The following is a 41,512-nucleotide window of genomic DNA, read 5'->3' as shown; positions in this document are numbered from 1 at the left end:
CGACGTGCCGCCGCTAAAGCAGGAACTGCGCAGCCTGGTCGATTGGGTCGCTACTTACACGCTGTCGGCGCGCGGCATGGTGCTGCGCATGGCGTTGCGGATGGGCGAAAATCTCGGGCCCGAACGGATGCGCCTCGGCGTGCGGCTGGTCGGCGAACCGCCACGGCGTCTGACGCCGGCGCGGCGGCGGCTGATGGAGGTGCTGTCGGACGGCCTGCTGCACAGCAAGTCTGAAGCGGCGCGGGAAGCCGGCGTCAGCGCCGGCGTGATCGATGGCCTGGTCGATGAGGGGACGCTAGCTGTCGAGGCAATGCCGCCGCCGCTCGCGCCGCCGGCGCCCGATCCGGCTTTCGCGCAGCCAGAATTTTCCAGCCAGCAGCGCACGGCGGTCGATGCGATGCGGGCGCTCACCGCCAACGGCTCTTTCCACGTCGCGCTGCTCGACGGCGTCACCGGTTCGGGCAAGACGGAAGTCTATTTCGAGGCGATTGCCGAAATCATCCGCCGCGGAAAACAAACGCTGATCCTGATGCCGGAGATCGCGCTCACGGGCCAATTCCTCGATCGGTTCGCCCAGCGTTTCGGCGTGCGTCCTTTGGAATGGCATTCCGAACTGACGCCGCGCACGCGGCAGCGCAATTGGGCGGCGATATCGGCGGGCGAGGCGCCGGTCGTGGTCGGCGCGCGCTCGGCGCTGTTTCTGCCCTATGCGGATCTGGGTCTCATCATCGTCGATGAGGAGCACGACCAGGCCTACAAGCAGGATGACGGCGCGCATTACCACGCCCGCGATATGGCGGTAGTGCGCGCGCATATCGCCAAAATTCCGATCGTACTGGCGTCCGCGACGCCGTCGGTCGAAACCGAAGTCAACGCGCGCAAGGGTCGCTATCAGCGCGTCGCGCTGCCGTCGCGCTTCGGCGGCCAGCACATGCCGCATATCGAGGCGATCGATCTGCGCCGCGCCCCGCCGCCGCGCGGTCGCTTCATTTCGCCGCCGCTCGCCGAGCAGATTCAGTTCGCGATCGAGAAGCGCGAGCAGGCGCTGCTGTTTCTCAACCGCCGCGGCTACGCGCCGCTGACTTTGTGCCGGGCTTGCGGCCATCGTTTTGCGTGCACGATCTGCGACGCCTGGCTGGTGGATCACAGATTTCGCCAGCGGCTGGTCTGTCACCATTGCGGCTTCTCGATGCCGCGCCCGAACATCTGCCCGCATTGCCAGGCCGAGGAATCGCTGGTCGCGGTCGGCCCCGGCGTCGAGCGGCTGCAGGAGGAGGCGGCTTCGCTGTTTCCGAATGCGCGCACCATGGTGCTGTCGAGCGACCTGATCACCTCGATCGAGACCATGCGCAGCGAGCTGAACGAAATCGCGGAAGGCCGCGTCGACATCATCATCGGCACGCAACTGGTGGCGAAGGGACATAACTTTCCGCGGCTCAATCTGGTCGGCGTCGTCGATGCCGATCTCGGCCTCGGTAATGGCGACCCGCGCGCCGCCGAGCGGACGTTCCAGTTGCTCAACCAGGTGATCGGACGCGCCGGCCGCGATCAGGGCCGCGGCGTCGGTTATCTGCAGACCCATCAACCCGAACATCCCGTGATGAAGGCCCTGGTCGCAAGCGATCGCGAAGCGTTCTATGCCAGCGAGATCGAGGCGCGCGAGCGCACCGGCTATCCGCCGTTCGGCCGGCTCGCCAGCCTGATCATTTCCGCAGGCGACCGGCCGACCGCTGAAGGTTTTGCGCGCAGGCTCGCCGCCATAGCGCCGATCGACGAGCGCATCCAGGTGCTCGGCCCCGCCGAGGCGCCACTCGCGGTCATCAAGGGCCGCTACCGGTTCCGCCTGCTGGTGAAGTCGCTGCGTAACGTCGATCTGTCGGAATATTTGCGCGAATGGCTTGCTGCCGGGCCGAAGACCAAGGGTAATCTCAAGCTCGAGGTCGATGTCGATCCGCAGAGTTTTTTGTAGCTCAGGTCGTCATTCCGGGATGGTCCGAAGGACCAGACCCGGAATCTCGAGATTCCGGGTTCGATGCTCCGCATCGCCCCGGAATGACGGCGCCGAACACAAAAAAAAGCCTGCCGTCATTTGCGACGGCAGGCCGTTGTTGCCGCGGAAAGTTCCGCAGGCGATTACGCAACGCAACGCTTACATGAGCTCGGCGGTGACGTGGCCGACGCCGGCACCGGTCAGGCCGATGGCGCGGGCGGCACCCGTGGACAGGTCGAGCACGCGGCCCTTGATGAAGGGACCACGGTCATTGATCGTGACGACGACGCTCTGGCCGCGATGGGTCACCCGGAGCTTGGTGCCGAACGGCAGCGAGCGGTGGGCCGCCGTCATGGCGTTCTGGTTGAAGCGCTGACCGGACGCGGTCTTGCTGCCGGATTCATTGCCGTAAAAGGACGCCTTTCCCGCGAAGCTGCGCCCGCCCGAAGCGGCGATCGAGGCGTTGGCGTCCAGCCAATTGCTGCTCTTGGCCTTGTGAGCGTGGTGCGAATGGTGGCGGTGATGCTTGGATTTGGCGGAAGCCTCGGAGACGCTGCCACCGACCAGAAGAGTTGCGGCGATCAAGGCGAGCGCCGTGCGCGACCGGGTTGGAGTTCCCGGCACAACATTATTGGCATGCAACATTAAACTAGTCCCTCAGTAGTATTTGCCACATACGTGACAAATGGAACCCCCGTCCCAACTTCAGGGGGCCGTTTGATGAGGCAATGAGGCATGAATTGGGCAGTAAATCGGAATGTATCGCGCTGACATATCTTGTTACCGTTGAACGATATTCCGTAATCTTGCACGTTAATAGATTTTTAATCAATTCAATACTCATTATTACTTAACAATACAGTCATCTCACATCGAGTAAAGATTTGTGCAAGTAATGATCAAATGGAGGCGAGCCACCCGATTCGTTCCGAACGCTAGCGGTCATAGCGGCCATGCAAATACGGATGGAACAAATCAGCTGGTCGGGACCACTCCAGATCGCCTGCAACCGCCGGAGTCGAAATTCCGGCGCGCTGATCCCCATCACGCTGCATTCGACCGGACCTGAAAATTGACGTGCGAGAAGGCATCGCCCGAGCGCGGGGTTATGTTGCACCTGCGCGCTCGCTATGTTAGCAAAGCCGCGATTTTAACGATCCCGGCACCTCTCGTGCCGGTCGAAAATCGAAGTCCCGCTTGAATTCCAAGGGCTTGGATCGCTAGGCGCCGCTACCCGTGGCGACGGTTTTTCCCTTGCGAGTTTGACAGCTAAAAAAGAGCGAGTCTGTGGCTGCTGAAGATCCGTCCGTTTCGGGAGTGTCCGGCCGTTATGCTACGGCTTTGTTCGAGTTGGCGCGCGACGAGAAATCCGTCGACGCCGTCAAGGCCGACCTCGACAAGTTCGAGGCCATGCTGGTCGAGAGCGCCGATCTGAAGCGCCTCGTCCGCAGCCCGGTTTTCTCGTCTGACGCGCAGGCGAAGGCGCTGAATGCCGTGCTCGACAAGGCCGGAATTACCGGCACTTCCGCCAAATTCCTCAAAGTCCTGACCGCCAATCGCCGGCTGTTCGCCGTGGCAGATGTGATCCGCGCTTTCCGTGCGCTGGTGGCGAAGTTCAAGGGCGAGGCGACCGCCGACGTCACCGTCGCCGAACCGCTCAATGACAAGAATCTCGACGCGCTGAAGACCGCACTGAAATCGGTGACGGGCAAGGACGTCGCGCTCAACGTGAAAGTCGATCCCTCCATTATCGGCGGCCTGGTGGTCAAGCTCGGCAGCCGCATGGTGGATAGTTCGCTTCGCACCAAACTCAATTCGATCAAGCACGCGATGAAAGAGGCAGGCTGATGGACATCCGCGCCGCGGAAATTTCCGCGATCCTCAAGGACCAGATCAAGAATTTCGGCCAGGAGGCTGAGGTCACCGAAGTCGGGCAGGTGCTGTCCGTCGGTGACGGTATCGCCCGCGTCTACGGTCTGGACAACGTCCAGGCCGGTGAAATGGTCGAGTTCGAGAACGGCACCCGTGGCATGGCGCTGAACCTGGAGACCGACAACGTCGGTATCGTGATCTTCGGCGCCGACCGTGAAATTAAGGAAGGCCAGACCGTCAAGCGTACCCGCGCCATCGTGGACACGCCGGTCGGCAAGGGGCTGCTCGGCCGCGTGGTCGACGCGCTCGGCAATCCGATCGACGGCAAGGGCCCGATCCAGGCCGACAAGCGCATGCGCATCGACGTCAAGGCGCCCGGCATCATTCCGCGCAAATCGGTCAACGAGCCGATGGCGACCGGCCTCAAGGCGATCGATGCGCTGATCCCGATCGGTCGCGGCCAGCGTGAGCTGATCATTGGCGACCGCCAGACCGGCAAGACCGCGATCGCGCTCGACGCCATCCTGAACCAGAAGCCGCTCAACGCGACCGGCGATGAGAAGATCAAGCTGTATTGCGTCTACGTCGCGATCGGCCAGAAGCGTTCGACCGTCGCCCAGTTCGTCAAGGTGCTCGAAGAGCAGGGCGCGCTGGAATATTCGATTGTCGTCGCTGCCACCGCGTCCGATCCGGCGCCGATGCAGTACATCGCGCCGTTCACCGGCTGCACCATGGGCGAATATTTCCGCGACAACGGCATGCACGCCGTCATCATCTATGACGATCTGTCCAAGCAAGCCGTCGCCTACCGCCAGATGTCGCTGCTGCTGCGCCGTCCGCCGGGCCGCGAAGCCTATCCGGGCGACGTGTTCTATCTGCATTCCCGCCTGCTCGAGCGCGCGGCGAAGCTGAACGACGAGCACGGTTCGGGCTCGCTGACGGCGCTGCCGGTCATCGAAACTCAGGCCAACGACGTGTCGGCCTACATCCCGACCAACGTGATTTCGATTACCGACGGCCAGATCTTCCTCGAAACCGACCTGTTCTTCCAGGGCATCCGCCCCGCGGTGAACGTCGGTCTGTCGGTGTCGCGCGTCGGATCATCGGCGCAGACCAAGGCGATGAAAAAGGTCGCCGGCAAAATCAAGGGTGAGCTGGCGCAGTACCGCGAGATGGCGGCGTTCGCGCAGTTCGGCTCCGACCTCGACGCCTCGACCCAGCGCCTGCTCAACCGCGGCTCGCGCCTGACCGAGCTTCTGAAGCAGCCGCAGTTCTCGCCGCTGAAGATGGAAGAGCAGGTCTGCGTGATCTGGGCCGGCACCAACGGCTACCTTGATCCGCTGCCGGTCGCCAAGGTGCGCGGGTACGAGGACGGCCTGCTGTCGCTGCTGCGCGGCAAGCACGTCGAGATCCTCAACAGCATCCGCGAAAGCCGCGATCTCAGCGACGACACTGCCGGCAAGCTGAAGACGGTGGTCGAGGGTTTTTCCAAGACGTTTGCTTGATTTGCCGTCGTGGCCGGGCACAGCCGGGCCTGACGAAAGAGTGGCTTGCGGTCGGGTCATCAAGGGCCTGATCGCTGGGGTGAACTGAGAATGGCTTCACTGAAAGATATGCGGGTCCGCATCGCCTCCACCAAGGCGACGCAGAAGATCACCAAGGCCATGCAGATGGTTGCGGCGTCAAAGCTGCGCCGTGCGCAGACCGCCGCCGAAGCGGCGCGGCCTTACGCCGAGAAGATGGACGCGGTAATTTCCAATATCGCCAGCGCCGCGGCGGGTTCGCCCGGCGCGCCGGCGCTGCTGGCCGGCACCGGCAGGGATCAGGTGCATCTCTTGCTGGTCTGCACCGGCGAGCGCGGCCTGTCCGGCGCCTTCAATTCGGCGATCGTGCGCCTCGCCCGCGAACGCGCGCTGTCGCTGATGAACCAGGGCAAAGAGGTCAAGATTTTCTGCGTCGGCCGCAAGGGTTACGAGCAGCTCCGTCGCACGTTCGAAAAGCAGATCGTCGAAAACATCGAGCTGCGGTCGGTGCGCCAGCTCGGCTTCGTCAATGCCGAAGACATCGCCAAGAGGGTTCTGGCGCGCTTCGAGGCCGGCGAGTTCGATGTCTGCACGCTGTTTTATTCGCGTTTCAAATCCGTGATCGCGCAGATCCCGACCGCCCAGCAGGTCATCCCGCTGGTGGTGGAAGCGCCGGCTGCGAACGCCGGCCCGGCGACGTCTTACGAATACGAGCCGGAAGAAGACGAGATCCTGACGCGGCTGTTGCCGCGCAATCTCGCAGTACAGATCTTCCGCGCATTGCTGGAAAACAACGCCTCGTTCTACGGCGCTCAGATGAGCGCGATGGACAACGCCACCCGTAACGCCGGCGACATGATCCGCAAGCAGACTTTGATCTACAACCGAACCCGTCAGGCCATGATCACCAAGGAGCTGATTGAAATCATCTCCGGCGCCGAGGCGATGTAACGGCGCCAGGCCCGATCAAACTGACGGTTGTCTAGAGATACGAATTCGAAGGAGAGAGTTTATGGCCACACCCGCCAACCAGACCGGACGCATCACCCAGGTCATCGGCGCCGTCGTCGACGTGCAGTTCGAGGGATATCTGCCCGCCATTCTGAACGCGATCGAGACCAAGAACGGCGGCAACCGTCTGGTGCTCGAAGTGGCGCAGCATCTCGGCGAATCCACGGTGCGTACCATCGCGATGGACACTACCGAGGGTCTGGTCCGCGGCCAGGAAGTCACCGACACCGGCAACCCGATCATGGTGCCGGTCGGTGCCGGAACGCTCGGCCGCATCATCAATGTCATCGGCGAGCCGATCGATGAAGCCGGCCCCGTGGCTTCGGAAGGCGTGCGCGCGATCCATCAGGAAGCGCCGACCTATACCGATCAGTCCACCGAAGCTGAAATTCTCGTCACCGGCATCAAGGTCGTCGACCTGCTGGCGCCTTACGCCAAGGGCGGCAAGATCGGCCTGTTCGGCGGCGCCGGCGTCGGCAAGACCGTGCTGATTCAGGAGTTGATCAACAACGTCGCCAAGGCCCATGGTGGTTACTCGGTGTTCGCCGGCGTCGGCGAGCGTACCCGGGAAGGCAACGACCTCTATCACGAATTCATCGAATCCAAGGTCAACGCCGATCCGAAAAATCCCGATCCGAGCGTGAAGTCCAAATGCGCTCTGGTGTTCGGCCAGATGAACGAACCTCCGGGCGCCCGCGCCCGCGTCGGCCTCACCGGCCTGACAGTCGCCGAACACTTCCGCGACCAGGGCCAGGACGTGCTGTTCTTCGTCGACAATATCTTCCGCTTCACGCAGGCCGGCTCCGAAGTGTCGGCGCTGCTCGGCCGTATTCCTTCGGCGGTGGGTTATCAGCCGACGCTCGCCACCGACATGGGCGCGCTGCAGGAGCGCATCACCACGACGCATAAGGGTTCGATCACCTCGGTGCAGGCGATCTACGTGCCGGCCGACGACTTGACCGACCCGGCGCCCGCAACCTCGTTCGCCCATCTGGACGCGACCACGGTGTTGAACCGCGCGATCTCGGAAAAGGGCATCTACCCGGCGGTGGATCCGCTCGACTCGACCTCGCGCATGCTCTCCCCGCTCGTCGTCGGCGAGGATCACTACAACACCGCGCGCATGGTTCAGCAGGTGCTGCAGAAGTACAAGTCGCTGCAGGACATCATCGCCATTCTGGGCATGGACGAACTGTCCGAAGAGGACAAGATCGCGGTGGCGCGCGCGCGCAAGATCGAGCGCTTCCTGTCGCAGCCGTTCCACGTCGCTGAAGTCTTCACCGGATCGCCCGGCAAGTTCGTCGACCTCGCCGACACCATCAAGGGCTTCCGCGCGATCTGCGAAGGCAAGTACGATCACCTGCCGGAAGCGGCCTTCTACATGGTTGGCACCATCGAAGAAGCCGTCGAAAAGGGCAAGAAGCTGGCTGCTGAAGCGGCCTAAGTTACTTCGTCATTGCCGGGCTTGACCCGGCAATCCATCGCCAAGAAGATTTCTCTTGATGGACCCGCGGGTCAAGCCCGCGGGTGACAGCGGAAAGAACGGAAAGACCATGGCTACCTTTCATTTCGATCTCGTCTCTCCCGAAAAGCTCGCCTTCTCCGGCGAGGTCGATCAGGTTGACGTTCCTGGTCTGGAAGGCGATTTCGGCGTGCTCTCCGGCCATGCGCCGGTCGTGGCTGCGGTCCGTCCGGGCATCCTGACCATCATCACCGGCGGCACCCGTGAAAAGGTGATCGTGCTCGGTGGTCTTGCCGAAATGTCGGAAAGGGGCCTCACCGTGCTCGCCGACGTCGCGACCTCGATTCAGGACGTCGATCGGGCGCAGTTCGCCGAGACCATCGCCGAGATGGAAGCGAAGCTTGCCGAGAAGGAAGGGGGCGAGCTCGATCACGCCATCGAGCGGCTCGATCACTTCAAGAGCATCCAGCACGAACTCAGCGCGACCGCTATGCACTAAGCCCCGGGGTGCCGCTCCGGGGCATAGTGAAGGCCCTGATAACGCCAGCGCTCGTCACCCGGTGACGGGCGCTGAGCTTTTTGGAACAGCATTTCTCGCGTCGTCCGCCAGCTATCGTCGCTGGGCGGAGCCGTGATCGCTGTTTGCTTCCGAGGCCGGCCCCACTGCAACGGTGACGATTTGAGGCGCGCCCGAACGCTCGACGGTCAATCGAACCTGCTCGCCGATCCGCGCGAGGCCGATCCGGTTTCGCAGTTGCGCGGCAGAATGGATCGGACGGTCATCGGCTTTCAGCACGATGTCGCCCTTGCGCAGCCCGGCCAGTTCCGCGGGGGAGCCGGGACTGACTTCGGCAATCCGCGCGCCCTCACTGCGCCCACCGTCAGCGGCGGGACTTAGTTCGCGCAAGGAGATGCCGATCCGGCCGCGCTCGACGCGGCCCTTCTCGACGATCTGCTCCATCACGCGCCGTGCCATGTTGACGGGTATCGCAAAGCCGATGCCGACATTGCCGCCAGCGGGCGAAATGATCGCCGAATTAATGCCGATCAGTTCTCCCTTGAGGTTGACCAGCGCGCCGCCGGAATTGCCGGGGTTGATCGCCGCGTCGGTCTGGATGAAATCCTCGTAGCCCTGCTTGCCAAGCCCGGTGCGGCCAAGCGCGCTGACCAGGCCCGAGGTCACGGTCTGACCGAGACCGAAGGGGTTGCCGATGGCGAGAACGAAATCGCCGACTTCGAGCGCTTCGCTGTCGCCGAACGTAATCGCCTTCAATCCAGTGGGAGACTGCATCCGCAACACCGCAATGTCTGTGGCGGGGTCGCGGCCGATAACTTTCGCCGAAAATTGCCGGCCGTCCTTGGTCTTGATCTGAACGGAGGCGACCTGATCGACGACGTGGTTGTTGGTCAGGACATAGCCCTTCTGCGCGTCGACGATGACGCCTGACCCGGTCGCGTTGATTTCCTTCTCGAGCTGTTTCGGGACGTCAAAAAACTCGCGAAAGAGCGGATCGCGATAGAGCGGGTTGTCCTGACGGATCTTGCCGTGGACGGCGATGTTGACCACGGCCGGCGTGACCTCACGAACCAGCGGCGCCAGCGTCGGCATGCTGCCGCCGGTGCGCAGGTTTGGAATTTGTCCCGAGGCCGGCGTTGAAAGGATCACGGCGCTGAGCAGGCCCGCCAACGCCATCGCGATGTAGCGGTTCACGTGCTTTCTCGTCTCCTGGGATTTCTCGCTTTACAAATCGCCTTGCGGCCATGCGGCTGCCCAACGCGGCCGCCGCCATCGTGCGTCGATTTCGGCGCGCGGCGGATGATCGTCGTTGCCGTCGAGTTGGCGCAACGCTGAAAGAATGTCGGCGAGCCGGATGGTGTGGTCCATGCCCGGAATGTCTCGCAGGCCGGGACAGGATTCGACCGCAAACATATCTGAGGCCCGGGACGACAGGATGATGCGCTTCTCAGAGTCGGAAAGCTGCAGGTCATCAAGCACTTCGGCAGGGGAATCGTAATGTGCGGCGGGATGAAATAGCGCGAATTCAGATGCGTTGAGATCGGCCTTGTTCATCGAACGGTTTCCTTACTCTCCTTTCCAGCGAAACGTCGGTGGGATTGGGCGGCGGCGTTGGGCGCCGCCGCCCTGGTGTCATTGCTTGCTGATCTCGATGCGCTTGACGGCCGAACGAGCCTGTTCGGATTTCGGCAGCGTAATCGTCAAGACGCCGTCGTGGAATTTGGCTTCGGCCTTGTCTTCCTCGACGCCGTCGAGCGGGATCTGCCGCTCGAACGAACCGTAATAGCGCTCGGTGAAGTATCGGCCACCATTATCGGTTCGCTCGGACTTCTTCTCGCCGCGCAGGGTCAGAACGCCGTTGGCGATCTCGACCTGAACATCTTTTTCGGTCAGCCCGGGCAGCTCAGCCGATATGGTCAGCTGCTTGTCGTTTTCCTTGAGCTCGATGCTCGGCCATCCGAAGCGACCTTCCATCAGCGGACTGCCGAAGCGTGCGGGCGCCCCGAATCCGCGGAAGACATCGTCGAACAGCCGATTCATCTCCCGGTGCAGGGTGAAGAAGGGGTCGAAGCTGTCGCGCGGCGGCGCAAGCTCCTGATTTCTCGACCATGGGATCAAATCGCGAAAAGCCATAATGTCCTCCTCATAGAGATTTCTGCATGTCGATAGTTCATGGCCCGTGCGCGGTCGGTAATCCGCACGCCAAGCCTTTCTTGCCGAAGTGGCTCAGGCCGCCTTCTGTTCGATCTGGCGGGAAGCATCGGCGGTCCCAATCGGAATACGCCGCGGCTTCATCGAGTCGGGCACTTCGCGAACCAGATCGACGATCAGCAGCCCGTCCTTGAACGAGGCCTGCTTGACCTGCACATAGTCGGCGAGGTTGAACACCCGCCGGAACGGCCGCGCCGCGATACCGTGGTACAGGTACTCGTGTTGTTCGGCGTCGGGCTTGTTGCCCTCGATGATCAGCGTGTCGCGTTCGGCGGTGACGGCAATGTCGTCCATGCCGAAACCGGCAACCGCCAGCGAAATCCGGTAGGCGTCTTCGCCGCAACGTTCGACATTGTAGGGCGGATAATTGTCGTCGGCGGATTGTCGCAAGCTGCTGTCCAGCAACTCAGCCAGATGATCGAAACCGATCGTGGAGCGCCACAGGGGCGAGAAGTCAAAGGTCCTCATAGCCAAGTCCTCCTAAGAGCAAGATGGATACGAAGGAGCGTCGGACACCGTCCGGCGCCCACTCAAACTCGCCGGACCCGATCTGGCATCCGGCACCGCTGTCGGCGGCAGAAATCGAATTAGGAAAACGTCAAAAAGTTTCAAGGGGCCGCATTCAAAATTATTCGATGCGCGCCGTTCGTGGCTACGGGCAGGCTCAATCCGGTGTTAACGGGCGGGCCGGGCGCCGAAGGTGCGTCAGGTCGGCCGCGACTATGCGGCCGGTTTCCGGCTCCGGGCGAACATTGGACGCCCGCGGTTCGATCGGCCTGCGACCGACGGCCAGCATCATGAAGAGGGTCCGATAGCCCTGGTAGCGAGCTGCCGGGCGGGTACGTTCGCGCCCGTGCATGATCAGCGTGCCATTATGGTCGTGCACCCGCCACTCCCAACTCCGGCGGCGCTTGGCTACAGTCACTTCCATCATGCGAGGCAAGACACCGTACGGGGCTGGTTATTCAAAGCTGAGCCCGTTAGTCTGAGGTCGATACAAAAAGGTTCGCTGACGCCAAACCACCGACGGCATCGGGCGCCTTCTGCAAGCTCGGCCGGGCCGAAAAATATTGAGCGACAAAGCGCAGTCAAGTGCCTCGTGCCGCGACGGCGGCGATCTACCGGGCGAACTCCGCAAATGCCCGCGCCGCCATCCGGTACACCTCGCGCCGGAACGGCACCACGAGGTCGGCGACGCGGTCGAGCCGTTCCCAACGCCAGGAATCAAATTCGGCGGGCTGGCCGTTGCGCGGCGTCAGCGGGTCGATCTCGTCGTCGCTGCCGGTGAACCGCAGCGCGAACCATTTCTGGCGCTGGCCGCGGAATTGCGCGAAGCGATGCGTGGGCGGTCCGTCATAGGGCGGAAAGTCATATTTTATCCAATCGGTCTCGCCGAGATATTCGGCGCTGACCGCCCCGGTCTCCTCCCAGAGTTCACGCATCACGGCATCGCGCGGGTTTTCGTCGGCGTCGATGCCGCCTTGTGGCATCTGCCATTCTAACCCGGGAAGAATGATCTCCGGTCCGTCGTCGCGAAAGCGCCGCCCGATCAGCACCTCGCCGGAGGCGTTGAACAGCGCTATGCCTACATTGGGACGGTAGGGATTGCTGGACATGGCGTTTGATGAATGCCGGTTCGCGTCACGAAAAACGCGTCAGAACGAAAATGGCTAACCGCCCGCGAGGCTGGAGAATTCCTTGACCACGCGCTCATAGACCGGCCGCTTGAACGGAACGATCAGGTTCGGAAGATTTTTCATCGGCTCCCAGCGCCAGTTTACGAATTCGGCTTTGTGTCCGCCGCCGGGGCTTGCGACATTGATTTCGGCGTCCTTGCCGGTAAAGCGCACCGCGTACCATTTCTGCCGCTGCCCGCGATAGCGGCCTTTCCAGGCGCGGCCGGCCACCGTCCGCGGGATGTCGTAGATCAGCCAATCCGGGACTTCGCCGAGCTTCTCCACCGAGCGGACGCTGGTTTCCTCGTAAAGCTCGCGCTTGGCAGCCTCCCAGGTATCCTCGCCGGGATCGACCCCGCCCTGCGGCATCTGCCAGACATGGGTTTCATCGACATGTTCGATGCCGCCGGCACGGCGGCCAATGAAGACCAGTCCGGCTGCGTTGATCAGCATCATGCCGACGCAGGTTCGGTAAGGCAGGTCCTCGTAGCGCGCCATTTTCGTCAGGGCTCCTTTGCGTGCATCAAGTCGACCCGCAATCGGTCGGGCCGGCGCAGTCCGGAAAGCCCGGATCGCCGCCATCAGCTTGATCTCTAGCCTGATTTTGATTTCAGCATCGCGGTTGTCAATGGCACAAGCATGATGCCGCGGCTGTCGAGTGTCTTGATCCAGGCGGCCACCCGCTCGATCGAAATCGGTAGCGCCGAGGCAACCCCCACGGCCGTCCCGCGCTCCTTGGCGAGCGTCTCCAGCTTGACCAGCGTCCGGTCGATCTCCGCCGAGGTCGGCACCGCATCGATGATGAAATCGGCCTTGGCGAAGGGCATTGATTGAGCCGCCGTCAGGGATGGCGCAGCGCTGCGCGGCGAGGAGCCGTCATCGAGATAGCCGAGGCCGCGCTTGGCCGCCTCGCGGATGATCGGCTGCATGACAGTGTCGGTCGCCGTGAAACGCGCACCCATGAAATTGGTGATCCCGGCATAGCCCTGAAACCGGCTGAGGTGCCAGTACAGCCGGTCGATGTTCTGTTCGGGCGTCAGCGTCGTGAGCAGGGTCTGCGGGCCGGGATCGTTGTCGGGATAGTCGAACGGCTCCATCGGAACCTGCAGCAGGATCTCGTGGCGCTGCGCGCGGGCCCGCTCGGCAAGTTTGGTGGGGTCTGCCCCGTAAGGCGTGAACGCCAGGGTCACGGCCGGCGGCAGTTTCATGATGGCATCGGCCGTCTTGGCGGCCCCGACGCCGAGGCCACCGACGACGATGGCGATGACAGGCATTTTTGCGGCCTTGGTGCGGTCGGCGTCGGCCGCATAGACCGCGAAAGGTTTTAGACCATCGGCAACCACCGGGATCATGCCGTAGCGCGACTTTTCCAAAAGGCGCGGATCGATGCCGGTCATCGCCGCCGCCGGCTCCGCACCCGCCTTGTCGGCGGCATCGCCGCCGATCACGACGTCCTGGCGCTTTCCGCTCGAACCGTCGATGATGGTGACGGTCTTGTTGTCGCCGGTTGGGGCCTGGGATGCTGATTTCGCAGCCTGCTCGGTGTGGCCGGAAGCCGCCGCGGGCTGCTTTTCGTCCGCCGCCGGCTTGCGCAGCGCTACGCGGGCGACCGGCTCGCCGCCCAGCGGATTATCGGTAAACAGGGCGACCGACAGGAAGGCGACCAGGAACAGGCCAAACAGCACGACCAGCGCCTGCATCGCGGTGAACGGCAGCCGAAACCGGCGCTTCTGGCGCTCCGTTTTCTGTCCAAGCGGCGTGCTCAGTTCGTCGGCCGTTTCTGTCATAGACCTCCCCGAATCAACCACGCCGACGATACCACGATGGCCGGGGTCGAGCGCCTGCACCGCATGCAAAAGCCGCCTTCCCGGCGCCGGGGAGACCTTGGAGCCGCAACGAAAAAGGGCGGCCCGCGGGCCGCCCTTTCACGGAAATTTACGGGCTTAGATCAGTTCGCCGCCTTGGCCGGCTTGTCGATCGCGGCCTTGTCGCCGGGGGCCGGTGCGGCGGTCGCGGTCGACTTGATGCCGTGCAGAAGGTCGGCCGCGGTCTTTAGCGCCTTGTCGTCCTTGGCATCCGGCGGCACATAGGATTGCGAGCCGGTCTTCTCGTCGCCGTCGTTTGTCTTCAGGTGGCCGCGCAGCGAGGCTTCGCCCTTGGTGTCGGTGCGTGCCTTCAACTCGTCCGGCACATCCTGCAGCACCTCGATGTCGGGCACGATGCCCTTGGCCTGGATCGACTTGCCCGACGGGGTGTAGTAGCGCGCGGTGGTGAGCCGCAGCGCGCCATTGCCGCTGCCGAGCGGGATGATGGTCTGAACCGAGCCCTTGCCGAACGAGCGCGTGCCGACCAGCGTGGCGCGCTTATGGTCCTGCAGTGCGCCGGCGACGATCTCGGACGCCGAAGCCGAGCCACCGTTGATCAGCACGATGACAGGCTTGCCCTTGGTCACGTCGCCAGTATGGGCGGCGCGGCGCTGGGTTTCCTCGGCGTTGCGGCCGCGGGTGGAGACGATCTCACCGCGCTCGAGGAAGGAGTCGGAGACGGTGACCGCTTCCTCCAGCAAGCCGCCGGGATTATTGCGCATGTCGATGATGAAGCCTTTCAGCTTGTCGCCGATCTGGTTGGAGAGGTTGCTGATCTCGCGCTTGAGGCCCTCGGTGGTCTGCTCGTTGAAGGTGGTGATGCGGATATAGGCGATGTCGTCCTGTTCGACGCGCGCGCGCACCGAGCGGACGCGGATGTTGTCGCGCACCAGCGTGACTTCGATCGGATTGTCCTGGCCCTTGCGGATGATCTTGAGGCGGATCTTGGTGTTGACCGGCCCGCGCATCTTCTCGACCGCCTGATTGAGGGTGAGACCCTGCACGGCTTCGTCGTCGAGATTGGTGATGATGTCGTTGGCCATGATGCCGGCCTTCGACGCCGGCGTGTCGTCGATCGGCGAGACGACCTTGATCAGGCCGTCTTCCATCGTGACCTCGATGCCGAGCCCGCCGAATTCACCGCGGGTCTGCACCTGCATGTCGCGGAAGCTCTTCGCGTCCATATAGCTGGAATGCGGGTCGAGGCCGGCCAGCATGCCCGAGATCGCAGACTCGACCAGCTTGGAGTCGTCGGGCTTCTCGACATAGTCGCTGCGCACGCGCTCGAACACGTCGCCGAACAGATTGAGCTGGCGGTAGGTGTCGGAAGCCGCGGCACGCGCACTCGACCCCATCAGTACCGAATGGGGCTGCGTCACGAAGAGCGTCAAAGCCGCACCGGTGGCGGCGCTGAGAAGAATTACAGAAGTCTTGCGCATCATCCGCGAACCTTTTCGCCTTCACTTGCGGCCCACCATGGGCCTGAGTCGATTGGAGTGCCGTCCTTACGGAACTCGACATAGAGCACCGGCTGGCTCGCGGTCGTCGCGAGAATGGATGCAACCTGGGACGTTGTCCCCATGGTCGCGACCGGCTCCCCCGTAAGTACAAACTGGCCGATGTTTACCGAAATGCGCTCCATCCCGGCGATCAGGACATGATACCCGCCCCCGGCATTGAGGATCAAGAGTTGTCCGTAGCTGCGGAAGGGTCCGGCGTAAACAACCCAGCCGTCACACGGTGTTGTGACCTGGGCTCCGGCCCGGGTTGCCAAAGAAATGCCTTTTTCCACGCCGCCCGCGCCGTCGGAACCGCCAAAATCGCGAATCTTGCGGCCATTGACCGGAAAGGCGAACAGCCCCTTGGCGGAGGCGAATGCGATCGCCGGGCTCAATCGGGCGGGATCCTTCAGTGCCCCGAAATTGGGCTTGCCGCCCGGAGCAGCCGGGGCGCCCTGCAGGCTGGCGGTGGCGGCCGCCTTGGCGGCGCTCTTCAGGTCCTGCTCCATTTTCGCGATCAGGCCCTGCAGGCCATCGACCTGCCTCGACAGATTGATGGCGCGCGCGCCTTCGGCCTCCATGTCCTTTTCGATCGCGCTCTGCTTGCGCTGCCGCTCTTCCACCAGCGCGGCCAGCCTGACCTGATCGTCGTTCAGCCGGTCGCGGTCCCGCGCCAGCACGTCGCGCTCGGCGGCGATGGTCTTGCGCACGTTCACCAACTCGCCGAGATCGGCGGCGAGTTTCTCCGCGCGTCCACGCAGTTCTGGAACGACCGATCCGAGCAGCATGGCAGTGCGCAGCGATTGCAGCGCGTCCTCGGGCCGGACCAGCAGCGCCGGCGGCGTGCGCCGCCCGGCGCGCTGCAGGGCCGCCAGCACCTCGACGATTTCGGAGCGGCGTGAATCGAGCGTAGCGCGGATCTGCTGCTCGCGGCTGTCGAGCGGGCGCAGGCGCCCTTCGGTTTCGCCGATGCGGGTCTCGACGCCGCGCACCTGCGTGGCGATGTCGATCAGTTGCTGGTTGAGCTTGGAGCGGTCCTGTCCGATCGCCGCGATGTCGGCCTTCAGTTTTTGCTGCAGTTCGGCCGCCTTCCGCTGCTGCTCGCGCGCGGCCTCCAGTTCCTGCTCGCGCTGCTTGATGGCGTCGGGGGAAACGGCGGTCGCTTGCTGCGCGGGCGCCGCGGTTTGCGCTGCCGCCGGCGAAAGCGATGCCGCAGCCAAGCTTGCGGAAAGCAATACAAGGGGCAAAACGGCTGACGCCGGCCGCGCGCCGCAATCGGCGGTGCCAGGGTACGAATGAATGTCCCGCGTTGAGTGCATCCGGCCTATTCAGCGTTTTGTGTATTCACGTCACCGTGCCTACGCACGATGGTAGGGGTGGCCGGCCAGAATGGTCGCGGCCCGGTAAATCTGTTCAAGAAGCATGATACGCACCATTTGATGCGGCCAGGTCGCCGAGCCGAATGCAATGCGCATTTTAGCCTTGCGCTGCAAATCAGGCGAAAGTCCGTCCGCGCCGCCGATCGCGAAAATAGTATTGGCCATCCCCTCATCCCGCCACTGGCCGAGATGCCGGGCGAAGGTCGGGCTGTCAATGCTCTTGCCGTGCTCATCAAGCGCCACCAGCACGGATTTCTCCGGTACCGCCGCAGCAATCGCCGCGGCTTCCTCCGCGATCCGGGTCGCCATGTCGCGTGCGCGGCTTTCCGGAATTTCATGGATCGTCAGGCCGCGAAAGCCGAGCTTGCGGCCGATGTCCTCGAAACGCTCGCGATAGCGTTCGGCCAGTTCCTGTTCCGGGCCCTGCTTCAGCCGGCCGATTGAGACCACGACAAGGCGCATGAATGCTGTTTCTGGCGTGCACTTTCCGGCACGCGCGCTTTTGAGCGCGCGTTGGCAGATTCCATGCGCCTCAGCCGATTCGCATCGGCCGAGGGTTCAGATCGCTGCCGCCGCCGGGTTTTGCGCCCACAACCTTTCGAGATTGTAGAATTCGCGCACCTCGGGTCTGAACACGTGCACGACCACATCGCCGGAATCGATCAGCACCCAGTCGCAATTGGGCAAGCCCTCGACATGGATGTTCTTGATGCCGTTTTCCTTCAGGGCTTTCGTGACGTTTTCCGCGATCGCGCCGACGTGCCGGTTGGCCCGGCCTGACGTGACGATCATGTAGTCGGAAAATGCAGATTTGCCGCGAAGGTCGATGGTGATCGTTTCTTCCGCCTTCATATCGTCGAGGCGGGAGAGGATCATACTCAGCGTCTTGTCGGCGTCGGGTTGCGCCTTCAAGGCCGCAGCTTGTGTCGATGTTTTACGCGTGTTCTTGGCAGACTTGCTGGGAACCTTGGGTAAAACAGACTTGGACAATACAGATGTGGCCAGGGACCATTCCTTTCACTGTATCGCGAACGCCGAATCCCGGCGTCGCGGACCATATTAGGCATGTGGGGTTAATGGTTTCAATATTCCAGTGAACCCCACGTGCTTGTTCGAGCCAAATTGTCACTGCTTTGCCTTCCAGCTCCCGTCGGAGTTCCGAAGGCCCGTCGACGACAGGTTCAGCTTCATGCCGGTGAGGAAAACCCAGGCGGGCGCCTGCTGATCGGCCAGCCGGGCCGCCTGATTCTCGGGCACGCGGTAGCGCGCCAGCGCCTGGGCGGCCGGGGCAGCCAGCGCCCGGAAACTCTGCGGCGGACGGTCGATCACGGCGATCGGCACCTCGGAAGCGATGCGCCGCCAGTCCTTCCAGCGATGGAACTGCGCGAGATTGTCGGCGCCCATGATCCAGACGAGGCGCACGCCGGAAACGCGGCGGCGCAGATGAATGATCGTATCGACCGTATAGCGGACACCGATGACAGCTTCGAGACAACTGATATCGATGCGCGGATCGTCGGCGACCTCAAGCGCGGCGTGCGCGCGCTCGGAAAGGCCATGCAGCCGGCCGGCATCCTTCAGCGGATTGCCCGGCGTCAGCAGCCACCAGACGCGATCGAGCTTCAGCCGCTTCAGCGCAAACAGGCTGATGGCGCGATGCGCCGCGTGCGGCGGATTGAACGAGCCGCCGAGCAGGCCTATGCGCATGCCGTTGGCATGGAAGGGGATGGCTTGCGCCGCGGATTGCAATTGCATCAATTGGGTCACCGCGTGCGCGGGGCTGTGTTCACGGCCGCGTCTGCCCGCTGCCGCGAACGCGATATTTGAAGCTCGTCAGTTGCTCGGCGCCGACCGGGCCGCGGGCGTGGAATTTGCCGGTGGCAATCCCGATTTCCGCGCCGAAGCCGAACTCGCCGCCGTCGGCGAACTGCGTCGATGCATTGTGCAGCACGATCGCCGAATCCACCTCGCTGAGGAATTTCTCGGCTGCCCTCGCGTCCTCCGCAACGATCGCATCGGTGTGGCGCGAGCCGTGGTTCTGGATATGCGCGATCGCATCGTCGACGCCGTCGACAACGCGCGCGGCGATGATGGCGTCGAGATACTCGGTGTCCCAATCCTCGTCGGTCGCTGGCTTTACCCGCGTGTCGATCTTCTGCACGGCGTCATCGCCGCGGACCTCGCAGCCGGATTCGATCAGCATCTCGACCAGCGGCTTCAAATTCGTCGCCGCGCCTTTGCGATCGACCAGCAGGGTCTCCGCGGCGCCGCAGACGCCGGTGCGGCGCATCTTGGCGTTCAGCACGATCGACTTGGCCATGTCGAGCTTGGCGCTGGCGTCGACATAGACGTGGTTGACGCCTTCGAGATGCGCAAACACCGGCACGCGCGCTTCCGCCTCGACGCGCGCAACCAGGCTCTTGCCGCCGCGCGGCACGATCACGTCGATGCCGCCGCCGAGCCCTGAGAGCATGAGGCCTACGGCCGCGCGGTCGCGTGTCGGCACCAGCGTGATCGCCGCCTCGGGCAGGCCGGCATCGTGCAAGCCTTGCACCAGCGCTTCATGGATGGCGCGACAGGAACGGAAACTATCGGAACCGCCGCGCAGAATGACGGCATTGCCCGACTTCAGGCAAAGCACGCCGGCGTCGGCGGCGACGTTGGGACGGCTCTCGAAGATCACGCCGATGACGCCGAGCGGCACGCGCACGCGCTCGATGGTCATGCCGTTCGGCCGCTGCCAGCTTTCGGTGATTGACCCGACGGGATCGGGAATGGTGCGCACCGTGGCGACGCCGTCCGCCATGGATTCGATCCGGGCCGGCGTCAGGGTCAGGCGGTCGATGAAGGCTGAGGTCGCGCCGCCGGCGCGTACTTCCGCGACGTCCTCGGCATTGGCCGCAAGGATCTTTGCCGCGTTGGCGCGGATCGCCCACTCGATGGCCTGCAGCGCCCGGTCCTTCTGCTCGGGCGAGGCGAGCGCCAGCATCCGCGCGGCGGAGCGCGCCTGGGCAGCGAGGTCGGTCATCAAAACGGGCAAATCGGCGGTGCCGTCGATTGCCTTGAGCGGCGCGGTCATCACAGGTCTCGGGTCTTGAGTTAAGGCCATGGCCTAGCACGAAAATCCCGCTCTTGCGAGGTCCGGAACCGGCATGGCTGGCTGGCGATATCGGAAACAGGCGGCTCGGCCACTGGCCTATTTGGCCGGAATTGCCCCGCTCGGGCCCACCACCAGATCATCTCGATGGATCATTTCCGCCCGGCCTGAGATGCCGAGGATCGCCATCACGTCCGGCGACGAGCGGCCCTTGATCTTTTCGGCGTCCTCGGCGTCGTAGGCGACGAGGCCGCGGCCGATCTCGTGGGTATCGGGGCCGCGCACCACCACGGCGTCGCCGCGGGCGAACTGGCCGTCGATCCGGATCACCCCGGCCGGCAGCAGGCTCTTGCCCGCGCGGAGCGCCGCGACCGCGCCGGCATCGATGGTCAGTGTGCCCTTCGGCTCCAGCGAACCTGCGATCCAGCGCTTTCGCGCGGTGACGGGATTGGCCGGCGTGAGGAACCAGGTGCAGCGTCCGCCATCGGCGATCGCCTGCAGCGGATGCTCGATCTTGCCCGACGCGATCAGCATGTGCGTGCCCGACGTTGTCGCGATCTTCGCCGCCTCGATCTTGGTGAACATGCCGCCGCGCGACAATTCGGATTCAGCCTCGCCCGCCATGCCCTCGATCTCCGACGTCACGGACTCGACGATCGGAATCAGCTTTGCATTGGGATTGGCGCCAGGCGGCGCGTCATAGAGCCCGTCGATATCGGACAACAGGATCAGCAGATCGGCGCTCGCCATGGTGGCGACGCGCGCGGCGAGGCGGTCATTGTCGCCATAACGAATTTCGTTGGTGGCGACCGTGTCGTTCTCGTTGATCACGGGCACCGCGCGCCATTCCAACAATTTGGCGATGGTCGAGCGGGCGTTGAGATAGCGGCGGCGCTCCTCGGTGTCCTGCAGCGTCACCAGGATCTGTCCAGCGCCGATGCCGTGCGCCCCAAGCACCTCCGACCAGATCCGCGCCAGCGCGATCTGCCCCACGGCAGCGGCGCCTTGGCTTTCCTCGAGCTTCAGCGGGCCGCGCGGCAATTTCAGCCGGCTGCGCCCGAGCGCGATCGAGCCCGATGAGACCACCAGGACATCGCGGCCCTCGCCGTGCAGTTTCGCGATATCGGCCGCCAGCGCCGCCAGCCAGGCGGAGCGCACCTCGCCCGCATTGGAGTCGATCAGCAGCGAAGAGCCGACCTTGACGACGATGCGGCGGAAGTTTTTGAGCGCGGGGCGTTTCATGATGCGGTCGAACGATGCGGGTGATCGGAAGCAATACGCGCCAGCTCCGTGATTTGGAAGTGGCGCGGCCGCGGGGAAGGCTAAGTTTGCGTCAGCCCTGCGGCGGTGTCGCTGGCGTCCACGGGTCCTGGCTGCCCTTGGCCTTGAGCGAAACCGGGGCCTCGCCGATCACCTCGACCAGCGCCTTGAGTGCTTCGGGCACGCCTTCGCCGGTGGCGGCGGAGAGCAAAAGCGGCGTTTTCTTCGCTGCGCGCTTCAGCCGGTCCTTCTGCTTCCTCAATTCATCCGGCGCCACCGCATCGATCTTGTTCAGCGCGACGATCTCGATCTTCTCGGCAAGATGTCCTTCATAAGCTTCGAGTTCGGTCCGCACCGTCTTGTAGGCCTTGCCGGCATGTTCGCAGGTGGCATCTATCAGGTGCAGCAGCACGCGGCAGCGCTCGACATGGCCGAGAAAGCGGTCGCCGAGGCCGGCGCCTTCATGCGCGCCCTCGATCAGTCCGGGAATGTCGGCAAGCACGAATTCGCGGCCCTGCGCGTTCACGACGCCGAGCTGCGGATGCAGCGTGGTGAAGGGATAGTCGGCGATTTTCGGCTTGGCTGCGCTGACGACCGAGAGGAAGGTCGACTTGCCGGCATTGGGCAGGCCGACAAGTCCGGCATCGGCGATCAGTTTCAGCCGCAGCCAGATCCAGCGTTCCTCGCCTTCCTGGCCGGGGTTGGCGTTGCGCGGCGCGCGGTTGGTCGAGGATTTGAAATGCGCGTTGCCGAAGCCGCCATTGCCGCCTTCGGCCAGCACGAATTTCTCACCGAGCTCGGTGAAGTCGTGGATCAGCGTTTCGCGATCCTCGTCGAAAATCTGCGTGCCGACCGGTACCTTGAGAACGGTCGGTTTGCCGTTGGCGCCATGGCGGTCCTTGCCCATGCCATTGGTGCCCTTCTGCGCCTTGAAGTGCTGCTGGTAGCGATAGTCGATCAGCGTGTTCAGCCCGTCGACCACCTCGACGATAACGTCGCCGCCACGGCCGCCATTGCCGCCGGAGGGGCCACCGAACTCGATGAACTTCTCGCGGCGGAACGCCACGCAGCCGTTACCGCCGTCGCCGGAGCGGATATAGACCTTTGCCTCGTCAAGGAATTTCATGATCTGTACTATAGCGTTTTCGAGCGAAGTGGACACCGGTTCGCGTCAAGAAAACGCGTCAAAACAAAGACTTTACAGACTGGTTCTGATTCAATCAGAACCAGTCTGTAGTTAGGGCAGGGGGGCCCGTGCGGCAACCCTCAAGGCCCGCGACATTAGCAAAAAGCCTTAATTTTCGGGGCTTTTCGGGCTCAGGCCGGCCGCCGGCGAATCAAAAATTTCTGCGTTCCCTCGAGCACGAGCTCCTTGCGCTGGTTGAACACGGTCGAGCGCAGCGTCACGACGCCGGTGGTGCGGCCGGGCGTGAGCTCGGTCACTTCCAGCGCGGGATAGAGCGTGTCGCCGGCATAGACAGGCTTCAGGAACCGGCTCGATTGTTCGAGGAATCCGACCAGCGATTCCTCGACGACGTAGGGAAACAGGCCGGCGCCCGGCGCGGTGTGAACGAGCGTCTGGAAACCGTGCGCGAGCAGGTCCGGCATGCCGCGGCGGCGGCAATATTCGACGTCGTAATGGATCGGATGGGTGTCGCCACTCGCCGTCTGGAACGCGGCGAATACCGCCGAGGTCTGGCTTCTGCTCGGGATCACGAAGCATTCGCCGAGGACGAAATCCTCGAACCAGCGTTGTTGCGGCACCATGCGGTGCGCGGCGGGATCGAAGTCGGTCATGCCTGATTTCCCCTGCGATGTCTTGCCGTTAGTCCACGGCGTAGCGGTATCTCACGATATGGCTGCGACAATTGCTTCAATTCGTCGTGCCCGGGCGATAGCGCGAAGCGCGTCTTCGCGCTAGAAGTCCCGGGCAACCACGTCTTTAAAACAGCCGCGCAAGAACAATAGGCGGTCGCCAATCTCCCAATGAGCCTCTTCGCCAAGATCTCCACCTATGACGAGCGTTCCGCGCGGCTGGCCGGCATCGGCTTGATGCTGCTGTCGATCTTCATGTTCTCGTTCGGCGATGCGCTCGGAAAATTCATGGTCGCGACCTATTCGGTCGGGCAGTTGTTGTGGCTGCGCGCCTGCGCCGCGTTACTGGTGCTGCTGCCGATAATCTGGAAGCAGCGCGCCGAATTCACCCACTTCGAACGACCGTGGCTGCAATTGCTCCGCGTGACGCTCTCGACGCTGGAAGTCGCCGCCTTCTTCCTTGCCACCGTCTATCTGCCGCTCGCCGACGTCATCACCTACTATCTGGCCTCGCCGATTTTCGTCACCGCGCTGTCGGGAATCGTGCTTGGCGAACATGTCGGCTGGCGGCGCTGGACCGCGATCCTGATCGGATTCTGCGGCGTGCTGATTGCGCTTCGTCCGTCGTCGCAAACCGTAAGCTGGCCTGCGATGATTGCGCTCGGCGGCAGCCTGTCGTTTGCGCTCCTGATGCTGATCACGCGCTCGTTGCGGGCGACGCCGGATATCGTGCTGACCACGACGCAATTCGGCGGCACCTTCCTGCTCGGCGCGTTGATGTCGCCCATTGGCTGGGTGACGCCTTCACTCGGCAGTCTGGGTCTGTTCGCCGCCGCCGGCATCGTTTCTGTCGCCGCGCTGGTATGCATCAACCGCTCGCTGAAACTGGCGCCGGCCAGCGTCGTGGTCCCGTATCAATATTCGATGATCGTGTGGGCGGTGATCTTCGGCTTCGTCGTGTGGGGTGACGTGCCGTCGATCTCGACCATCATCGGTGCAGCCATCATCATCGGCGCGGGCATTTATATCTTCCTGCGAGAACAGAAGCTCGGGCGCGAAGAAGCGGTGGTCAATCCGCCGGCGTGACTGGTGAGGGTCGCGCACTTCTCCCTTCTCCCCTTGTGGGAGAAGGTGCCTTCGCGAAGCGAAGGCGGATGAGGGGTCTCTATCCGCGGAAGCAGACCCCTCACCCGTCTCAAATGAGCTGCGCTCATTCGATCCACCCTCTCCCACAAGGGAGAGGGGAAGAAGCGGCCGCGTTTTCGACTATGGGTGAGCTATCTCCTGGTCGAACTTCCCCAGTTCTTCAGCGACGCCCAGACACCGCGCGTCAGGCGGAAGCGGTCGACGGGGGTCGAGGATCCCAGCGCCTCGAAGCGGTGCAGCTCGACGCCGCTCCACTGGAAGCCGCATTTCTCCAGGATGTTGCGCGAGGCCGGGTTGGCGACGCGGGCGCCCGAAATCAGGTGCTCGGCATCGAATTCCTCGAAGAAGAAATCGATCACCGCGCGCGCGGCCTCGGTGCCAAAGCCCTGGCCCCAATGCGCGACGCCGAGCCAATAGCCGAGTTCCGGCGCGTCCGGCTCGCTGCGGTCGATCCCGACCATGCCGATGGGCGAAAAGTTCTGTTCGATCAGAAACACGGTCTCGCTGTTATCGGTGGATGTCGCGCGCACGAATTCGACGGCGTGATCCTGCATATAGGGATGCGGCAGGCGGCGGGTGTTTTCCGCAATGCGCCGATCATTGGCGAGATGCGTAATCGCTTTTACGTCCGCGAGCGTCGGCCGGCGCAACGTCAGCCGTTCGGTCTCGAGGACGCAGCTACTCGCCTCACGCAAGGTTGAGGTCGGGATCGGGATGTCCTGCAACATGTCGGGCTCCTGATTGCGAATATGCGCAAAATAAAAAGGGGAGGCCGGTTTCCCGCCTCCCCTTGGAGCCCATTTCGACTCCGCCGGTTCAACAGGATCCGGCAGACTCGATTGTGTCCACCGTCTATTCGGCCGCCTCCGTCATCGGAACTACCGATACGAAAGTGCGACCATTGGCTTTTGCACGAAACTCGACATGACCTTCGACCTTGGCAAAGAGAGTATGGTCGGTGCCCATGCCGACATTAAGGCCGGGATGCCAGGTGGTGCCGCGCTGACGCGCGATAATGTTGCCGGGAATCACGTGTTCGCCGCCATACGCCTTGATGCCAAGGCGCTTGCCCGCTGAATCGCGACCGTTTCGCGATGAACCGCCTGCTTTTTTGTGAGCCATGGCTCGTCTCCGACTTCGCTATATTTCTAGATCAATTCCTTGACGGAATCATTTCACTTTTTGTCGCGCCTCAATTTTTAGTCGAGGCGTATCACTTCTCGCTCTTGCCCTTCGCGGCGGCCTTCTTGGCCGGGGCCTTCTTTGCGGCGGGCTTCGCCGCAGCCTTCTTGGCAGGCGCCTTCTTCTTGGCGGCCTTCGGCGCCTCGTCGTCCTCAGCAACTGACGCGACGACCTTTTCCTTCTTCGGCCGCGGGCCGATCGAAGGCTTGTTGTTATCGGTCAGGATCTCGGTGATGCGAAGCACCGTGATCTCGTCGCGATAGCCGCGCTTGCGGCGCGAATTCTTGCGGCGGCGCTTCTTGAACGCGATCACCTTCGGGCCGCGCTTGTGGTCCAGCACTTCGGCCGCAACGGAAGCACCTGCCACCGTGGGCGTGCCCAGCACCGGCGTGTCAGCGCCGACGACCAGAACTTCACCAAGCTGCACGATCGTGCCGACTTCGCCGGCGATCTTGCCTATCTCGAGCACATCATCCGGAACGACGCGGTATTGCCGGCCGCCGGTTTTGATGACTGCGAACATCGTTTTATTCCTTCGTGTTCGATCCCGGCCTCGGACGTTTTCCCCAAGGGGGCTGTCCGGGTCGGCTTTTTGGTCAGTCGTTGTGGGTACGATTTTCGCGCGGCCGGGGAGCGAACCCCTTAAGATTTCACGCAAAAACAAGCGGCGCGAGAAATCCCGCGCCGGATGCGGGGACTTATAGCCGCAGAATGCCGTGAGTCAAGGCAAAGAGGCCCAAAAACCGGCCAAAAATGAAGGATTTGGCGCGTTCCTCGCCGGGCCGGCCTGACGCCCGGGGGCTGAAGCGGACCTCCTATTGAAACCAATGGGTTCCCCGCCCGTTGTCGGAAAGATCCGGCAGGGGCTTTGGTACATGGCAGAAGACACCACAACGACCACGGGGATCGCTCGCCACGGGGCCGCCCGCCTGCCCTCGGTCGAGGTCGACAGTTTCAACATCGAGTTGAAGGACGACGAGGGCTTTCTCGGCGACCGCGCGAGCAAGGGGGCCTTCCGCAAGATCCTGGACAGCTTGCGCAAGCCGCTCAGGAAGAACGGCGACGATCCCCTGGGCAAAAAACCGGCCGGCGACATCGCCAAGGGCGAACTCGACGAGGCGCTGGTCGGCGCCGATGTCGGCGCCGCCGCGCTGGTACATAGCGCGATCGAGGAATTCGCCCAGGAACTGGCCTATGTGACGCGGCGGTTCCTCAAGACCAAGGCGTGGGCCGATACCGAGCGCATCGTGGTGGGCGGTGGCTTCAGGCAGAGCCGGGTCGGCGAACTCGCGATCGCCCGCACCGATCTCATCCTCAAGGCAGAGGGCCTTGAGGTCGACGTGGTGCCGATCCGCTTTCACCCCGACGATGCCGGCCTGATCGGCACGCTGCATCTGGCTCCGTCATGGATTTTTGAGGCCCATGACAGCATCCTCGGCGTCGATATCGGCGGCACCAACATCCGTTGCGGCGTGGTCGAGACGCGCTGGAAGAAGGCGCCCGATCTTTCCAAGGCCGAGGTATGGGCGTCCGAGCTGTGGCGGCACGCGGACGATGAGCCGACCCGCGAAGGCGCGGTGAAGCGGCTGGTCAAGATGCTGAAGGACCTGATCACGGCCACAGAGGCCGAAGGCCTGAAGCTTGCGCCCTTTATCGGCATCGCCTGTCCCGGCGTGATCGACGAGGACGGCTCGATCGAGAAGGGCGCGCAGAACCTGCCCGGCAATTGGGAGAGCAGCAAGTTCAACCTGCCGGCAAGCCTGGTGGAGGCGATCCCGCGGATCGGCGATCACGACACCGCCGTGCTGATGCACAATGACGGCGTAGTGCAGGGCCTTTCCGAAGTTCCCTTTATGCAGGATGTCGAGCACTGGGGCGTGTTGACCATCGGCACCGGTCTCGGCAATGCGCGCTTCACCAACCGGCGGAAGGACAACGGCAAGGACGAGAAGAAGGCGAAGAAGGGGCGGGATTAACGCATCCCGCGGGCGGTAAGGTTGACTGGTTAGGTTAAAACCGGGTTCACGTTGCCGTTTCGCTCCGCCTTGCTACCGTCGTTTTCGTCGCTCCGGCTGACCGGCGAAGCCGCACTTCCCGGCCAGGATTTCAAAGCAGCGGCACGGGACCGTCAGTTTTTTGTCGCGTCTGGCGGTCCCACCCTTTTTTCCGAAAGCCGTCCGGCGCGCGCGCCCGCCATTTAGGGGCGAATTTCTCCACCCCGCGCCTTGTCTGCCCCGGTTTCCTCGCCTAGAACACGCCCCGACCGCAGGGCCGAATCCGGCCCGCCTTGGCGCCTGGAGAGGTGGCAGAGTGGTTGAATGCACCGCACTCGAAATGCGGCATAGGTGCAAGCCTATCGGGGGTTCGAATCCCTCCCTCTCCGCCATACCGCTGGTTCTTCGCACATTGTCCAAACTGCCAGCGAACGCAAGGAAGCGCCAATGAAGATTGGACCGCAACCGGACAAATGGCTCAAAAAGAAAGCCAAGCAAGGAATGCGCGGCTATCCCATCGGCACGATCGCCTTCTATGGTCCTGACAACCAGCGCGCTTCGAAAGTTGCCGTGTCTGTGATTCCATATGAGGGAGCCGAGCCCGAGCTGCGCCGCTGGTTTTCGGAAACCGGCGACGTGCGGATGGACAAAGCTATTCTTGGCGAGATCGCCGCGTATCTGCGCCAGCATTCGGCACGGTCGGTAGCGATGGCGGATGGGATCATGGGCTGTCCTCACGAAGAAGGGATCGACTATCCGATGGGCGAGCCTTGTCCCCAATGCCCGTATTGGAAGGGACGAGACCGCTTCACCGGGGAATTGGATCAGGGTTGATGGTGGTCCTCGGAGAGGGAATTCAGAGTCCCTCCCTCTCCGCCAGCTTCTGACTCGAAGGTCTTTCGGTTGCTCAGCGAAGGCGCCGACGACCTCTTCCTCCGGCTTTAGAACATCAGCCCGCACGCCTGACGGATGGCGAGTTGAACCGGCGATGGCGGCAGCGCCGGATCAAACTCGGCTTTTGGCAGCAGCGGTGGCTGTGCCATGAAGCGCGGTCGTTCTCCGCGATGAGGTTGCGCGGCGTGAACCAGGAATGGGTGGCACAGGTAGACGGTGCCTGCGCGACCTGTCGCCAGTTCAACTTGGCAATCTTCCGTAGAGGCGTAGCCATGGGCAGAGAGCTGCCTGAGCGTCGCGCCCGCAGCGCCATAGGGCAGCAACTCCCGCGCAATGGTGGCGTGCGAACCTTTTCGTATCTTCGTGGGCGCATCGTCGGAGCCAACATCCGACAACAGAAACAGCATCAGCAATAGCCGTCCGCTGCTCTTCACATTGGCCCGCCATTCCATGAAGTCAGGACTGTCGCCAAAACTCATGTCCACATGCCAGCCATCATCACCGGGGGATTCTGGCGAGGGAAAGCGGATCGGAAAGGTTCCGAGGCCCTTGGGCGCAAGCCAGCGGTCTGCGCCGACGAGCTGATCGTAGGCCTTGTGCAATTGAGGTGTGTTGCCGGCTTCAACGAATGGAGGCGAAGACTTGGACGCTACTCGAATGACGGGCCGAATCCAGCTTTCGGGCGCGTCTGGCAACAGCCCAATATCAGCCCACAGCTCGTCCCTGCATTGCTTTGCAAGGTCGGCGCTGAAGGCATTTTCGATTTTGACGAAGCCGTCGTCAATGAAGCTCTGGACCTGACGGGAGGTCAGGCCGACGTGCTCGGTTTTTGGCATTACACATTTCCCGTTCGGCCACCGCGTCAGCGGAGCCATGTTGATCTGATCGGCGCGGATGCACCGCAACGAATTGGGTCGTTCAGATCAGCGGGAAGAATGTGGACATGAACATCATGGCAGCACCGTATGCTCTCCGGCAGACGAGATCAAGGATGCACGACGAAGCGTTTCGCCTCCAGCTTCTGACTAGCTCACCGCCTCGCAAACCAGCTCGCCTCTGCCCCGTTCGGTAATCTCAGCGATCTTGCCGTCGACGATGTGGATGCGGCGGTCGGCGCGGGCGGCCAGCGCTGGATCGTGGGTCACCACGACCACGGTCTGGCCCTTGTCCGCGATATTGCGGAGGATCGAGAACACCTGTTCCGTCGATGCGGTATCGAGTGCGCCCGTCGGCTCATCGGCCACGATGATCTCGGGCCGGTTGGCCAGCGCGCGGGCGATGGCGACACGCTGGCGCTGGCCGCCGGAGAGCTGGTTGGGACGCTTGTTGGCGTGCTCGGCAAGCCCGAGCGAGTCCAAGAGAGCAAGGCCGCGCTCGCGCATCTCAGCTTCAGCCATCCTGCCGGCGGCACGCATCGGCAGCAGCACATTGTCGAGCGAAGTGAACTCCGGCAGCAGGAAATGAAACTGGAACACGAAGCCGCATTTGGTCAGGCGGACGTCGGCCCGGTCCGACTCCGACAATTTCGAGGTCGGCTGACCGCAGATCATGACCTCGCCTTCGCTGGGAGCATCGAGCAGGCCCAAGAGATAGAGCAGCGACGATTTGCCCGATCCCGACGGCCCGGTAATGGCGACGAATTCACCCTTGCTCACCGCAAGATCGATACCGTTGACGAGGGTGTGCGAAACAGCGCCCTCGATGCGGCGAACCAGCTCCACTGCCTGCAAAGCGACTTCGGTCATGATGCTCCCCGGATGATTTCAACTGGATGCACGCAGGTTGCCTTGCGCGCCGGGAAGTAGGCCGCCCCTGCGCAGCAGACAAGCGATATGCCGCCGACGATCACATAGTGCGCCAGCGAGTAATAGATCTGCAGCGGAACGGTCGCGCCCGTCAGCGGATTGAAGATCGTGATCTTCGACCAGCCGTAGCAGAGCAGGTAACCGAGGATCCACCCGAACAGGATGCCGACCACGCCGATGATGGCGGCTTCGATGATGAAAATCCGCCGCACCGCATACTCGCGCATGCCCAGCGATTTCATGATCGCGATGTCCTGGCGCTTCTCGTGCGTGATCGTCGAGATGATGTTGTAGGTAGCAAAGGAGGATGTCAGCAGCATCGCGCCCATCACGGTGAGCACGATGAAGTCGCGCACGGTAAAGGATGACAGCAAGTCGGCATTGGCTTCCTGCCAGGACACCGACTTGTAGCCGGTCTGCGCTTCGACTTGGGCGGCGACCTTTTGCGCCAACATGGGATCGTTCAACCGCAGTCGGAGCTGGTTGATTACCCCGCTCTGTCCCATCATGACCTGCGCCGGCCCCATCAGCGAATAGATCTGGCTCTCATCGACGCGCTTCAGGCCGGAGCGGTACAGCCCGGCCACCGTCGAATTCAGTTGGACGCCCTGGCCGCCGACCAGGAGAACGGTGTTGCCGGTTTTTACGCCGAGCTTTTCGGCCAGGGCCTCGCCCATGATGATGCCGTTCGGCGCACGTGAAAGGTCGTCGATCTTGCCCTCACGCATCTGCGTGGCGAGTTTCGAGACCTGAACCTCACGGCGGGGGTCGATGCCGGACAAGGTGATGCCGATGCGCGCGCCGCCGTGATTGACGATCGCGGTGGTCTTCGCCGAGGGAGCCACGTCTCCAGGTATCCAGGAGCGCAGTGAGCTCATCACCGATTCCGAATATCTGATTCCGGGACGTTTGCCGACATTGGCGATGTCGGACATCTGGACCGCCGCATATTCTTGCTCCGCGGGTTGCGTCGGCACGGAGCGCCGCTCGTCCTCGACCGTGATATGCGGCATGGTGTCGACGAGCTGCCGCAGGAAGTCGATCTGCGAGCCCTGCATCAGGCCCGCCATCATGATGGTGAAGCCTACTCCCATGGATACGCCGGCCATGCCCACAAGGGTCTGCCGCACCCGGGTGCTGACGTGAGTCCATGCGATGTTGAACAGAAGTTTCACGGCGGCTACCGGCTGTTGCTGATCATGTTGCGACGGGCGTCATTAACAACGGAATCGATGTGGGCGGTCATGGCTGCCGAAATCACCGCATCGTCGGGATCCGAGGGAGCTGTGGTGGCCGAGGCTACTACGGTAGCTTCGGGTGTTTCGGCTGGCTGATCGGTCGGTTCGCTCGCGGCCGCCGGTTCCACAGCTCTCGTCAAGCTGTTGTCGATGCGAATCCTGGCGCCGTCAGCGAGATCGATGCGTGCGGGCGAAAGCACGGGGGTGCCCTTGGATACGTCGCCGATGATCTCGATGTTGCGGCTGCCGCGGATGCCGACTTTGACGGGCACGCGTTTGACCCGGCCGTCATCGACCATCTGAACGGAATCGCCTGCGACGGCCTCTGCCGGCACGACGATGGCCGCCTGCTTCTCGCGGAAGATGATATTGGTCTCGACTGACATGCCAATTCGCAGCGGCGTATCCTGCGGCAGCCGCAAATAGACCCGGAAGGTCTTTCGGGTCGGGTCACCCTTCGGCGTGATCTGGGAGACCGTGGCCCGCAGGGCCCTTCCGGGGAAAGCCTCGCTTCGCAGAAGAGCCTTCTGGCCAGATGCGATGCGGTTGATCTCCTCCTCATTGATTTCGGCAACGACCTGCATCGGTGCAGGCGGTCCCACCCAGAACAGGACATCGGTGGGACCGGCGATCTCGCCGACTTCGCTGTCGCGCCGCAGCACCATGCCGTCGAGCGGCGCTCTCAGCAGCATCGAGTCGAGCCGCACCTTCTGCGCGGCGATCTTCGATTTTGCTTCCTCGAGCTTGGTCCAGCGCTGCTCGTACTCGGTGCGCGTGGCGTCGTTCTTGTCGCGATCCTTCTCGGCGCGCGCCAGATCACGCTCGAGTTGGCCCCGATTGATTTCCATCTGATCCAGCGCGCTGCGCTCCTCGGCGTCGTCCTGGCGGCCGAGGACCTGGCCGCTCTTGACCACCTGTCCTTCGCATCGGCAAAGCTCGACAAGCCGGCGGCGCTGCAGCGGCACCACTTTGGCCCAGCGCTCGGGCTCGACGGTGCCCGTTCCGTAAACGGCTTCGGAAACCGGCGCGAGGCTCGCAATGCTGGTGGTCACCAGCGGCGGATGAAGCAAATGGGAATAGCCATAATAGCCGGCCCCTGCCGCGGCGATAGCCAGAATTCCGGTTGCGACGAGATGCTGCAATTTCATGGTGCGTCCCCTTAAATCAAAAGCCAAACCGCTTGCGCAGGCCCGGTGGAACCTGATCGAGCAGATCACGGGCATCATCTCGCTTTGCATTCTTCACCGGAGCTGCCGACGTGGCCTTGGGAGGTGCCTGCAATACCGTGACGTTGGACGGCGCCGGTTGCGAGACCGCAGACGACGACGGGGCTGCCGGCGCCGGCTGCACGGCCGCGGGTGCAGGTGGGGGTGTAGCGGCCGCGGGCTGGTCCAACTCTACAGCTTTTTCGATACTCGGAGCCTTCCCAGCGCCGGCAGCCCGAACGGCGCGCCAGGCTCTTGCGGCCACGACCGCACGGCCGATCTCGTCGCTCGTCATCTTCTTCATGAGCAACGACATCAATTGCCGCGCTCCGTTGCGGTCCTCGTCGAGTTTGCTCGCCGAAGCGACGATATAGGCCCAGCTATAAGCCTTCACATTGTCCTTGGTTATGCCGCGCCCGCTCGCATAGAGGCCGGCAACAATCAACATGGCGTGGGCGTGCCCCTGATCGGCCGCGCGCGAGAACCACCGAAATGCCTCCGCGTCGCTGCGCGAACGGCCGACGCCTGCTGAATGAAGTGCCCCAAGATAGAACTGGGCATCATCATCGCCCGCTTGCGCCGCCTGCTCGTAGTGATTGGCCATTCTCTGATCGGACGCGGTGTCGGCAACAGCAGTGCGGACGCCGATCAGCACAGCGAAGCAGCAAGCAACCACTACAACTGCTCGCTTCGTGGCCGTCGAAATCGCGTAGCGAAATCCTGGCCGCAAGGATCGGTTTGAGATCGGGTTGATCGATCGGTAATTTGGGATGCACCGCATTGCTTGTCCACGCTTTCAGCTTTGTTCGTGAAAGGCGCCTGAGGCGTCTGAGCCGCGCCTGGCAGCCGGAATTTCTCAGCCAGAGTCGACGATCGTCTCCTCCAGCGAACTGAAGCCTAGCCCACCTGCGCGCTGACAAATGTGCGACGCGTCACATATCCAGCTTGTCGCGGCCGGAACTCAGCTTCTCTTTACTGGCTCGACGCGCATTGCCGGCAGGCCGATGGGCTTGCAACGAGATTGGTTGCCGTGCCCAGGCAGATGATCGCGGTGATCATCATGGCATCGAAAAAACTCGCCCGAGCCTCTCGGCCCGGGCGAGCTTCTTGTCTTCGTCCGTCTCGAATCAATAATAGCGGTAGCAGACGTTGACCGGGCCGTAGGGGCTCCATTTCCAGCAGCTATTATAAACGTGGAAATGATGGCGATGGCCGTGATGACCATGCCCATGATGATGATGACCATGACCGTGATGACCGTGGCCTCCACCGTGCCCGCGATGGCCGCCGTGACCGCGACCTCCGGCGGAAGCCTGGCTCGGGATGGCCAAAGAAGCAGTGGTCAACGCCAGAGCAGCAATCGTGGCCGTAATGATCGTCTTGATCTTCGTCATGGACGTCTCCTGGGTTGGGCAGAGCGAGGATCGCTCTGCGATGATCCACCCCTAGAGGCGCTGGCTGCGATGCGATGTGACCAAGGTCACCCAATTGGCGGGATCATTGGTACGGCTCGGCGAGTCGGGTATCTTCCTCTTGCGTGGCGCGATTAGGTCCGGCTGGACTCAAGGCGCTATGCCTAAGGCCATCACATGCCCATCGGCGAACTCTTCATCCTCGGCTTCTTCGGCAAGACCGTCCCAGTGTGGCTGAAGGAATTCGCCGTCCGCTACGGCCTCGGCGGCGTGATCCTGTTCGATTATTCCTGCCGGACGCAACAATACGACAACAACATCGAATCACCGGAACAAGTGCAGCGCCTCTGCGCCGAGATTGCCGCGCTGCCGTCGTCGCCGATGGTGTTCATCGACCAGGAAGGCGGCCTGGTGCGGCGGCTGAAGGAGAGCCGCGGCTTTGCGCCCTTGCCCAGCGCAAAGGAATTCAACCTGCTCGCGCCGGATCGAAAGCGCGAAATTCTCACCGCGAGCTTTGCCGAGATGCGGCAGCTCGGTATCCACTATGATTTCGCGCCGGTGATCGACGTCGATTACAATCCCGACAATCCCAATATCGGCAGGATCAAGCGTTCCTTCTCCGCTGACATCGCCGACGTGGAAGCCAATGCGTTGCTGGCGAGCGAGGTGGCGCGCAAGCAGCGCATCGGCCTGTGCCTGAAGCATTTTCCCGGCATCGGCGGCGCGGCCGTGGATTCGCATCAGGAATTCATGGATATTTCCGATGCGCTACGACAGGAACAGGAAGAGTTGTTCTATTCGCTCGCGCCAAAGATGTTCGGCGATGCGGTGCTGGTCAGTCACGCCATCGTCAGGCAATGGGACAAGGATCGCCCGATGACGCTGTCTGCGGCGGGGCTTGGCCGTTTGCGCAAGCGACTTGCGGACACGCTCCTGATCACCGACGACATGCAGATGCAGGGATTGCAAAAGGCGCTGGGCACGCGGGAAGCCAGTCTGCAATCGCTGAAAGCGGGCATGGACATGCTCTGCATCGGCAACAACCTGTTCGATCAGGAGGAGGAAATGGCCGGGATCGCCGAATATATCGGAGGTCACCTGCGCGATGGAACCTTGTCCGGTTCGGAGATAGAGAAATCGATCGCGCGGGTAGGCAAGCGAAAGGCGCTGTTTGAGGTCTGAACCTCGAGGCCCCCTGTCAGATCAGGCAAACGATCTGTTGCCCTGCGATGCTGTTGAGACTACAAGCCCTTTTTAACCGGAAAGAGCGACGATGGCCCATAACTTCGCGATCAATGACAACGTCCATCACCAGCAGCAGGGCCCGCAGGGCCGCGCCGACGTGAAGGAACGTAGCATCTACACCATCGTCACCTGCCTGCCGATCGAGGCCGACGGCCGCCCGCGCTATCGCATCCGAAGCACGACCGAGAATGTCGAGCGCGTCGTGACCGAAGAACAGATCTCCAGGCTCGGCTGATCCCCAGGACCGTTCGCTGCGTTCGAAGCGCCTACTGCGCCTTCTCGTGCGCCGCGATGCCGATCGCCTTGTAATCATAGGTCGGATAGAACTCGGTGCGGTAGCTGCCCCAGGCGGTGTTCTCGAGGATGCGGTTGACCTCGCGCAACCGCGACGCCGGCAGCCGCAGCGTCACCACCTGTCCGATTCCCATCATCACGTACCAGCTCACGACTTCGACGCCGTCCGGCGGGAAAGCCTTGTAATAGCCTTGGCGCTGAAGCTGCGCGTTGAGTTCGCTCAAGGGCCGCGACTGGTCGTGCTTTAGGAACACGGTGAGCATCACGGCATTGTCAGCCGTCGGCGGCGCGTTCTCCGCCGGTGCAGGTGCGGTTTGCGCCGCCACGCCCGAGCTGAACGCCAGGACGCCGGCCAGCACGGCCATCGTCATCCATGATCCCTTTGCTTGCAACATCGCCGTCTCCCTTTTTTGGGTTCGTTGCGGGATGATTTTGCGCCTCGATCGTTGCGAGGCAACGGGAGCCTATAAATCGGAATCGACGAAATGGCGGCGTGATCAGCGTTTTCGCGGGCCAGTTGTGAAGCAAATCACACGCGTATGACACGGCTTGCGCTAAGCCGCGGCAAGAGCGGCCGCCTCAGTCCACGAGGATCGAACCGATGAAAACGCGGCGGATGGCTTACTGGTGGTTCAGGTTTGTCGTCTCGGGACGGTTTCTCGAAAAGTTCCTCAAGCTGGGGCGCTCCTGATCCATCGCCGCGACGATAGCCGGATCATTGTTTCACCTTCTCAACCGAACGTATTCGTTAGCGCGATGGCCCCTGCGGGCAGGCCGGTGCGGAAATGCCGCGCCGGAGCACGGGCGCCGGGTCGGGTGCCGAATGGCTTGGAAAGCCATGACGAGAGCCGGTTGAATCCCATTAACAAAGTAAATGCACTCTCCGTAAAAATGCGGAGGTGGCGGGCTGCGGCATTTACGTTTGGATTCCGCATCTCGATCCAAAATAGCCAATCCGGGCTCAATTTAGAGCGGCCTTTTTGCCGATTTCCGCCCGCCGACGTGCCCGCCGATCGTATTCTCCGTATTCTTACTGGTTCGGAAATTAACCATGCAGGAGCGTGCAGCCGATAAAAATAGTTATATGTCAGGACAAGACCATCGCGCCGCTGATTCGCACTTCAGGAAGTGGATGGAAAGCATCTCGCCTCTCGAAGAGAATCCTGAAATCGTCCGACTGTCGATTGCGCGCTCGCGGGCCGCGGACGAGGCGGGTGCTGCGATCGCCCGGCAGTTGAACGGACCGCTGACGGCGCTGCTGCTCTACATGAATGAGATCAAGCAGCACAGCAACCAGTTTTCGCAAGCGTCCGGCAACCGGGTCTACCTGCAACAGGTGGTCGAAAACGCGCTTCAGCAAACCGAGCGCGTCTGCGCCCTGGTGAAGCAGATGTCGGACAATCATCCGGCGCCAGCGTCCGATGCCGTTTGCAAGCAGGCAGGCGAGGGCCATGCCTGTCGCCCTGGCGAAGGCGCGCGCAAGCCGGGGCTGGCGTTTGCCCCGGGGACCGGCCAGAAGCCGCTGACCAAGCGCGAGCGCGAGGTGCTGAGCCTGATCAGCGATGGTTGCTCCAACAAGCAAGGCGCCTTGCGTATGAATATCAGTCCGAGGACCTTCGAGAGCCATCGCGCCGAGGCCATGCGCAAGCTTGGCGCCCGCAACACCGCGGATCTGGTTCGCAAGGCGCTGCTGCAGCCCGCCTGATTTCTCCCGAAGCGATGCCTGCGATGCGCGGCTGGGCGCGCGGCCTCAAGCCATCAATGTGCAGGAAGCAGACATGCCGGGCTAGAGTTACTGCGTCACAACGGCTTTATCCCCTCATCCTGAGGAGCTTGCGCAGCAAGCGTCTCGAAGGATGAGGCCAAGAAGCAGCACCGTGGCCTCATGGTTCGAGACGGCGCTTACGCGCCTCCTCACCATGAGGGATTAGTGACGCAGTAACACTAGCCTTTAGGGATCGCCCGTTCTGCCGGTCAGCAGAAGTCTTTGATCAAGGAGCGGGCGCGCGGCGCGGGCCGCGAGAGCGTCGCCTTGGGCTCTTCCGGGATGATCGTGATGGTCCACGCCGCCGGAACGCTCGACTTGCTTTCCACGATCGATCGAACGTGGCCGGTGACCGCCGATCCGGCCGTGCGCACGGTCGCGGTCCTGCCATTGAACTGGGCGATACGCAAACGCCGCACTTCCTTCTGATCGCTCGTTTCAAACGTGAACATGAAGGCACTCCCTTGGTCCACGCAACTATCCCCAGTCAACGTTATCCGGAGGTGAAAATCTCAAACCGTAGAAGTACGGCTAGCCTTACTGTGTCCAGTTCCTCATGGTGAGGAGCGCGAAGCGCGTCTCGAACCATGAGGCCCGACTGTGGCCTACATCCTTCGAGACGCCCGCTGCGCGGGCTCCTCAGGATGAGGTTTGACGGTTATGACGCAGTAAGACTAGCCCGCATCTGCGGCGCGGTCCGGCTCTCGGAGAGGGATTTCGTGCGGTGCACCGCTTGCAGGCCGTTGCATCGGCGGCGGGAGTGACCAATGCGCGGCGTGGTGTTGGAGGCGGCGGCGTGCTCGCGGCAGATGTCAGTCGGCTGAGCCGGGGAACACCGCTTCCATCTTGGTCTTCAGCGTCGCGGCGTTGAACGGCTTTACGATGTAGTTGTTGACGCCGGCCTTTTTCGCGGCGATGACGTTTTCGGTCTTGGATTCAGCCGTGATCATGATGAAGGGTGTCTTGGAGAATTCGGGGCTGGCGCGGACTTCCTTCAGCAGGTCGTAGCCGGTCATCGGCTCCATGTTCCAGTCGGAGATCACCAGGCCGTATCGCTTGGTCTGCATCTTGGCGAGCGCGGCCGATCCATCGTTGGCCTCGTCGACATTCTCGAATCCGAGCTGCTTGAGAAGGTTGCGGATGATGCGGATCATGGTGCTGTAGTCATCGACTACCAGGATCGGCATCGACAAATCAAAAGCCATGTCTGTACTCCGCGCAAGCAGCAAGCCGCCGAACACAGGTGAATGCGCGTTGTACGCGAAAGAGTCTCGATTGTCTTTTCTCGAACCCGCACCCGTCAGCACCGTGACAACTATCAGGGCTCATTGAACGGTGCGTTAATTCGGTTCCGGCTGAAGCGCCGCAAGAGCCGCGATTGGCCGTAGTAATACGGTAATGTATCGGGGGCTGACGCAATCCTCGCGCGCAACGACAATGCGAGGTGTATCACAGATCGGCCGCGGCCGCCGTCGATCGCGGGAAGCGATCATGCGGCCGCGGAATGGATGCGCGGATGCAGCAGCCGCGTGTACTGCGCCTTGACCGTCGCGTAGCACTCGCAGGAAGTCTTGATCAGACCGTCCACATTGGTGATTTCGATGTGGCCGCGGCTGTAGTGGATGAAGTTTGCATGCTGCAGCGTGTTGGCCACCAGCGACACGCTGTTGCGGCGCGCGCCGATCATCTGGGCCATCGCTTCCTGGGTCAGGACGAGCTTGTCGCTGCCGGAGAGGTCGCGCGTATGCAACAGGCATCGCGCCAGCCGGGACTCCACCGTGTGCGAGGCGTTGCAGCCGGCAGTCTGCTGGATTTGCGCATAGATGGCGAGGCCGTGCCGCACCAGCGCGGTACGCAACGTTGCGCTCTGGTCTGCGGCAGCACGAAGCTGGTCAAGATCGATCGTCGAAGCGGCGCCGGGCACCAGCACCACGGCGCTGTTCAGCGCAATCGGGTCGCCGAGTGCGGCGAGTGCGCCGAAAATGCTGTCGCGGCCGATCATCGCGATCTGGACGTGCTCGCCGCGCGCGAGCTTGACGACCAGCGAGATGACGCCTTTGTGCGGAAGGTACGCACGCTTGAGCGTTTCGTCGATTTCGACCAGCACCATATCCGGGCTGAGATCTGCGGCACGCAGATGCGGGCGAACCAGTTCGAAGTCGTCCGCCGTCAGCGAGGACAAAAATCCATTCGGAGAACGAGGGGCTGAATCCAAAGCAGTCTCCTGCCTTGCGGGCTAAGCCGGTCTCTGGTGTTTGGCGCCTGGGTGCCTACAATCCGAAATACAGGATGATCCTTGCACATTTCATTGGCAAGAAGAATTGGCAAAATGGACGCACGCGATTGGCGCCGCGTCGGGCCTCCCCGAGACGGAGTGCTCGCGGCAAGCCGCCGAGGCGGCTCGCCGAAACGTATGCGCGATCGAGGCCGCAGTGCCCCGCACGCCGATTGTTTGTGCGAGGACTTTCTGAAGCGGCGGTAGCGCCTCGCTGTCAGACAAATCCCGCGCGTGCAACGACAGGCGCGGCAAGCGCGATTCGACCCGATGAAGCGCGTTGCACGCAGCAAATTTGTCGGGCGAGCATCAACAGGGCTGGGCATGCCGCGCCGGGCGTTCTCGAAGGTGCGGCGACGCGCAGAAAATCTGTGACGTCGAGGAGGCCGTGCCCGGGCCACCACGATCGCATCGGTCCGCGCCGCCGTTATCGAGCTCTGCCTGGCCTGTTTCGAGTTGCGGGCAGCGCGACGCGAAACTCGGCGACCAGCAGAATCTGCAGCAGTCGAGGAAGCGCAATGCGCTTGGCAATCGAAGGCGGGAGGTCAAACGTCTCGTGTCCGCGACGGCACGGCGCATCACGTTTCCTGGACCGAGAATCAATTCCAGGTTCCGCTACGCCAGGGTTGTGGAACCCGTCTTATACACTGTGGAGGGCAGACAGGCCGGCGGTTTGCGGGCGGAAATACAATAGTGCACTGATTCGCAGGGCAATACGGCCGCGCGATTGTGTTCAAGGCGGTTCCCTCTTGGCCGGGACGGCCGATAAGGCGCTTGGGCGCGCCGATGCCGTGAGGGAGGTGCTCCATGCGTCGCATCTTGGTGGTCGATGACGATCCCATGGTCTGCACGGCCATCGAGATCTATCTCGAGCGTCACGGCTTTGAGGTGACGATAGCCGACGGCGGCGATGCCGGGCTTCGCGCGCTGGAAGACTCCAGCTTCGACCTGATGCTCGTCGATATCTTCATGCCGCACATGCGGGGCTTCGAATCGATCAGGATATTCCACGAGCGCGCGCCGACGATTCCACTGATTGCGATGTCGGGATACGCCTTTGCCAACCTCGACTCGCCGGCGCCGGACTTCCTGCGCATGGCGCTTGAGCTCGGAGCCGCGCGCTGCCTGCGCAAGCCGTTCACGCCGGAGGCTCTGCTGGTGGTCGTTAACGAATGTCTCGCCGAAGCCCGGTCCCATTTCCTGGGTGTCGTTCAGTCGGGCTAGCTGCCAGCCGGTCCAGCGTCATCGCGATGCGCGTTGGCAATCTCTTCGATGCGATCGAGTGTTCGATCGAACGTCGTGCAGTCATCAGTGCCTCTCGCGATTGATCGACGATGCCGTATCCGCGGTCGGAAGGCCTGCAATGAAACCGCGGCCTGCGTCGGTAAGATTTTGTTTACCATAAATGAAATTGGCTAAGGGTTTCTTGGTCTCGCATATCTGTACGGAGCGGCATGTCGATCATCGGTACCGGCAGCGCGCTCTCGTCGCTCGGACTCACCGGTAACCCCGGAGCCGGCACCAGCTTCACCGCCAACCGCACTGCGGCCCCCGGCCGCCTCTCCGGCAAAACCTTGACCTCGCGGCCTGACCGCTTCGATCTTCGCCGCGCCCTCTTCCATAAAACCGCCAGCCGGTGACGTCGCCCGTTTATCGTCGAGGCTCTCAGCTGTCGTTGCCGCGTCCCGGTCGGCGCCCCGAGCACGCCGGTGCGCCAGCTCGTAATGACATTATTCACCTTATCCGTATTAGCACGGACAGTGAAATTAACGTGGCTGTGAAACCCGAAAGGTTATGCCTGAGAGGCGACCAGTTTCTGAATCTTTGGAAGGCGTGCTCATATGGATGACCTGTTGCGGGAGTTCCTGACGGAGACCAAT

The 41,512-nt window shown here is 62.7% G+C and carries 44 protein-coding genes and 1 tRNA gene; 15 read left to right on the top strand and 30 right to left on the bottom strand.

What is annotated here, in order from left to right:
• Positions 1-1,969 (top strand): primosomal protein N' (locus tag CP49_RS35685; RefSeq protein WP_245311048.1); only part of this gene is annotated, 1,969 nt, incomplete at its 5' end.
• Positions 1,970-2,149: 180 nt separating this feature from the next.
• Here CP49_RS35685 and CP49_RS35680 read toward each other — a convergent pair.
• Complete coding sequence (locus CP49_RS35680) at positions 2,150-2,635, bottom strand: septal ring lytic transglycosylase RlpA family protein (RefSeq protein ID WP_057854787.1); 486 nt, start codon at positions 2,633-2,635, stop codon at positions 2,150-2,152.
• A 642-nt stretch (positions 2,636-3,277) separates the two neighbouring features.
• Between CP49_RS35680 and CP49_RS35675 the strand changes: the two genes are divergently transcribed.
• The 5 genes from CP49_RS35675 to CP49_RS35655 all read left to right on the top strand — a co-directional run bounded on the left by CP49_RS35675 (position 3,278) and on the right by CP49_RS35655 (position 8,357).
• Positions 3,278-3,838, top strand: coding sequence for a F0F1 ATP synthase subunit delta (locus tag CP49_RS35675; RefSeq protein WP_057854786.1), 561 nt, complete (start codon positions 3,278-3,280; stop codon positions 3,836-3,838).
• Positions 3,838-5,367: a F0F1 ATP synthase subunit alpha gene (atpA, locus tag CP49_RS35670; protein ID WP_057854785.1), complete on the top strand. Its 1,530-nt coding sequence runs from the start codon at positions 3,838-3,840 to the stop codon at positions 5,365-5,367. Before CP49_RS35675 ends, atpA begins: the two co-directional genes overlap by 1 nt.
• A 90-nt stretch (positions 5,368-5,457) precedes the next feature.
• On the top strand, positions 5,458-6,336 hold the full coding sequence (locus CP49_RS35665) for a F0F1 ATP synthase subunit gamma (RefSeq protein WP_057854784.1): 879 nt from the start codon (positions 5,458-5,460) through the stop codon (positions 6,334-6,336).
• A gap of 61 nt (positions 6,337-6,397) precedes the next feature.
• Complete coding sequence (atpD, locus tag CP49_RS35660) at positions 6,398-7,840, top strand: F0F1 ATP synthase subunit beta (protein WP_057854783.1); 1,443 nt, start codon at positions 6,398-6,400, stop codon at positions 7,838-7,840.
• Positions 7,841-7,949: 109 nt separating this feature from the next.
• Positions 7,950-8,357 (top strand): F0F1 ATP synthase subunit epsilon, encoded by a 408-nt coding sequence (locus CP49_RS35655; protein WP_057854801.1) that lies wholly within the window; start codon positions 7,950-7,952, stop codon positions 8,355-8,357.
• Positions 8,358-8,468: 111 nt separating this feature from the next.
• On the opposite strand, the gene CP49_RS35650 is transcribed toward CP49_RS35655, so the two are convergent.
• The 16 genes from CP49_RS35650 to CP49_RS35575 form a co-directional block, all read right to left on the bottom strand.
• Positions 8,469-9,551: a trypsin-like peptidase domain-containing protein gene (locus CP49_RS35650; protein WP_057854800.1), complete on the bottom strand. Its 1,083-nt coding sequence runs from the start codon at positions 9,549-9,551 to the stop codon at positions 8,469-8,471.
• Positions 9,552-9,599: 48 nt separating this feature from the next.
• Positions 9,600-9,929 carry a hypothetical protein gene (locus tag CP49_RS35645; RefSeq protein WP_057854782.1) on the bottom strand — a complete coding sequence of 110 codons (330 nt, stop codon included), beginning with the start codon at positions 9,927-9,929 and terminating at the stop codon, positions 9,600-9,602.
• 78 nt (positions 9,930-10,007) lie between these two features.
• Positions 10,008-10,508, bottom strand: coding sequence for an Hsp20/alpha crystallin family protein (locus CP49_RS35640; RefSeq protein WP_082646418.1), 501 nt, complete (start codon positions 10,506-10,508; stop codon positions 10,008-10,010).
• Positions 10,509-10,601: 93 nt separating this feature from the next.
• Positions 10,602-11,054: an Hsp20 family protein gene (locus CP49_RS35635; protein ID WP_057854781.1), complete on the bottom strand. Its 453-nt coding sequence runs from the start codon at positions 11,052-11,054 to the stop codon at positions 10,602-10,604.
• A gap of 650 nt (positions 11,055-11,704) precedes the next feature.
• Positions 11,705-12,202 (bottom strand): RNA pyrophosphohydrolase, encoded by a 498-nt coding sequence (locus CP49_RS35630; protein ID WP_057854780.1) that lies wholly within the window; start codon positions 12,200-12,202, stop codon positions 11,705-11,707.
• 54 nt (positions 12,203-12,256) lie between these two features.
• Positions 12,257-12,760 carry an RNA pyrophosphohydrolase gene (locus CP49_RS35625; RefSeq protein ID WP_057854798.1) on the bottom strand — a complete coding sequence of 168 codons (504 nt, stop codon included), beginning with the start codon at positions 12,758-12,760 and terminating at the stop codon, positions 12,257-12,259.
• 95 nt (positions 12,761-12,855) lie between these two features.
• Positions 12,856-14,049: a divergent polysaccharide deacetylase family protein gene (locus CP49_RS35620; RefSeq protein ID WP_057854797.1), complete on the bottom strand. Its 1,194-nt coding sequence runs from the start codon at positions 14,047-14,049 to the stop codon at positions 12,856-12,858.
• A gap of 161 nt (positions 14,050-14,210) precedes the next feature.
• Complete coding sequence (locus CP49_RS35615; protein ID WP_057854779.1) at positions 14,211-15,569, bottom strand: S41 family peptidase; 1,359 nt, start codon at positions 15,567-15,569, stop codon at positions 14,211-14,213.
• The gene (locus CP49_RS35610) at positions 15,566-16,945 is read right to left on the bottom strand and encodes a murein hydrolase activator EnvC family protein (protein ID WP_057854778.1); all 1,380 of its coding nucleotides are present in this window, start codon (positions 16,943-16,945) and stop codon (positions 15,566-15,568) included. Before CP49_RS35610 ends, CP49_RS35615 begins: the two co-directional genes overlap by 4 nt.
• A gap of 39 nt (positions 16,946-16,984) precedes the next feature.
• Positions 16,985-17,467 carry a 23S rRNA (pseudouridine(1915)-N(3))-methyltransferase RlmH gene (gene rlmH / locus CP49_RS35605; RefSeq protein ID WP_057854777.1) on the bottom strand — a complete coding sequence of 161 codons (483 nt, stop codon included), beginning with the start codon at positions 17,465-17,467 and terminating at the stop codon, positions 16,985-16,987.
• Between the two features lie 96 nt (positions 17,468-17,563).
• On the bottom strand, positions 17,564-17,917 hold the full coding sequence (gene rsfS, locus CP49_RS35600; protein WP_057854776.1) for a ribosome silencing factor: 354 nt from the start codon (positions 17,915-17,917) through the stop codon (positions 17,564-17,566).
• Positions 17,918-18,130: 213 nt separating this feature from the next.
• Positions 18,131-18,760, bottom strand: coding sequence for a nicotinate-nucleotide adenylyltransferase (locus CP49_RS35595; protein WP_057854775.1), 630 nt, complete (start codon positions 18,758-18,760; stop codon positions 18,131-18,133).
• Between the two features lie 31 nt (positions 18,761-18,791).
• Positions 18,792-20,084, bottom strand: a complete 1,293-nt coding sequence (locus CP49_RS35590) for a glutamate-5-semialdehyde dehydrogenase (RefSeq protein ID WP_057854774.1) — start codon at positions 20,082-20,084, stop codon at positions 18,792-18,794.
• A gap of 117 nt (positions 20,085-20,201) precedes the next feature.
• Positions 20,202-21,344: a glutamate 5-kinase gene (proB, locus tag CP49_RS35585; protein WP_057854773.1), complete on the bottom strand. Its 1,143-nt coding sequence runs from the start codon at positions 21,342-21,344 to the stop codon at positions 20,202-20,204.
• A 91-nt stretch (positions 21,345-21,435) separates the two neighbouring features.
• A complete protein-coding gene (gene obgE, locus CP49_RS35580) occupies positions 21,436-22,488 on the bottom strand; it encodes a GTPase ObgE (protein WP_057854772.1) in 1,053 nt (350 codons plus the stop codon).
• A gap of 191 nt (positions 22,489-22,679) precedes the next feature.
• On the bottom strand, positions 22,680-23,159 hold the full coding sequence (locus CP49_RS35575; protein WP_057854771.1) for a MaoC family dehydratase: 480 nt from the start codon (positions 23,157-23,159) through the stop codon (positions 22,680-22,682).
• 189 nt (positions 23,160-23,348) lie between these two features.
• Here CP49_RS35575 and CP49_RS35570 point away from each other — a divergent pair, with 189 nt between their 5' ends.
• The gene (locus tag CP49_RS35570) at positions 23,349-24,263 is read left to right on the top strand and encodes a DMT family transporter (RefSeq protein WP_057854770.1); all 915 of its coding nucleotides are present in this window, start codon (positions 23,349-23,351) and stop codon (positions 24,261-24,263) included.
• A 191-nt stretch (positions 24,264-24,454) separates the two neighbouring features.
• On the opposite strand, the gene CP49_RS35565 is transcribed toward CP49_RS35570, so the two are convergent.
• From CP49_RS35565 to rplU, 3 genes are all read right to left on the bottom strand, one after another.
• The gene (locus CP49_RS35565; protein WP_057854769.1) at positions 24,455-25,051 is read right to left on the bottom strand and encodes a GNAT family N-acetyltransferase; all 597 of its coding nucleotides are present in this window, start codon (positions 25,049-25,051) and stop codon (positions 24,455-24,457) included.
• Positions 25,052-25,175: 124 nt separating this feature from the next.
• Positions 25,176-25,445 (bottom strand): 50S ribosomal protein L27, encoded by a 270-nt coding sequence (rpmA, locus tag CP49_RS35560; protein ID WP_028348532.1) that lies wholly within the window; start codon positions 25,443-25,445, stop codon positions 25,176-25,178.
• Positions 25,446-25,536: 91 nt separating this feature from the next.
• Complete coding sequence (rplU, locus tag CP49_RS35555; RefSeq protein WP_057854768.1) at positions 25,537-26,028, bottom strand: 50S ribosomal protein L21; 492 nt, start codon at positions 26,026-26,028, stop codon at positions 25,537-25,539.
• Positions 26,029-26,380: 352 nt separating this feature from the next.
• Here rplU and CP49_RS35550 point away from each other — a divergent pair, with 352 nt between their 5' ends.
• From CP49_RS35550 to CP49_RS35540, 3 genes are all read left to right on the top strand, one after another.
• Positions 26,381-27,481 (top strand): ROK family protein, encoded by a 1,101-nt coding sequence (locus tag CP49_RS35550; RefSeq protein WP_057854767.1) that lies wholly within the window; start codon positions 26,381-26,383, stop codon positions 27,479-27,481.
• Positions 27,482-27,801: 320 nt separating this feature from the next.
• A tRNA-Ser gene (locus CP49_RS35545) sits at positions 27,802-27,891 on the top strand.
• Between the two features lie 55 nt (positions 27,892-27,946).
• Entirely contained in the window at positions 27,947-28,333 is a 387-nt protein-coding gene (locus CP49_RS35540) for a hypothetical protein (protein ID WP_057854796.1), read from the top strand.
• Between the two features lie 107 nt (positions 28,334-28,440).
• Here the strand turns inward: CP49_RS35540 and CP49_RS35535 are convergent, their stop codons facing one another.
• The 6 genes from CP49_RS35535 to CP49_RS43895 all read right to left on the bottom strand — a co-directional run bounded on the left by CP49_RS35535 (position 28,441) and on the right by CP49_RS43895 (position 34,035).
• A complete protein-coding gene (locus CP49_RS35535) occupies positions 28,441-29,229 on the bottom strand; it encodes a phytanoyl-CoA dioxygenase family protein (RefSeq protein ID WP_057854766.1) in 789 nt (262 codons plus the stop codon).
• Positions 29,230-29,418: 189 nt separating this feature from the next.
• On the bottom strand, positions 29,419-30,138 hold the full coding sequence (locus CP49_RS35530; RefSeq protein ID WP_057854765.1) for an ABC transporter ATP-binding protein: 720 nt from the start codon (positions 30,136-30,138) through the stop codon (positions 29,419-29,421).
• Positions 30,135-31,373 (bottom strand): ABC transporter permease, encoded by a 1,239-nt coding sequence (locus CP49_RS35525; RefSeq protein ID WP_057854764.1) that lies wholly within the window; start codon positions 31,371-31,373, stop codon positions 30,135-30,137. The genes CP49_RS35530 and CP49_RS35525 overlap by 4 nt, the downstream gene beginning before the upstream one ends.
• 5 nt (positions 31,374-31,378) lie before the next feature.
• Positions 31,379-32,584, bottom strand: a complete 1,206-nt coding sequence (locus tag CP49_RS35520; RefSeq protein ID WP_057854763.1) for an efflux RND transporter periplasmic adaptor subunit — start codon at positions 32,582-32,584, stop codon at positions 31,379-31,381.
• Between the two features lie 16 nt (positions 32,585-32,600).
• Positions 32,601-33,296 carry a tetratricopeptide repeat protein gene (locus CP49_RS35515; protein ID WP_197423338.1) on the bottom strand — a complete coding sequence of 232 codons (696 nt, stop codon included), beginning with the start codon at positions 33,294-33,296 and terminating at the stop codon, positions 32,601-32,603.
• Between the two features lie 472 nt (positions 33,297-33,768).
• Positions 33,769-34,035, bottom strand: coding sequence for a hypothetical protein (locus CP49_RS43895; protein WP_082646416.1), 267 nt, complete (start codon positions 34,033-34,035; stop codon positions 33,769-33,771).
• Positions 34,036-34,230: 195 nt separating this feature from the next.
• Between CP49_RS43895 and CP49_RS35510 the strand changes: the two genes are divergently transcribed.
• Both CP49_RS35510 and CP49_RS35505 read left to right on the top strand, forming a co-directional pair.
• A complete protein-coding gene (locus CP49_RS35510; RefSeq protein ID WP_057854761.1) occupies positions 34,231-35,235 on the top strand; it encodes a glycoside hydrolase family 3 N-terminal domain-containing protein in 1,005 nt (334 codons plus the stop codon).
• 91 nt (positions 35,236-35,326) lie between these two features.
• On the top strand, positions 35,327-35,533 hold the full coding sequence (locus CP49_RS35505) for a hypothetical protein (RefSeq protein ID WP_057854760.1): 207 nt from the start codon (positions 35,327-35,329) through the stop codon (positions 35,531-35,533).
• Between the two features lie 31 nt (positions 35,534-35,564).
• On the opposite strand, the gene CP49_RS35500 is transcribed toward CP49_RS35505, so the two are convergent.
• On the bottom strand, positions 35,565-35,963 hold the full coding sequence (locus tag CP49_RS35500) for a hypothetical protein (RefSeq protein ID WP_245311050.1): 399 nt from the start codon (positions 35,961-35,963) through the stop codon (positions 35,565-35,567).
• A gap of 761 nt (positions 35,964-36,724) precedes the next feature.
• Here CP49_RS35500 and CP49_RS35495 point away from each other — a divergent pair.
• Positions 36,725-37,297, top strand: a complete 573-nt coding sequence (locus CP49_RS35495; protein ID WP_420807682.1) for a response regulator transcription factor — start codon at positions 36,725-36,727, stop codon at positions 37,295-37,297.
• Between the two features lie 269 nt (positions 37,298-37,566).
• Here CP49_RS35495 and CP49_RS35490 read toward each other — a convergent pair whose 3' ends face one another.
• The 3 genes from CP49_RS35490 to CP49_RS35480 form a co-directional block, all read right to left on the bottom strand.
• Complete coding sequence (locus CP49_RS35490; protein ID WP_057854758.1) at positions 37,567-37,809, bottom strand: hypothetical protein; 243 nt, start codon at positions 37,807-37,809, stop codon at positions 37,567-37,569.
• A gap of 360 nt (positions 37,810-38,169) precedes the next feature.
• Positions 38,170-38,562, bottom strand: coding sequence for a response regulator (locus tag CP49_RS35485; protein WP_057854794.1), 393 nt, complete (start codon positions 38,560-38,562; stop codon positions 38,170-38,172).
• A gap of 284 nt (positions 38,563-38,846) precedes the next feature.
• Positions 38,847-39,572 (bottom strand): Crp/Fnr family transcriptional regulator, encoded by a 726-nt coding sequence (locus CP49_RS35480; protein ID WP_057854757.1) that lies wholly within the window; start codon positions 39,570-39,572, stop codon positions 38,847-38,849.
• A gap of 867 nt (positions 39,573-40,439) precedes the next feature.
• On the opposite strand from CP49_RS35480, the gene CP49_RS35475 reads away from it, so the two are divergent.
• A complete protein-coding gene (locus CP49_RS35475) occupies positions 40,440-40,856 on the top strand; it encodes a response regulator (protein WP_057854756.1) in 417 nt (138 codons plus the stop codon).
• 230 nt (positions 40,857-41,086) lie between these two features.
• A complete protein-coding gene (locus tag CP49_RS35470) occupies positions 41,087-41,272 on the top strand; it encodes a hypothetical protein (protein WP_057854755.1) in 186 nt (61 codons plus the stop codon).
• The last annotated feature ends 240 nt before the right edge of the window (positions 41,273-41,512 follow it).

The sequence above is a fragment of the Bradyrhizobium valentinum genome, assembly GCF_001440405.1.
Classification (GTDB): Bacteria; Pseudomonadota; Alphaproteobacteria; order Rhizobiales; family Xanthobacteraceae; genus Bradyrhizobium; species Bradyrhizobium valentinum.
Note: the sequence above shows the minus strand (reverse complement) of the source record. Positions and strands in the feature narration are given on the sequence as shown.

Excerpts from the sequence above, each read along its gene's own strand:
- CP49_RS35680 (WP_057854787.1), bottom strand. The coding sequence starts at position 2,635 with ATGTTGCATGCCAATAATGTTGTGCCGGGAACTCCAACCCGGTCGCGC.
- atpA (WP_057854785.1), top strand. The coding sequence starts at position 3,838 with ATGGACATCCGCGCCGCGGAAATTTCCGCGATCCTCAAGGACCAGATC.
- CP49_RS35665 (WP_057854784.1), top strand. The coding sequence starts at position 5,458 with ATGGCTTCACTGAAAGATATGCGGGTCCGCATCGCCTCCACCAAGGCG.
- atpD (WP_057854783.1), top strand. The coding sequence starts at position 6,398 with ATGGCCACACCCGCCAACCAGACCGGACGCATCACCCAGGTCATCGGC.
- CP49_RS35655 (WP_057854801.1), top strand. The coding sequence starts at position 7,950 with ATGGCTACCTTTCATTTCGATCTCGTCTCTCCCGAAAAGCTCGCCTTC.
- CP49_RS35650 (WP_057854800.1), bottom strand. The coding sequence starts at position 9,551 with ATGGCGTTGGCGGGCCTGCTCAGCGCCGTGATCCTTTCAACGCCGGCC.
- CP49_RS35645 (WP_057854782.1), bottom strand. The coding sequence starts at position 9,929 with ATGAACAAGGCCGATCTCAACGCATCTGAATTCGCGCTATTTCATCCC.
- CP49_RS35640 (WP_082646418.1), bottom strand. The coding sequence starts at position 10,508 with ATGGCTTTTCGCGATTTGATCCCATGGTCGAGAAATCAGGAGCTTGCG.
- CP49_RS35635 (WP_057854781.1), bottom strand. The coding sequence starts at position 11,054 with ATGAGGACCTTTGACTTCTCGCCCCTGTGGCGCTCCACGATCGGTTTC.
- CP49_RS35630 (WP_057854780.1), bottom strand. The coding sequence starts at position 12,202 with ATGTCCAGCAATCCCTACCGTCCCAATGTAGGCATAGCGCTGTTCAAC.
- CP49_RS35625 (WP_057854798.1), bottom strand. The coding sequence starts at position 12,760 with ATGGCGCGCTACGAGGACCTGCCTTACCGAACCTGCGTCGGCATGATG.
- CP49_RS35620 (WP_057854797.1), bottom strand. The coding sequence starts at position 14,049 with ATGACAGAAACGGCCGACGAACTGAGCACGCCGCTTGGACAGAAAACG.
- CP49_RS35615 (WP_057854779.1), bottom strand. The coding sequence starts at position 15,569 with ATGATGCGCAAGACTTCTGTAATTCTTCTCAGCGCCGCCACCGGTGCG.
- CP49_RS35610 (WP_057854778.1), bottom strand. The coding sequence starts at position 16,945 with ATGCACTCAACGCGGGACATTCATTCGTACCCTGGCACCGCCGATTGC.
- rlmH (WP_057854777.1), bottom strand. The coding sequence starts at position 17,467 with ATGCGCCTTGTCGTGGTCTCAATCGGCCGGCTGAAGCAGGGCCCGGAA.
- CP49_RS35595 (WP_057854775.1), bottom strand. The coding sequence starts at position 18,760 with ATGCAATTGCAATCCGCGGCGCAAGCCATCCCCTTCCATGCCAACGGC.
- CP49_RS35590 (WP_057854774.1), bottom strand. The coding sequence starts at position 20,084 with ATGACCGCGCCGCTCAAGGCAATCGACGGCACCGCCGATTTGCCCGTT.
- proB (WP_057854773.1), bottom strand. The coding sequence starts at position 21,344 with ATGAAACGCCCCGCGCTCAAAAACTTCCGCCGCATCGTCGTCAAGGTC.
- obgE (WP_057854772.1), bottom strand. The coding sequence starts at position 22,488 with ATGAAATTCCTTGACGAGGCAAAGGTCTATATCCGCTCCGGCGACGGC.
- CP49_RS35575 (WP_057854771.1), bottom strand. The coding sequence starts at position 23,159 with ATGACCGACTTCGATCCCGCCGCGCACCGCATGGTGCCGCAACAACGC.
- CP49_RS35570 (WP_057854770.1), top strand. The coding sequence starts at position 23,349 with ATGAGCCTCTTCGCCAAGATCTCCACCTATGACGAGCGTTCCGCGCGG.
- CP49_RS35565 (WP_057854769.1), bottom strand. The coding sequence starts at position 25,051 with ATGTTGCAGGACATCCCGATCCCGACCTCAACCTTGCGTGAGGCGAGT.
- rpmA (WP_028348532.1), bottom strand. The coding sequence starts at position 25,445 with ATGGCTCACAAAAAAGCAGGCGGTTCATCGCGAAACGGTCGCGATTCA.
- rplU (WP_057854768.1), bottom strand. The coding sequence starts at position 26,028 with ATGTTCGCAGTCATCAAAACCGGCGGCCGGCAATACCGCGTCGTTCCG.
- CP49_RS35550 (WP_057854767.1), top strand. The coding sequence starts at position 26,381 with ATGGCAGAAGACACCACAACGACCACGGGGATCGCTCGCCACGGGGCC.
- CP49_RS35540 (WP_057854796.1), top strand. The coding sequence starts at position 27,947 with ATGAAGATTGGACCGCAACCGGACAAATGGCTCAAAAAGAAAGCCAAG.
- CP49_RS35535 (WP_057854766.1), bottom strand. The coding sequence starts at position 29,229 with ATGCCAAAAACCGAGCACGTCGGCCTGACCTCCCGTCAGGTCCAGAGC.
- CP49_RS35530 (WP_057854765.1), bottom strand. The coding sequence starts at position 30,138 with ATGACCGAAGTCGCTTTGCAGGCAGTGGAGCTGGTTCGCCGCATCGAG.
- CP49_RS35520 (WP_057854763.1), bottom strand. The coding sequence starts at position 32,584 with ATGAAATTGCAGCATCTCGTCGCAACCGGAATTCTGGCTATCGCCGCG.
- CP49_RS43895 (WP_082646416.1), bottom strand. The coding sequence starts at position 34,035 with ATGACGAAGATCAAGACGATCATTACGGCCACGATTGCTGCTCTGGCG.
- CP49_RS35510 (WP_057854761.1), top strand. The coding sequence starts at position 34,231 with ATGCCCATCGGCGAACTCTTCATCCTCGGCTTCTTCGGCAAGACCGTC.
- CP49_RS35505 (WP_057854760.1), top strand. The coding sequence starts at position 35,327 with ATGGCCCATAACTTCGCGATCAATGACAACGTCCATCACCAGCAGCAG.
- CP49_RS35500 (WP_245311050.1), bottom strand. The coding sequence starts at position 35,963 with ATGACGATGGCCGTGCTGGCCGGCGTCCTGGCGTTCAGCTCGGGCGTG.
- CP49_RS35495 (WP_420807682.1), top strand. The coding sequence starts at position 36,725 with ATGGAAAGCATCTCGCCTCTCGAAGAGAATCCTGAAATCGTCCGACTG.
- CP49_RS35490 (WP_057854758.1), bottom strand. The coding sequence starts at position 37,809 with ATGTTCACGTTTGAAACGAGCGATCAGAAGGAAGTGCGGCGTTTGCGT.
- CP49_RS35485 (WP_057854794.1), bottom strand. The coding sequence starts at position 38,562 with ATGGCTTTTGATTTGTCGATGCCGATCCTGGTAGTCGATGACTACAGC.
- CP49_RS35475 (WP_057854756.1), top strand. The coding sequence starts at position 40,440 with ATGCGTCGCATCTTGGTGGTCGATGACGATCCCATGGTCTGCACGGCC.
- CP49_RS35470 (WP_057854755.1), top strand. The coding sequence starts at position 41,087 with ATGTCGATCATCGGTACCGGCAGCGCGCTCTCGTCGCTCGGACTCACC.